At 70.1% G+C, this 57,088-nt stretch carries 48 protein-coding genes and 2 pseudogenes (2 of these 50 cut by a window edge); 21 read left to right on the top strand and 29 right to left on the bottom strand.

The genetic code is table 11. The features are described from left to right. The 5 genes from NNW99_RS27810 to NNW99_RS27790 all read left to right on the top strand — a co-directional run. Positions 1 to 316 carry the 3' portion of a winged helix-turn-helix domain-containing protein gene (locus NNW99_RS27810; protein WP_215121904.1) on the top strand. The gene continues 272 nt to the left of window position 1, outside the view, so 316 of the gene's 588 nt are visible here — the last part of the coding sequence; the start codon falls outside the window, past its left edge; the stop codon is at positions 314 to 316. Between the two features lie 74 nt (positions 317 to 390). Next, a complete protein-coding gene (locus NNW99_RS27805; protein WP_251057964.1) occupies positions 391 to 1,401 on the top strand; it encodes an SDR family oxidoreductase in 1,011 nt (336 codons plus the stop codon). Between the two features lie 117 nt (positions 1,402 to 1,518). Further along, positions 1,519 to 2,784: a sensor histidine kinase gene (locus NNW99_RS27800; protein WP_215121903.1), complete on the top strand. Its 1,266-nt coding sequence runs from the start codon at positions 1,519 to 1,521 to the stop codon at positions 2,782 to 2,784. Beyond that, the gene (locus NNW99_RS27795) at positions 2,769 to 3,422 is read left to right on the top strand and encodes a response regulator transcription factor (protein ID WP_215121902.1); all 654 of its coding nucleotides are present in this window, start codon (positions 2,769 to 2,771) and stop codon (positions 3,420 to 3,422) included. The genes NNW99_RS27800 and NNW99_RS27795 overlap by 16 nt, the downstream gene beginning before the upstream one ends. A gap of 203 nt (positions 3,423 to 3,625) precedes the next feature. Next, positions 3,626 to 5,206, top strand: coding sequence for a DUF1996 domain-containing protein (locus NNW99_RS27790; RefSeq protein ID WP_215121901.1), 1,581 nt, complete (start codon positions 3,626 to 3,628; stop codon positions 5,204 to 5,206). 92 nt (positions 5,207 to 5,298) lie between these two features. Here the strand turns inward: NNW99_RS27790 and NNW99_RS27785 are convergent, their stop codons facing one another. The 3 genes from NNW99_RS27785 to NNW99_RS27775 all read right to left on the bottom strand — a co-directional run bounded on the left by NNW99_RS27785 (position 5,299) and on the right by NNW99_RS27775 (position 7,204). After that, entirely contained in the window at positions 5,299 to 6,222 is a 924-nt protein-coding gene (locus tag NNW99_RS27785) for an NADP-dependent oxidoreductase (protein ID WP_215121900.1), read from the bottom strand. A 106-nt stretch (positions 6,223 to 6,328) separates the two neighbouring features. Beyond that, positions 6,329 to 6,724: a MerR family transcriptional regulator gene (locus NNW99_RS27780; protein WP_215121899.1), complete on the bottom strand. Its 396-nt coding sequence runs from the start codon at positions 6,722 to 6,724 to the stop codon at positions 6,329 to 6,331. 33 nt (positions 6,725 to 6,757) lie between these two features. Next, the gene (locus NNW99_RS27775) at positions 6,758 to 7,204 is read right to left on the bottom strand and encodes a hypothetical protein (RefSeq protein ID WP_215121898.1); all 447 of its coding nucleotides are present in this window, start codon (positions 7,202 to 7,204) and stop codon (positions 6,758 to 6,760) included. Positions 7,205 to 7,349: 145 nt separating this feature from the next. Between NNW99_RS27775 and NNW99_RS27770 the strand changes: the two genes are divergently transcribed. The 3 genes from NNW99_RS27770 (at position 7,350) to NNW99_RS27760 (ending at position 10,629) form a co-directional block, all read left to right on the top strand. Continuing rightward, positions 7,350 to 7,874, top strand: coding sequence for a tetratricopeptide repeat protein (locus NNW99_RS27770; protein WP_215121897.1), 525 nt, complete (start codon positions 7,350 to 7,352; stop codon positions 7,872 to 7,874). A gap of 48 nt (positions 7,875 to 7,922) precedes the next feature. Then, the gene (locus NNW99_RS27765; protein ID WP_215121896.1) at positions 7,923 to 9,845 is read left to right on the top strand and encodes a hypothetical protein; all 1,923 of its coding nucleotides are present in this window, start codon (positions 7,923 to 7,925) and stop codon (positions 9,843 to 9,845) included. A 94-nt stretch (positions 9,846 to 9,939) separates the two neighbouring features. Beyond that, complete coding sequence (locus NNW99_RS27760) at positions 9,940 to 10,629, top strand: TetR/AcrR family transcriptional regulator (protein ID WP_215121895.1); 690 nt, start codon at positions 9,940 to 9,942, stop codon at positions 10,627 to 10,629. A 6-nt stretch (positions 10,630 to 10,635) separates the two neighbouring features. On the opposite strand, the gene NNW99_RS27755 is transcribed toward NNW99_RS27760, so the two are convergent. The 10 genes and pseudogenes from NNW99_RS27755 to NNW99_RS27710 all read right to left on the bottom strand — a co-directional run bounded on the left by NNW99_RS27755 (position 10,636) and on the right by NNW99_RS27710 (position 27,616). After that, positions 10,636 to 10,992 carry a 5-carboxymethyl-2-hydroxymuconate Delta-isomerase gene (locus NNW99_RS27755; protein ID WP_215121894.1) on the bottom strand — a complete coding sequence of 119 codons (357 nt, stop codon included), beginning with the start codon at positions 10,990 to 10,992 and terminating at the stop codon, positions 10,636 to 10,638. 31 nt (positions 10,993 to 11,023) lie between these two features. Continuing rightward, on the bottom strand, positions 11,024 to 12,643 hold the full coding sequence (locus NNW99_RS27750) for a fused response regulator/phosphatase (RefSeq protein ID WP_215124490.1): 1,620 nt from the start codon (positions 12,641 to 12,643) through the stop codon (positions 11,024 to 11,026). 74 nt (positions 12,644 to 12,717) lie between these two features. Then, entirely contained in the window at positions 12,718 to 18,126 is a 5,409-nt protein-coding gene (gene pulA / locus NNW99_RS27745; RefSeq protein WP_215121893.1) for a pullulanase-type alpha-1,6-glucosidase, read from the bottom strand. A gap of 106 nt (positions 18,127 to 18,232) precedes the next feature. Beyond that, positions 18,233 to 19,207 (bottom strand): annotated as a pseudogene (locus NNW99_RS27740) (non-reducing end alpha-L-arabinofuranosidase family hydrolase); the annotation flags it as partial. Positions 19,208 to 19,308: 101 nt separating this feature from the next. Then, positions 19,309 to 20,736, bottom strand: coding sequence for a glycoside hydrolase (locus tag NNW99_RS27735; protein WP_251057963.1), 1,428 nt, complete (start codon positions 20,734 to 20,736; stop codon positions 19,309 to 19,311). Between the two features lie 158 nt (positions 20,737 to 20,894). Further along, complete coding sequence (locus NNW99_RS27730; RefSeq protein WP_215121891.1) at positions 20,895 to 22,268, bottom strand: alpha-amylase family protein; 1,374 nt, start codon at positions 22,266 to 22,268, stop codon at positions 20,895 to 20,897. 119 nt (positions 22,269 to 22,387) lie between these two features. Next, positions 22,388 to 24,076 (bottom strand): glycoside hydrolase family 13 protein, encoded by a 1,689-nt coding sequence (locus tag NNW99_RS27725; RefSeq protein ID WP_215121890.1) that lies wholly within the window; start codon positions 24,074 to 24,076, stop codon positions 22,388 to 22,390. Between the two features lie 217 nt (positions 24,077 to 24,293). Further along, a complete protein-coding gene (locus NNW99_RS27720; protein ID WP_215121889.1) occupies positions 24,294 to 25,211 on the bottom strand; it encodes a sugar ABC transporter permease in 918 nt (305 codons plus the stop codon). Between the two features lie 13 nt (positions 25,212 to 25,224). Then, positions 25,225 to 26,229, bottom strand: coding sequence for a carbohydrate ABC transporter permease (locus tag NNW99_RS27715; RefSeq protein WP_215121888.1), 1,005 nt, complete (start codon positions 26,227 to 26,229; stop codon positions 25,225 to 25,227). 118 nt (positions 26,230 to 26,347) lie between these two features. Then, positions 26,348 to 27,616 (bottom strand): extracellular solute-binding protein, encoded by a 1,269-nt coding sequence (locus NNW99_RS27710; RefSeq protein WP_215121887.1) that lies wholly within the window; start codon positions 27,614 to 27,616, stop codon positions 26,348 to 26,350. Positions 27,617 to 28,017: 401 nt separating this feature from the next. Here NNW99_RS27710 and NNW99_RS27705 point away from each other — a divergent pair, with 401 nt between their 5' ends. Next, entirely contained in the window at positions 28,018 to 29,052 is a 1,035-nt protein-coding gene (locus NNW99_RS27705) for a LacI family DNA-binding transcriptional regulator (protein WP_215121886.1), read from the top strand. 96 nt (positions 29,053 to 29,148) lie between these two features. After that, positions 29,149 to 29,979 (top strand): phosphatase PAP2 family protein, encoded by an 831-nt coding sequence (locus NNW99_RS27700; RefSeq protein ID WP_215121885.1) that lies wholly within the window; start codon positions 29,149 to 29,151, stop codon positions 29,977 to 29,979. A gap of 17 nt (positions 29,980 to 29,996) precedes the next feature. On the opposite strand, the gene NNW99_RS27695 is transcribed toward NNW99_RS27700, so the two are convergent. Then, positions 29,997 to 33,005, bottom strand: a complete 3,009-nt coding sequence (locus NNW99_RS27695; protein WP_215121884.1) for a bifunctional [glutamine synthetase] adenylyltransferase/[glutamine synthetase]-adenylyl-L-tyrosine phosphorylase — start codon at positions 33,003 to 33,005, stop codon at positions 29,997 to 29,999. A gap of 165 nt (positions 33,006 to 33,170) precedes the next feature. Here NNW99_RS27695 and NNW99_RS27690 point away from each other — a divergent pair, with 165 nt between their 5' ends. Beyond that, complete coding sequence (locus NNW99_RS27690) at positions 33,171 to 33,683, top strand: pyridoxamine 5'-phosphate oxidase family protein (protein WP_215121883.1); 513 nt, start codon at positions 33,171 to 33,173, stop codon at positions 33,681 to 33,683. A 131-nt stretch (positions 33,684 to 33,814) separates the two neighbouring features. Continuing rightward, complete coding sequence (locus NNW99_RS27685; RefSeq protein ID WP_215121882.1) at positions 33,815 to 34,261, top strand: VOC family protein; 447 nt, start codon at positions 33,815 to 33,817, stop codon at positions 34,259 to 34,261. On the opposite strand, the gene NNW99_RS27680 is transcribed toward NNW99_RS27685, so the two are convergent. From NNW99_RS27680 to NNW99_RS27670, 3 genes are all read right to left on the bottom strand, one after another. After that, a complete protein-coding gene (locus NNW99_RS27680) occupies positions 34,242 to 34,805 on the bottom strand; it encodes a TetR/AcrR family transcriptional regulator (protein WP_215121881.1) in 564 nt (187 codons plus the stop codon). The two genes, NNW99_RS27685 and NNW99_RS27680, sit on opposite strands and share 20 nt — an antisense overlap. A 13-nt stretch (positions 34,806 to 34,818) precedes the next feature. After that, a complete protein-coding gene (locus tag NNW99_RS27675; protein WP_215121880.1) occupies positions 34,819 to 35,400 on the bottom strand; it encodes a sugar O-acetyltransferase in 582 nt (193 codons plus the stop codon). 113 nt (positions 35,401 to 35,513) lie between these two features. Then, positions 35,514 to 36,155, bottom strand: a complete 642-nt coding sequence (locus NNW99_RS27670) for a TetR/AcrR family transcriptional regulator (protein WP_215121879.1) — start codon at positions 36,153 to 36,155, stop codon at positions 35,514 to 35,516. A gap of 115 nt (positions 36,156 to 36,270) precedes the next feature. Here NNW99_RS27670 and NNW99_RS27665 point away from each other — a divergent pair, with 115 nt between their 5' ends. After that, a complete protein-coding gene (locus NNW99_RS27665) occupies positions 36,271 to 37,281 on the top strand; it encodes a hypothetical protein (RefSeq protein ID WP_215124488.1) in 1,011 nt (336 codons plus the stop codon). A gap of 99 nt (positions 37,282 to 37,380) precedes the next feature. Here the strand turns inward: NNW99_RS27665 and NNW99_RS27660 are convergent, their stop codons facing one another. Then, entirely contained in the window at positions 37,381 to 37,518 is a 138-nt protein-coding gene (locus NNW99_RS27660; RefSeq protein WP_215121878.1) for a hypothetical protein, read from the bottom strand. After that, positions 37,515 to 37,955 (bottom strand): hypothetical protein, encoded by a 441-nt coding sequence (locus tag NNW99_RS27655; RefSeq protein WP_251057962.1) that lies wholly within the window; start codon positions 37,953 to 37,955, stop codon positions 37,515 to 37,517. Before NNW99_RS27655 ends, NNW99_RS27660 begins: the two co-directional genes overlap by 4 nt. A gap of 170 nt (positions 37,956 to 38,125) precedes the next feature. Between NNW99_RS27655 and NNW99_RS27650 the strand changes: the two genes are divergently transcribed. Beyond that, complete coding sequence (locus NNW99_RS27650) at positions 38,126 to 38,863, top strand: DUF6879 family protein (RefSeq protein WP_215121877.1); 738 nt, start codon at positions 38,126 to 38,128, stop codon at positions 38,861 to 38,863. A gap of 1 nt (position 38,864) precedes the next feature. Further along, a complete protein-coding gene (locus NNW99_RS27645; RefSeq protein ID WP_215121876.1) occupies positions 38,865 to 39,728 on the top strand; it encodes a helix-turn-helix transcriptional regulator in 864 nt (287 codons plus the stop codon). 22 nt (positions 39,729 to 39,750) lie between these two features. Here the strand turns inward: NNW99_RS27645 and NNW99_RS27640 are convergent, their stop codons facing one another. From NNW99_RS27640 to NNW99_RS27625, 4 genes are all read right to left on the bottom strand, one after another. Continuing rightward, the gene (locus NNW99_RS27640) at positions 39,751 to 41,529 is read right to left on the bottom strand and encodes an NAD+ synthase (protein WP_215121875.1); all 1,779 of its coding nucleotides are present in this window, start codon (positions 41,527 to 41,529) and stop codon (positions 39,751 to 39,753) included. A 91-nt stretch (positions 41,530 to 41,620) separates the two neighbouring features. Further along, positions 41,621 to 43,564, bottom strand: coding sequence for a protease pro-enzyme activation domain-containing protein (locus tag NNW99_RS27635; RefSeq protein ID WP_215121874.1), 1,944 nt, complete (start codon positions 43,562 to 43,564; stop codon positions 41,621 to 41,623). Between the two features lie 171 nt (positions 43,565 to 43,735). Next, complete coding sequence (locus NNW99_RS27630; RefSeq protein WP_215121873.1) at positions 43,736 to 44,353, bottom strand: DUF305 domain-containing protein; 618 nt, start codon at positions 44,351 to 44,353, stop codon at positions 43,736 to 43,738. Then, entirely contained in the window at positions 44,350 to 45,018 is a 669-nt protein-coding gene (locus NNW99_RS27625; RefSeq protein ID WP_215121872.1) for a DUF3105 domain-containing protein, read from the bottom strand. Before NNW99_RS27625 ends, NNW99_RS27630 begins: the two co-directional genes overlap by 4 nt. A gap of 186 nt (positions 45,019 to 45,204) precedes the next feature. On the opposite strand from NNW99_RS27625, the gene NNW99_RS27620 reads away from it, so the two are divergent. Further along, the gene (locus tag NNW99_RS27620; RefSeq protein ID WP_215121871.1) at positions 45,205 to 45,639 is read left to right on the top strand and encodes an Rrf2 family transcriptional regulator; all 435 of its coding nucleotides are present in this window, start codon (positions 45,205 to 45,207) and stop codon (positions 45,637 to 45,639) included. Positions 45,640 to 45,658: 19 nt separating this feature from the next. Here NNW99_RS27620 and NNW99_RS27615 read toward each other — a convergent pair whose 3' ends face one another. Continuing rightward, positions 45,659 to 46,846: a globin domain-containing protein gene (locus NNW99_RS27615; RefSeq protein ID WP_215121870.1), complete on the bottom strand. Its 1,188-nt coding sequence runs from the start codon at positions 46,844 to 46,846 to the stop codon at positions 45,659 to 45,661. A gap of 295 nt (positions 46,847 to 47,141) precedes the next feature. On the opposite strand from NNW99_RS27615, the gene glnA reads away from it, so the two are divergent. From glnA to NNW99_RS39205, 3 genes and pseudogenes are all read left to right on the top strand, one after another. Next, positions 47,142 to 48,503, top strand: coding sequence for a type I glutamate--ammonia ligase (gene glnA, locus NNW99_RS27610; RefSeq protein ID WP_215121869.1), 1,362 nt, complete (start codon positions 47,142 to 47,144; stop codon positions 48,501 to 48,503). A gap of 762 nt (positions 48,504 to 49,265) precedes the next feature. Then, the gene (locus tag NNW99_RS27605) at positions 49,266 to 50,492 is read left to right on the top strand and encodes a tryptophan-rich sensory protein (RefSeq protein ID WP_215121868.1); all 1,227 of its coding nucleotides are present in this window, start codon (positions 49,266 to 49,268) and stop codon (positions 50,490 to 50,492) included. 176 nt (positions 50,493 to 50,668) lie between these two features. Next, positions 50,669 to 50,749, top strand: a pseudogene (locus tag NNW99_RS39205) (glutamine synthetase); the annotation flags it as partial. A gap of 31 nt (positions 50,750 to 50,780) precedes the next feature. On the opposite strand, the gene NNW99_RS27600 reads toward NNW99_RS39205, so the two are convergent. Next, positions 50,781 to 51,320, bottom strand: coding sequence for an ABATE domain-containing protein (locus tag NNW99_RS27600; RefSeq protein WP_215121867.1), 540 nt, complete (start codon positions 51,318 to 51,320; stop codon positions 50,781 to 50,783). Positions 51,321 to 51,407: 87 nt separating this feature from the next. On the opposite strand from NNW99_RS27600, the gene NNW99_RS27595 reads away from it, so the two are divergent. Further along, positions 51,408 to 52,133 carry a haloacid dehalogenase type II gene (locus NNW99_RS27595; protein WP_215121866.1) on the top strand — a complete coding sequence of 242 codons (726 nt, stop codon included), beginning with the start codon at positions 51,408 to 51,410 and terminating at the stop codon, positions 52,131 to 52,133. Positions 52,134 to 52,135: 2 nt separating this feature from the next. Further along, positions 52,136 to 52,708, top strand: coding sequence for an O-methyltransferase (locus tag NNW99_RS27590; protein WP_215121865.1), 573 nt, complete (start codon positions 52,136 to 52,138; stop codon positions 52,706 to 52,708). An 86-nt stretch (positions 52,709 to 52,794) separates the two neighbouring features. Here the strand turns inward: NNW99_RS27590 and NNW99_RS27585 are convergent, their stop codons facing one another. The 4 genes from NNW99_RS27585 to NNW99_RS27570 form a co-directional block, all read right to left on the bottom strand. Further along, positions 52,795 to 54,015, bottom strand: a complete 1,221-nt coding sequence (locus tag NNW99_RS27585; RefSeq protein ID WP_215121864.1) for an MFS transporter — start codon at positions 54,013 to 54,015, stop codon at positions 52,795 to 52,797. A 97-nt stretch (positions 54,016 to 54,112) separates the two neighbouring features. Continuing rightward, a complete protein-coding gene (locus tag NNW99_RS27580) occupies positions 54,113 to 55,072 on the bottom strand; it encodes an endonuclease/exonuclease/phosphatase family protein (RefSeq protein WP_370869211.1) in 960 nt (319 codons plus the stop codon). 268 nt (positions 55,073 to 55,340) lie between these two features. Then, the gene (locus tag NNW99_RS27575) at positions 55,341 to 56,003 is read right to left on the bottom strand and encodes a TetR/AcrR family transcriptional regulator (protein WP_215121862.1); all 663 of its coding nucleotides are present in this window, start codon (positions 56,001 to 56,003) and stop codon (positions 55,341 to 55,343) included. Between the two features lie 62 nt (positions 56,004 to 56,065). Next, a protein-coding gene (locus NNW99_RS27570; RefSeq protein WP_215121861.1) for an MFS transporter crosses the window boundary here: on the bottom strand, positions 56,066 to 57,088 show its 3' portion. It continues 579 nt past the right edge of the window; 1,023 of the gene's 1,602 nt are visible here — the last part of the coding sequence; its start codon lies off the right edge, out of view; it ends in the stop codon at positions 56,066 to 56,068.

Here is a 57,088-nt window from a genome sequence, read left to right as displayed (position 1 = left end):
GGCCGCTCCCGCGCCGGGCGGCGAGCAGCTGATCCGCGTCGACACCGTGCAGCGCACCGCCCAGGTGGCCGGCCGACCGCTCGACCTGACCTATCTGGAGTTCGAGCTGCTCGCCCACCTGGTGGCGCACCCGGGCCGGGTGCACACCCGCGACCAGCTCGTCGGCACGGTGTGGGGCTACGGGCACGTGGGGGACGGCCGCACGGTCGACGTCCATGTCGCCCGGCTGCGCCGCAAGCTGGGCGCGGAGCACCGCGACACGATCCGGACGGTGCGCCGGGTCGGCTACAAGTACGTGCCTCCCGTGGGCCGCTGAGCCACCGGCCCCCACCCTTCTGCTGACGGCAGATCCCGTTCCGTACCGCCGCCCCACCGGGCAGAGTCGGCGGCATGAGGCTTCTGATGCTGGGTGGTACGGAGTTCGTGGGGCGGGCCGTCGTGGAGGCGGCCCTGGGGCGGGGCTGGGACGTGACCGTCTTCCACCGGGGGCGGCACGAGGCGCCGGAGGGCGTGCGGTCGCTGCTGGGCGACCGCACCGCGCCCGACGGTCTCGCCGCCCTCGCCGACGACCCGGGCGAGTGGGACGTCGTCGTCGACACCTGGTCGGCGGCGCCCCGCGCGGTGCGGGACACGGCGCGGCTGCTGCGGGGTCGCGCCGGCCGGTACGTGTATGTGTCGAGCTGCTCGGTGTACGCGTGGGCCCCGCCCGCCGGGTACACCGAGGACGCGCCCCTGGTGGAGGGCGCCTCGGCCGACGCGGAGCAGACCGCGTACCCGCAGGACAAACGCGGCGGTGAACTGGCCGTGCTGGACGCCTTCGGCGAGGACCGGTCGGTGCTCGTCCGGGCCGGGCTGATCCTCGGCCCGTACGAGAACATCGGCCGGCTGCCCTGGTGGCTGGGCCGCATGGCGCGCGGTGGTCCGGTGCTCGCCCCGGGGCCGCGCGAGCTGCCCGTGCAGTACGTGGACGTCCGTGACCTGGCCCAGTGGATCCCGCACGCGGCGGAGCGGGCGCTGAGCGGGCCGTACAACCTGGTCAGTCCGCAGGGGCACGCCACGACAGGCGCGTTGCTGGAGGCGTGCGCACGCGTCACCGGGGGCGGTGCCGAACTGCGGTGGACCGAGCCCGAGGTGATCCTGGAGGCGGGCATCGAGCCGTGGACCGAGCTGCCGGTGTGGGTGCCGCCGGGCAGCGATCTGCACGACGCCCTGCACAGCGCGGACGTCTCCCGGGCGGTGGCGGCGGGGCTGAACTGCCGGCCCGTCGCGGAGACCGTGGCCGACACGTGGCGGTGGCTCCAGGACATCGGCGGCACGGCGCCCCAGCGGCCGGACCGGCCGACGGTGGGGCTCGACCCGGAGAGGGAGGCCAAGGTGCTGGCGACCGGGCTGGGCGCTTGAGGCGTAGGAACCACCCCGTGGACCACCGCGCCGCCTCCCGAGGTGTACGTAGCACCACCCCCTGACCGGGTGTCCCGGCCCAGTGACCCCGCACCCCCGCTCGGCGAGACTGACGCCATGACCATCGACACGAAGAGCGGCTACAGGGCAGCGAAGGGGCGGGGCGGGGCGCTGGCGGCGCTACGGGGGCTGGGGGTGGCCCTCGTCTCGCTGCCGGGGGCGGTGCTGTGCTTCACCCTGTCCCTGGTGTCCATGGCGCTCATCCCGATCGGGATCGGGATCGTCACGACGCCGTACGTGCTGAAGGGCGTACGGGGGTTCGCGAACTGGCGGCGGGTGCTCGCGGCGGAGTGGGGCGGGGTGCGGATCCCGCCGGCGTACCGGCCGCTGCCGAAGGACGCCAATCCGTGGGCGGCCACGTTCGGGATGCTGCGCGACCCGGCGACCTGGCGGGATCTGATGTGGCTGCCGGTCGACATGACGGCGGGGTTCCTCACCGCGCTGCTGCCGGCCGCGCTGTGGCTGTACCCGCTGGAGGGCTTCGCGCTCGGGGCCGGGCTGTGGCGGGTCTTCCCCGACGGGTACTGGTACGGGTTCGTCAAGGTCACCGGGCAGGTGTCCGCGCTCGGTGCGGCCTTGCTGGGCCTGGTCGTCCTCTTCTTCGCGCACTTCCTCACCCCGCGGCTGCTGGACGTCCACTTCCGGCTCACGCAGGCCGTCCTGGGCTCCGGCCAGGGCGAACTGGCCGAGCGGGTACGGGTGCTGACCGAGACGCGGCGCGACGCCGTCGACACCTCCGCCGCCGAACTGCGGCGCATCGAGCGGGACTTGCACGACGGGGCCCAGGCCCGGCTGGTCGCGGTGGGCATGGACCTGGGCACCATCGAGGCGCTCCTCGACAAGGATCCGGCCCGGGCCAAGGAGCTGATCGCGCAGGCCCGAACGTCGTCGGTCGAGGCCCTCGCCGAACTGCGCGAGCTTGTGCGCGGCATCCATCCGCCGGTCCTCGCCGAGCGGGGCCTCGGTGACGCCGTACGGGCGCTGGCGCTGCGGCTGCCGGTGCCGACCGAGGTGAGCGTGGACCTGCCCGGGCGGGCGGAGGCGCCCGTGGAGTCCGCCGCCTACTTCGCCGTCAGCGAGGTGCTCACCAACGCGGTGAAGCACTCCGGGGCCGACCGCATCTGGGCCGATCTGCACCACGCCGACGGGATGCTGCGGGTGTCCGTCACCGACAACGGCAAGGGAGGTGCGGTGATCGGCACCGGTTCCGGACTCTCCGGGGTGGAGCGGCGGCTCGGTACATTCGACGGCGTCCTGGCCGTCAGCAGCCCCGCGGGCGGTCCCACCATGGTCACCATGGAGATCCCTTGCGCGTTGTCCTAGCCGAAGACCTCTTCCTGCTGCGCGACGGGCTCGTCCGGCTGCTCGAGGCGCACGACTTCGAGATCGCGGCGGCCGTCGAGTCCGGTCCCGAACTGGCCGCCGCGCTGGCCGAGCTGGAACCGGACGTCGCCGTGGTCGACGTACGCCTGCCGCCGACGCACACCGACGAGGGGCTGCAGTGCGCGCTCGACGCCCGCCGCAAGCGGCCCGGCCTTCCGGTGCTGGTGCTCTCCCAGCACGTTGAGCAGCTCTACGCGCGTGAGCTGCTCGCCGACGGCAGCGGCGGGGTCGGGTATCTGCTGAAGGACCGGGTGTTCGACGCCGAGCAGTTCGTGGACGCCGTACGGCGGGTCGCCGCCGGGGGGACGGCGATGGACCCGCAGGTCATCCAGCAGTTGCTGGCCCGGCAGTCGAGCGACGACGGGCCGCTGGCGCGGCTGACGCCCCGGGAGCGGGAGGTGCTGGAGCTGATGGCGCAGGGCCGGACCAACGCGGCGATCGCCGGCCGGCTGGTGGTGACGGAACGGGCCATCGCCAAGCACACCGCGAACATCTTCGCCAAACTGGGACTGGAGGTCTCGGACGACGACAACCGCCGCGTGCTGGCGGTTCTGGCCTATCTCGACCACGGCCGGTGAAACCGGACCCGACGGTTCACCGACCGTGCGGGATCAGCAACTGCCGGTATGAAACGGGCTGTTGAGAACACAGAGCCCTCACGAATCTCGCATCAATTTCAGAGACATCTGAACACCCGTGGGACCACCTGCGTATGGAAGGGAGCCGCTTCACTCCTGTCGGGCGCCTCGATGCCCCCGAAAAAGGAAGTCAGAGGAGTTCCATGGGACGCAACACAAGAAAACGCCGGACGCCGATGGCCACCAAGGCCATAGCCGCATCGGCGGCCCTAGCGCTCGGTGGGGGCGGGCTGATCTGGGCAAACTTCTATGCCTCGGCGCATGAGGAGAACTCGGCGAACCAGACGAAGTCCGCGGGTGCGCAGGTCGCCACGATCCAGTGCCCGGACGTCGGACAGAGCCTGACCGACGTGCCGGACGGCGCGCGCAAGGGCGTGGACAAGGAGCTTGCGAACCTCGACAAGCAGATCAGCGAGGCCTACACCCGGCTCGCCTCCACGCGTCAGGCCCAGGCCGGTGACTCCGGCTTCGTCAACAACGCCATCCTCGGCCCGCTGAAGTCGAAGCGGACCGCCGCCATCGACCGCATCGGCATCAACATCAAGCGGGTCGGTGGCAAGGCGCCGGGCAACCTCGCCCAGATGGCCGAGTGCCAGGGCATGAACGCCGACGCCAACACCAACGACGGCCAGGCCGGGGGCGGGCAGAACAACAACGGCGGCCAGAACAACGACGGTCAGGACCAGGGCCAGAACAACGGCGGCCAGGACAACGGCCAGGACCAGGGTCAGGACCAGGGCGGTCAGGACAACGGCCAGGGCCAGGACCAGGGCCAGGGCGGCAACGGCGGTCAGGGCGGCAACGGCCCGGCAGCCGCGGACTTCGTCAACATCGAGGAAGTCCAGCCGAACTCCCGCAACCTGCCGAACGGTCTCGCGGCGAACGGCGACGGCGGCTCCACGGGCACCTTCACCACGCAGTGCGGCACCAACGAGAACGAGAACCGCAACTCGGACAACGTGATCGTGGCGCCCGGTGTCTCCAACGGCGCCCAGCACCAGCACGACTACGTCGGCAACCAGGCCAACACCGCCTTCGCGAGCGACGAGGACCTGGAGAACGGCGAGACGACCTGCCAGAACCAGGGCGACAAGTCCACGTACTTCTGGCCGGTCATCCGGATCCAGGACGGTTCGGACGACATCGACGCGGGTCAGCCGGGCGGTGGCCAGGACGGCAACGTCGGCCAGATCGTCGAGCCCGCGCAGGCGGAGCTGAAGTTCGTGGGCAACCGCACCAGCGATGTCGTCGCGATGCCGAAGGCCCTGCGGATCATCACCGGTGACGCCAAGTCCCTGACCAACGGCCTCAACAACGCCAACACGTCCTGGACGTGCACCGGCTTCGAGGACCGTCAGGTGACGGACAAGTACCCGATCTGCCCCGAGGGCAGCAACATGGTCCGGCTGTCCAACTTCCAGAGCTGCTGGGACGGCCAGAACATCGACAGCGCCAACCACCGCACCCACGTCGACTTCGTGGAAGCGGACGGCAGCTGCTCGAACGGCTTCCAGGCCATCCCCCAGCTCCAGGTCCGTCTGGTCTACGACGTCCCGGCGCCGCAGATCAACAATGGACAGGTCCAGAACGCGTTCGCGGTGGACTCCTTCCCGGAGCAGCTGCACAAGCCGATCACGGACCACAACGACTTCATCAACTTCTTCGACGAGAACGTGATGAACGAGATGGTCCAGTGCATCAACAACGGCGAGAACTGCCAGTAGTACTCGGCGGGTAATACTCAGCCAGCGGATAAGCCGGCGGTGGGAATTCCCACCGCCGGCTTATCCACGCTCAGAAGCTGTGCCAGATGTCCTCATGCCACCTTGATGACGACCTTGCCCGAGGTGTGCCCGTTCTCGACGACGGCGAGGGCGGCCGGGGCGTCGGAGAGCGGATGGACCGCGGTGATCACGGGTGCGAGGACTCCGTCGAGGGCCAGCCGGGCGGACCGCTCCAGATTCTCGCGGTCGACGCGGCGCTCGACGAAACGCCCACCGAGATCGGGCACGGACATGTCACCCACGGCGATGACGTCGCGGGGATCCCGGGCCAGCGGAGCGACCGTCCGCAGCGAGGCGCCTCCGACCAGGTCGACGATCCCGTCGAAGCCGTCCGGAACCAGCTCGCGTGCCGCGGCGGCGACGTCCTCGGCGGTGTAGTCGACGAACCGCACCCCGATGGCCTCGGCGTGCTCGCGTTTGGCGGTGCTCCCGATGCCGAGAACGCGCAGTTCGCGCCCGACGGCCAGCCGGGCGACGGCGAGGCCGACGCCGCCTCCGACCCCGTTGACCAGGACCGTGGCACCGGCCGGGAGGCCGAGCTGGTCGAGCACGTCCACCGCGGTCGTCCCGGCCACCGGCAGCGTCGCCGCCACGGTCGCGGACAGACCCTCAGGGATGCGTGCGGTGTTCGGCGCGGACAGCACCGTGGTCTCGGCGTAGGTGCCGCCACCGGTGAGTGCGAAGCCGAAGACCGCGTCACCCACCTCGAGCCCGTCGACGTCCTCGCCGCGGGCGAGCACGGTTCCGGCTGCCTCCATGCCCAGCACGCGGGGAAACGGACGCCCGCCGTCGAACCCGTCGAGCAGACCTGAGCGCACCATGTGGTCGAGGGGATTCACGCCGGCGACGTCGACCCGGATCAGCACCTCGCCGCGACCGGGCACGGGATCGGGACGATCGAAGAACTCCTGTACCTCGGGCCCGCCGTACCTGCCGAAACCCCACGCCTGCCCCATCTTCCGCCGCCTCCCGTGCGACCGGCCCGGTGATTCCGGGCGTTGTCGCCATCCTCACCTCTGACATCGATGTGAGGGGCAACCGGCTGAGGCGCAGATCACAGCATCAGGCCGACCGCGCCACCGGTTCCGGGGCCGTGGACAGCTCCGCCCGGTGCCGGCTGTTGGCGCTGATCAGCACGTCGAGCGCAGCCCGGGTCTCGATCAGGTGCGCGATGTCGGCGTCGATCCGGTCGCGCTCGCGCATCATCGCCGTGAACGTCTCCTCGGCGACGCCCAGGTCGTCCGGGACGTCCACACACGGCAGCACGGTCGCGATCACCCGGCTGGACATGCCCGCGTCGAACAACTGCCGGATGAGCGACACGCGCTGGACCGCGGCATCGGAATAGTGACGCTGCCCCGCGCCGGAGCGTGAGCTGGTCAGCAGGCCCTGCTCTTCGTAGTACCGCAGTGAGCGCGGACTCACGTTCGTGCGCTTGGACAGCTCGCCTATCCGCATCCGTGAGAGCCTACGCCCGCGCGTGCCCCAGGTTCAGCCGCTGTGACCGCCACTGCCGTGACCGCCCTTGTTGTGGCTGCCGCCGGGGTTCATGTGCTCGGAGCCTTCCTCCATGGTCCCGCCGAGGCTGCTCTGCAGCGCCGTGACCGTCTTCTGCTCCCCCACGGCGACCCACTTGCGGCCGACGAGGTAGTAGCCGCCGTAGTCCTTCGCGCCGTTCAGCCACTCGCGCTGGCCGCGGTCGGTGGAGAAGGTCGCGAGGACGTACTTCTCCTTGCCCTTCTTGCAGAGGGCCTGGCGGATCGTGTCGGCGTCGGTCTGCATGTTCGGCTTGCACTTGGCCTCGGCCGCGATGTGCTCCAGGCTGCCGGTCACTTCCTTCGGCACGGCCGCCTCGTCCTTGCCGCCGGATCCACAGCCTGCCAGCGCCAGTATCGCCACCGCGCCGCTCAGCGCGAGCATCGGTCGGGTCACCCTCATCTGTTCCTCCGGTCCTTGTCACGGCACGGTCCGGACGCATGCCGCACGGAGCCCCGGCAAGGGCTCTCGCCTTCGATACGGCTGCGGAGCCCGTAGCGCTCAAATTCCGCTGCCTCCGTAGGCACGCCTGTGCGAGGGTGGCACGGTGAACCAGGACTGGGAAGATCGCACCGCCGCACTGTGGGCCCGCTTCGACGACTACGCCGAGGACGAAGCGGACGAGGCGCGCTTCCGTGCCGAGGTCGACGCCCTCGTCGCCGAGCTGCCGGAGGGCAGCCCGCTCGGGCCGTTCGAGCAGGCCTGCGCCTGGGACTCCACGGGCCGCTCGGACCTGGCGGTGCCCCTGTACCAGGAGGCGCTGCGGCGCGGACTCTCCGACGTCAGTCCCTACAAGGCCCGCCGGACGAAGATCCAGCTCGCCAGCTCGCTGCGGAACGTCGGCCGGGCTCAGGAGGGCGTGGCGCTGCTGACGCCCGAGCTTCTCGCCCCGTCCGACGAACTCGACGACCCGGTGCGCGCCTGCCTCGCCCTGTGCCTGTCCAGCCTGGGGCGGGACCGCGAGGCGCTGTCGCTGGCGCTCGGCGCCCTGGCCCCGCACCTGCCCCGCTACCAGCGGTCGATGGCGAACTACGCCCGGCTGCTCGTGGAGCAGGAGCAGCCGCGGGGGTGACGCTGCGCGGTCAGGTGACCATCCGACCATTCGCTCGTTCTGCTGAACGTGCAGTCACAGGATGTCGCCCAGCGCCCCGCACCCTCCTCCCCCGCCGGCCCGGTCGTCGACGTCGAGCAGGCCGAGGCCGCGCTCGTCGAGCACTATCCGCGGCTCGTGCGGCTCGCCTATCTGGTGCTGCCGCCGGGCCTGGGCCGCAGCAGGCGCGTGGTGACCGCGCACGCCCTCACCCAGCGCGCCCTGCCCCGCAACCGCACTCCGGCACCGGTCATCCCGGCCCAGTCGACCGGCCGTGACGGCGATCCGGGCTACGCCCTGGTCCGCCTCCAGGTGCTGCGCACGGCGCTGGAGGCGGGGCTGCCGCTGCGGCGCCGGGCCTGGCCCAAGCGCTCCCAGCTGCCGCCGCTGCTGCCCCAGGTGTGGGGCCTGAAGCTGTTCCCGCGCTCCGGCGGCGCCGACGAACTCGCCCTGGACCAGCGGCTGTCCACCCTGTCGGGTCCGGCCCGGGCCGCCTACGCGCTGCGCGGCTTGGAGCGGCTCGCGGACGACGAGACGCGCGAGGTGCTCACGGCGGCGGGAGTCGCCGACGCGGACGGCGCGCTGCTGGAGGCCGGCGGGGTCCCCGCGCAGTTCGGGCTGCTCGACTCCCCCGAGTTCGACCCCTGCTCGCTCCAGGCCCGCCCCACCGACCTGATGCGGCGCCGCCAGCATCTGAAGGCCGCGCTGGCGGCCGGGGCGGCGCTGCTGGTGTGCGGGGCGCTGCTCGGTCTGCCCGGCGAGGGCTGGGGTCCCGACGGCGCCGCCGCGCCCCCGTATGCGCGCAACCCCGCCGCCCAGGCCGCCCTCGACCCGGCGAAGCTGACCCGGGTCCCCGCCGCCGCGTGGCAGAGCTCGGCGCGCACCGACTTCTCGGTGTGGCCGGCCCGCGGCGACCTCACCGGCGACTCGGCCCTGCTGCGCCGCGCCCTGGCCGTCTGGGCCCGCCCCGGCGAGGCGGTCCAGGTGTCGGCGACGCCCGGCACCCTCTCCGGCGGCCCGGCCGGACCGCCCCAGTTGCTGTACGCGGGGACGGTCGACGCCGCCCGTGTGGTGATCCTCTACGACGGTCTGCGCATCGCCCGGTACGCCGAGCCGAAGGACGGCACGCAGGGCGCCGCCCTCGACTTCGCCCGGGTCGACGGCGCCGGCCGGGCCGAGGCGGGCGCGGTGGTCCTGGGCCGGACCGACGGCAACGTCCGCTATCTGACGGCCCCCTGGGTGTCGAAGGCGGGCGAGCGGGATCTGCTGAAGCCGGGCTCCGGGGCGATGGACCTCGCCCTCACCGACGGGGTGACCGCGCCGCTGGCCAGCCCGGCCCTCAGGTCCGGTCCGTGCACGTCGTGGAACGTGCTGCAACTGGCCGACGGCGAGCGGACCCGGCTGCTGAGCGACCTCGGCGAGCTGGTCCCGGCCCGGCTCACCAGCGGCCGGCCCGGCTCACCGGGAGAGGCGTCCGGCGCGGAGGCGCTGCGCACCTGGCAGCCGTACGCCTGCTCGCTGGGCTCGGTGCGCTCGGCGGGTGTGCGGAGCGTCAACGCCTGGGCGTTCAACGAGCAGCCGCTGCCCGATGCGAGCGGGTCGGCGGCGTGGGTGTGCACGCGGGCCGAGACCTGGCGGGGCGGCGGGGCGCGGGTGCTGGCGCAGTTCCACACGCCGGGCGGGCGGTACGGGGCGGTGGCGGCGAAGGCCGAGAACGTCCCGGCGTGCGGGGCGCGTGATCCGCATGTGCTGGCCGGGGTGCTGTGGAAGTCGGAGGCGGGCACCTGGTATCTGCTGGCCGCGGGCAGCCGCCGGATCGAGTCGATCCGGGCGACGGGCGGGATCAGCGGATCGGCCCGGGGCAGTCTGCTGACCGTGCGGGGCGAGCAGGGGGCGCGGGCGGAGCTCAAGGGGACGCTGCGGGACGGGCGTTCGCTGGGCGGGCTGCGCTGACCGGGCCTTTGTCGTGACCGCGCGGTGCGCCCGGCGGAACATCGGCGATCGATCCGGTCCGTTCGAGGCTGGAATCGATCGGTAAGGTGTTCGTATGACTACCGGGGTTCGCCGCAGATTGGGAGTCGAGGAGCGGCGGCAGCAGTTGATCGGCGTCGCCCTCGAACTGTTCAGCCGCCGCTCGCCCGACGAGGTCTCCATCGACGAGATAGCGTCGGCCGCGGGCATTTCGCGGCCGTTGGTCTATCACTACTTTCCCGGCAAACTCAGCCTGTACGAGGCCGCGTTGCAGCGGGCGGCGGACGAACTCGCGGCCCGTTTCGTGGAGCCGCACGAGGGTCCGCTGGGGGCGCGGCTGCATCGCGTGATGGGCCGCTACTTCGACTTCGTGGACGAGCACGGGCCGGGTTTCTCCGCCCTCATGCGGGGTGGACCCGCGGTCGGCTCCTCGACGACCAACGCGCTCGTCGACTCCGTACGGCAGGCCGCGTATGTCCAGATCCTTTCGCACCTGGGCGTGACCGATCCGCCCGCGCGGCTGGAACTGGTCGTCCGGTCCTGGATCTCGCTCGCCGAGTCGACGGCGTTGATCTGGCTGGACGGCCGGCGCATCCCGCGGGAGGAGCTGGAGAGCCAGCTCGTGCACGACTTCGCCGCGCTGGCCTCCGTGAGCGCCGCCTACGACGAGGAGATGGGCGGCCTGCTGCGCCGTATCTTCAAGGAGGAGCCGGCCGACGGCCCGTTCGCCGATCTGGCCGGCCGGCTTCTGACGCTGGCGACCTGAGTCCGCTCAGCCCTCGAACTTCCGGTAGGAGGCGTCCAGGTCGCGCACCTCGGCGGAGGCGTGCAGCACGATTCCGTCGGCGGTCTTCAGATGGGTGCGCAGCAACTCCAGCGCGGCTTCGGTGAGCCGGGCCTTGGTGCCCTCGGTGCGGCCGGCGAGCAGCGCGATGTGGACGTGCACATGGGCGTGCCCCTCGGTGTCGGGCCCGACCACGATGTCCTCGGTGGGGCGGAACCGGCTCTTGCACGCCGTCGGCTTGGCGGCCGCGATGTCGACGGTCGCCTCGTGCAGCGCCTTGGCGAATCCGGTCCGGTCGAAGCCGTCCGCGAGGTCGGCGGAATAGTCGACGGTGATCTGCGGCATCGGTGACTCCTGGTCTGGGCGGGCAACGAGGTCACCCTAACCGGAGGGCCAGCAGGGCGATGTCGTCCTCCCGGTCGTGGCCGAAGCAGCCCAGGAGCACGTCGCAGAGGGTGTCCAGGCCGGTGGGGGCGTCGGCGGCGGCTGTGCGGAGTTGTTCCAGGGAGGTGTCCAGGGGGATGCCGCGGGTTTCGATGAGGCCGTCGGTGACCATGAGGAGACGGTCTTCGGGGGTCAGGTGGTGCTCGGTCGGCGGGGGGCGTTCCAGGCCCAGGCCGAGCAGCGGACCGGAGGCGTCGACGTACTGTGCGCCGCCCCCGTCGCGCAGGATCAGCGGCGGGATGTGACCGGCGTTGGCGATCCGCACCCGGCCGCTGCCGGGGTCGACCAGGGCGAGGCACACGGTGGCCGTGAGGTCGGGGTGGTAGCGCTGGAGCATCCGGTCGAGCCGCCCGGCCAGCACGACCGGGTCGCTCTCGTCGACGCAGTAGGCGCGCAGCGCGTGCCGTATCTCGACCATGACGGTGGCGGCGTCCAGCGAGTGCCCGACGACGTCGCCGACCGCGGTGAGCACCCCGTCGCCGGTGCGCAGGGCGGCGTAGAAGTCCCCGCCGATCTCGGTCTGCCGGGAGGCGGGCACATAGCGGACCTCGATGTCGACGCCGGGCAGGTGGGGCAGCTTGTGCGGCCGGGGCAGGAAGCTGTGCTGAAGGGTGAGGGCGACATGCCGCTCCACCTGGTACAGCAGCAGCGGTTCGGCGGCGAGCGCGGCGGCCTGGGCGAGCCGGGCGAGCAGCCCGTCGTCCGCCGGGCCGTTGATCGCCGTACGCCGTACGGGCGTGGCCAGGCACACGGCCGTACGGCCGTCCTGCGCGGTCGCCACGGTCAGCAGGGCGTCCTCCTCGACGCCCGGCCGGAAGATCCCGGCCGGCCACAGCGGTGCGGGGACGACGGCGCTGTGCACGCCCGTGCGGCCCTCCGCGAGCCGGGCGGCCAGGCGGGCCGCCGCCTGGTGCGCGCCGCTGTCCGTCGGTGCGGGGCGGCTGCGGGCCGTGCCCTGGTAGGGCTCGCCGTCGGGGGCGATCACGAACACCACGGCGGGCGAGCCGGTGAGGCGTGCGGTGCCGTCGGCGGCCGCGGTGGCGAGTTCCCGGGGGCAGCGCGCCGTCTGGACCGTGATGACGGCCTCTGACAGCAGGGTCAGCCGGTGGACGACCGTCTCGGCGCCCGTGCTGCGGCGCGCTCCGCGCACGGCGGCCCGGACGACGGCCTGGATCTCCTGCGGTTCGGCGGGCACGGTCAGATAGGCGTCGCCGCCCGCGTCCAGTCCCCGGCACCGGTCCCCGGGCGCGGTCCGGGCGGCGGAGAAGTGCACGACGGGCAGCGCGGCCATGGGCGGCCGGGCCCGCAGCCTGCGGCACACTTCGAAGCCGCTCATGTCCGGCAGACCCACGTCGACGAGGGCCACGTCGGGCAGGGTGCCGTCGCGCAGCCGGACGTCGAGTTCGACGAGTGCCTCGCCGCCGCTGGCGACGGGCACGACCCGGTGGCCGGCCCGGCTGAGCACCGCGCCCATGGCGTACCGGCTGGCCGCGACGTCGTCCACGACCAGCACGGTGGTGCCGGGGGTGTGCTGTGTGCCGTTGCCGTCCATCTCGAGGAGCACCTCGGGCCGTACCTGGGTGGGGCGGGCCGCCGGTCGCGGCCCGCACCGCCCAACGTAGTGCGCTACTCGGCGGCCCGGGTGAAGACGGCGACCGTGCGCCCCGGAACGGCGAACGTGCCCGATTCAGCCGCGTAGGCGGACGACTTGACGGTAGGGTCCGCCCCCGCCGCCTGCACCGGGTGCAGCCGGTAGCCGGTTCCGGCGAGCGCGGTGACCCGCTGTTCCCGCCGCTCGGGTGTGGCGTTGAAGACGACGACGAGATCACCGAGCCGCATGGTGATCACGCCGGGCGTCTCCTCCTTGCCGGACAGCGGGAAGGAGAGCTTCGACTGCACCTGGCCGGCCGTGGCAAGGGAGAACGCCGGCTCCGTGGAACGGATCCTCAGCAGGTCCCGGTACGCGGCCGAGGTGCCCTCGATCTGCTCGCAGCCGACCTTGACCGAGCTCAACAGGGGCTTGCCGTAGGGCCACTTGTCCTTGTTGTCGGCCGCCATGGGCAGGCCGCGGCCGAAGCCGTTGCCGTCGGCGCAGTTCCAGTGGACGGCGTTGAACCAGTCGCCGCTGTCGTAGGAGTTGCGGTCCAGGGACTTGGAGCGCAGCAGGTCGGTGCCCGCCTGGGAGAGGGCCGGGCCCTGGGAGAGGGTGGCCGTCGCCATGGCGAGGACCTGCATCCGGGCCCGGTCGGACGCGCTCGTCGTCGCGGGCAGTTTGAAGGCGAGGGCGTCGAAGAGCGACTCGTTGTCGTGCGCGTCGGCGTAGGCGAGGGCGTCTCCGGGGGCGGCGGCGTATCCGGCGGGTTGGCCGTTGTAGTCGACGTCGGCGCCGGTGACCTCCTTGCCGTCGGTGTCGGTGAACCGGTAGCCGGCGAGGTTGCCGGAGAGGCCGACCTTGATGAGGTCCTGGTAGTGCAGCAGACGGGCCTTCTGCTCGGCCGGGGTGCCGTTGTGCTGCGAGGAGTTGGGGTCGGTGTACAGGCCGGACGCGAAGCCCTGCACGCCGGGATCCTCGTCGAAGGGGCCGCCGCCGCGTACGGCGTCACGGGCGCGGTCGGAGAAGGTGGCGATGCCGGTTCCGGCCATGTTCTTCTGCGTGGCCTGCTCGAACCGGGCGTCGTCGGCGATCTCGCCGAAGTTCCAGCCCTCGCCGTAGAGGATGATCTTCTTGCCGTCGACGCCGTCCTTGGCGAGGGTGAGCGCGTCGAGGGCCCCCCGGACCGCGAGGATGTTGGCCTTCGGGTGGTGGCCCATCAGGTCGAAGCGGAAGCCGTCGACCTTGTACTGCTTGGCCCAGGTGACGATCGAGTCGACGACGAGCTTGCCCATCATGGCGTTCTCGGTGGCCGTGTTGGCGCAGCAGGTGCTGTTCGCGACCGAGCCGTCGGCGAGGAGCCGCTGGTAGTAGCCGGGCACGATCCGGTCGAGGACGCTCGTCCGCTCCTGGCCGCTCGCCGCGGTGTGGTTGTAGACGACGTCCATGACGACCCGCAGTCCGTCCTCGTTCAGCGCCTTCACCATCTCGCGGAACTGGACCGTGCGGGCCGTGCCGTCCGGGTCGGTGGCGTAGGAGCCCTCGGGGACCGTGTAGTGGTACGGGTCGTAGCCCCAGTTGTAGGCGTCCTTCGCGGCGATCTTCCCGACGCACTCCTGCTGCTTGTCGGAGTCGGCCGGGTAGGAGGCGAGGTCGCAGTCGACGCCCGCCTGGTCGGCCTTCTTCTCCGGGATGGTGGCGATGTCGAAGGCGGGCAGCAGATGCACGTACGAGGTGCCCGCCTTCGCCAGCTCGCGCAGATGCTTCGGGCCGTCGCTGTCCTGGTCGGTGAAGGCGAGGTAGCTGCCGGGGTGCTTCGCCGTGCGGTCCTCGACGGAGAAGTCCCGGATGTGCAGCTCCTGGATCTGGGCGTCCCTCAGCGGTACGGCCTCGGGCTTCTTCAGGGACTTCCAGCCACGCGGGGCGAGCGATCCGTCGCCCAGGTCGACGACGAGGCTGCGCTCCGAGTCGGCGGTGAGGGCCAGGGAGTAGGGGTCGGTGACCTTGTTGGTGACGACCTCGCGGACGCTGGGGGCCCAGACCTTCACGACGTACCGGTAGGGCTTGCCCTTCCAGGACTTCGGGCCGGTGGCGGACCAGACGCCGGTGGTGGCGTCGCGCCGCATCGGGACGGTGGAGTCGCCGATCTCCAGGGACACCCGCTGTGCGGTCGGCGCCCAGACGGACAGCGTGGGGCGGCCGTGGGAGAACGTCGGGCCCAGGTCGGCCTTCGTGGCGTCGTAGAGGTCGTCGAGGACACCGGCGAGCTGGACGCCGGTCGCCGCGAGCACGGCGCCGTTCGCGGCGTGCTGCGTGGCGACGACCTGGCCGCGCAGGGCCTCGCGCACCCGGTCGCGGTCGCGCGGGTCGACGGTCCAGGCGTCGTACGCCTTCAGGTGCGGGAACCTGGCCTTCTGGGCGTCGGTGAGCTCGGTCTTCGCCAGGCGCAGCCGCTTGGCGTCACCGGTGAGGGCACCCTCCTTCACCGCGATCGAGCCGTCGCGGGCGTAGAGCAGCTGGGTGGAGGCGGCCGCGTCGGAGCCGTTCCAGGCGAGGGTGTTCCGGTCGATCCAGACCGCCTTGGACGTGGTCAGGTCGAGCGCGGCGGCGGCGCCCACCGGCTGCGGAAGCAGGTACTTCTCCTGGCCGCTCAACAGCCACACCTCGTGGCCGTTCGCCTTGAGGTCGAGCGACTGGTCGGACGGCAGGTCCTTCTCGTCGCCCTTGTGGAGGATGTAGCTGAGGCTGGTGGCACCGTCGGTGAGCGGTACCTCGAAGACCGCACCATAGGTATCAGTCTTGACCGGCTTGAGGGGGTTCGACCAGTCGGTGGGGTTCGCGGCGCCGGTCCAGACGTGCAGGCCCCAGCCGTCGTACTTCCCGTCGGCCCGGTGGTAGTGCAGGACGGCCTTGGTCTTGTCCGGGGCCGGGTAGTCGGCGGCCGGCTTCTCCGTGCGGACGGTCTCCTTGCCCTGCTCGATCCAGACCTCGCCGGTCTTGGTGACGTCGATCGCGCGGTCGGCGGAGACGTCCTTGTCGCCGTCCTTGTCGATGACCAGGAAGTTGACGTTCGAGGCGCCGGGCTTGAGCTTGACGTAGGCGAAGGCTCCGTAGGCGTCCCGGCCGGTGAAGGGGTGGCTCTCGGGCCAGGGCGTGGCCTCGCCGTCGGCGAGGTCGCCCCAGGCGTACAGGCCCCAGTCGGCGTAGTTCCCGTCGGCGCGCTTGTAGTGGACGATCGCGTAGTCGCGGGAGGAGGCGCCGGGCGGCTCCTCGACGGGCGGGGTGCCGGTGGTGGAGGATGCCAGGGCGCTCGCGGTACGCCCGCCCGAGTCGACCACGACGGCCTTGTAGCGCAGGGCCGTGCCGGGCGGTACGTCCTCGGCGATCGTGTGGGTGACCTTGTAGGGGGCGTGGTCGGCGGAGCCGAGGGTCCGCCATGTGCCGTTGCCGGTCTGCGCCGCGAAGACGACCCGGTTCAGCTGTCCCCCGTCGACGTCGGCGGACAGTTCCACGGTGCCCGTGGCGCCCGCGGCCGGGGCCTTCAGGGTGATCGTCGGCTTCGTGACCGGCTCGGCGAGCTTGCCGGCCGCCTTGAGGACGATCGCCGAGCCGGCCGGGACGGTGACGGTGAGCTTCTTGTCGCCGTCGCTCTTCAGGGCGGCTTCCGTGCCGTAGACGCCCTTGAAGGCCATGCCCGGCGAGCCGGTGGCGAAGGTCGCGGTCTTCTTCTCGGCCGCGTTGTTGAAGGCGACGACGTACTCGGTGCCCCGCTTCGCGTCCGTGCGGGAGAAGGCGTACACCCCCGGGCCGTCGGCCGCGTACCGCTCCTGCTGGACGCCGTCGGCGAGAGCGGGATGGGCCTTGCGGAGCTTGGCGAGAGCGCTGATCTGGCGGTAGAGCGGTGCCTTCGTGTCGTAGGCGTCCTCGGCGTGGGTGCGGTCGGTGCCGATCCGGTCGTCGTCGAGGTAGTCGGCGGTGCGCGAGGCGAACATGCTCTGCCGGGCGTCCTTGTCGCCGCCCGCGCCCGTGAAGCCCTGCTCGTCGCCGTAGTAGACGACGGGGTTGCCTCGGCTGAGGAACATCAGCTCGTTGGCGAGCCGGTCCTTGGCGAGGATCCGGTCGTCGGTGGCCTTGGGGTCGTCCTGCTTGAGGAAGGTCCCGATCCGGCCCATGTCGTGGTTGCCGAGGAAGGTGACCTGCTCGTACGCGTTGGCCTTGCCGGTCGTGTACAGGTAGTCGTCGCCGAAGACGCCCGCGAGCTGCTGCGCGCTGCCGCCCTGGGAGGCGTACTGGCGGGCCGCCTCCTGGAAGGGGAAGTCCAGCGTGGCGTCGAGCCGCCCCTGGGTGACGTACGGGGAGGTGACGGCGGTGTCGGCCGAGTACACCTCGCCGAACATGAAGAAGTCGTCGCGCCCCTGCCGTGCCGCGTAGGCGTCGAGGGCGGTGGCCCACTGCGTCCAGAACTCCATGTTGACGTGCTTCACGGTGTCGATCCGGAAGCCGTCGACGTCGAAGTCCCGCACCCAGCGCTGGTAGATCCTCTCCATGCCCCGGACGACCTCGGGCCGCTCGGTCCACAGGTCGTCGAGGCCGCCGAAGTCGCCGTGCTCGGAGCTCTCACCGGCGAAGGTGGAGTCGCCGCGGTTGTGGTACATCGTCGGGTCGTTGAGCCACGACGGGACCTTGACGTTCTTCTTGGCGGCCGGGACGGTCGGCGTCCTGGGGAAGGAACCGGCGTCGACCGGCGGGAACTTCTTCTTGCCGTCCGCGTAGTCGGTGTCGTCGAAGGGCTTGCCGTCCTTGGTCAAGTACGGGAAGGCGCCCTTGGAGAGGTAGTCGTACGACTTCTCCTCATAGTCGACGACATCGGCCGTGTGGTTGGTGATGACGTCGAAGAAGACCTTCATGCCCTTGGCGTGGGCCTTGTCGATGAGGGTCTCGAGGTCCTTGTTGGTGCCGAAGTGCGGGTCGACCTGGGTGAAGTCGGTGATCCAGTAACCGTGGTAACCGGCCGACGCGTTCGCCCCCGTGCCCTGCACCGGCTGGTTCTTGAAGATCGGGGCCATCCACAGGGCGGTGGTGCCGAGGCCCTTGATGTAGTCGAGCCTCTTGGTCAGGCCCTTGAGGTCGCCGCCCTGGTAGAAGCCCTTGTCGGTGGGGTCGTAGCCGGTGGCGAGGCGGGAGCCGGTCAGGCCGCCCTTGTCGTTGCGCGGGTCGCCATTGGCGAAACGGTCCGGCAGGACGAAGTAGAACTGCTCACGGGTGGCGTCGTGACGGGCGGGCTCGGCGGCGAGCTTCGCGTCGGACGGAGGCGCCGGCGGGGTGGCCGCTCCGGCGGCGAGAGGCTGGACGAGTGCTGCGGCCAGCGCGGTGGCGGTGACCGCGGCGACCCGTCCGGCACGGGAGGTTCGGCGCCTTGAGGGCGCACGCCATCTCGGTATCACTGACGTGGACTCCTTGCGATTGCGGCTCTCACGGGTCCGACCCCGCGCGACCGTATCGCCGCCGAAACGCTTACAGCAAGAGCCCTGAAACCATCGGAAAGAACTTTCAACAAGTGGAGTTGGTCTGCGTCAGCAGCCCCAGCCGCCATGGGAGCGTGTTGTAGGGGCCGCTCGCCGAGGGGTTCAGGCCCTGGTAGAGGTACTGGAGCCGGCAGGGATTGACCGTGAGGGTCTGGTCGTTGGTGTGGCGGACCATCTCGCCGTGGCTGATGTCCTGGCTCCAGGGCGTGCCGCTGAAGGTGACGTTGTTGGAGCGCGCGAAGGGGTTGGACTCGGTGTCGGCCAGCGGGGTCCAGCTCCCGGCGATGCTGCCGGACGTCCAGGAGCGGAAGTACCGCTTGCCGTTGCCGCCGATCGCCTCGTTGAGCAGCAGATAGGTGTTGGAGTCCTTGAGCTTGTAGACGTTGGCGGCTTCCCAGAGGCGGTACTTGTTGGAGTCCTGGAGCGCGATGACGGTGTTGGTGAAGCCGTTCGGGAAGGCGGCCAGGCTGGTCTCCGAGCGGTACAGGTGGCCGTTGTCGTCGGAGGAGAACAGATAGCACTTGGCGCTGTCGCAGACGTTCCAGAAGTCGACCCAGTAGCCGCTGCCGATGTTGTCCTTGATGATCTGCGGCATGCCGTTCGCGTAGAACTTCTTCGGCGCGGTCCAGGACTTGGGGTTGGCGATGTCCGCCGTCGTCGAGTAGGCCGCGTTGTCGCCGGTCTGGTAGACGAGGTACCAGAGCTTCTGCGGCGCGAAATAGAACACCTGCGGGGCCGCCTTGTACCCGGCGCCGATCGCCGTCTGGTCCAGGTAGTGGTGCTGCGCGGAGGCGGCCTCCTGCCAGCTGGCGAAGTTCAGATACACCATGTTGTAGGCGCCGCTGGTGCTGGCGGTGCTGGCGAACACGTGCCAACGGCCGTTGTGGTACACCACCGACGGGTCCTTGATGGCGCTGAGCTGGTGGGTCGCGTCCGACTTCGGGGAGATCAGCACATTGCTGGAACTCCACTTGAAGCTGCCGGGCAGGGCCGCCGCCCGCGCTTGCGAGGACGCGGTGGACGGCGCCACCAGGGCACCCAGCAACAGGGCCAGGCCTCCGATCAGGACTCCCAGGAGTCTTGTCAGGCGCATCGTGTCTCCTATCGCTGGAGGGTGTAGGTGACGAGCGAGCGGGCCGGAACCGTGGCCTTCAGCGACCCGCCGGTGACCGGCACGGCCGGCTGCCGGGAGGTGCTCTGGGAACCGTTGGTCAGGTACGGGGTGGCCGTGCCGGTGGTGAACCCGATGTTCTGGAGACCGAAGGACACCTGGGTGGCACTGGAGGCCGCGTTGAGCGCCACGACCGTCACCGTGCCGTCGGTGTTGCGGAACGCCGAGAGCCTGAGGTTGCCGTCGGAGGTGGTGGCGCCGATGCGGGTGGCCCCGGGCCGGATGAAGCGGCTGTAGTTCGCGAGGGCCCACAGGCGCTTGGAGACGTGGTAGTTCGCGCCGTCCATCTGGATCAGCCCGCGGGTGGCGCCGGTCGAGGCGCCGTACCAGTACACGTAGCCGCTGGTGTTGCCCTTGGTCAGGGCGTCGTGCACGGCGCCCGCGACCGTGAAGCCGTCGTAGCCGCTGCCGTCGTCCCAGGCCTCGTTCCAGGTGGTGCCGTCGGGCGACCACTCCGACATCCAGGTCCGCTTGCCGGTCGGCAGCGGCCCGTCGATCTTGCTGGCGTATGTGTGGCCGGCGTGCGTGTCGACGAAGCCCCGGGCCGTGGCGTCGGCCTCGATGGCGCTGGTGTAGTTCTTCTGCTGGTTCCAGCCGAAGGAGTCGCAGCAGACGACCTGGTACCCGCCCGCTCGCGCCACGGGCCCGAAGACCTTGGTGAACTCCACCGCCTGGGCGGGCGTGAGCCGCATGGAGTCGTAGGTGGCCGTCCAGTCGGGCTCGTTGGTGAACCCGAGGTCGTTGATGCGAATGCCCTCTTGGGCGTAGAACTTCGCGTACTGGACCAGGTAGTTCGCGTACGCCTTGCGCCAGTCGCCGCTCGCGCAGCTCGCACCCGCCAGGCCGCACAGGGTGCCGCCGTTCGCGTCGGTGCCGTTGGTCTTCATATAGCCGGGGGCCGTCCAGGCGTCGGCGTAGAAACGGTTCACGCCGTAGGCCTTGGCCTGCTGGGCGAGCCAGACCTGGCCCTTGTCGTTGCGGTCCCACACATACTTGGGGGTCGCGTTCGGCCCGCCGGGGTCGGTCGGCTGGATGCCCGAGTCGATACCGAGGCGCAGGATGCTCAGCCCGACGCCGGTGCTCCGGCTGAACAGCAGGTCGAGGATCTCGCGTTGGCGCTGGGCGGGAAGTCCCTGCGAGCCGCGCATGATCGCGGCCCGGCCGAAGTGCTCGGAGATGCCGAAGCCGTCGATGGGCTGGTGCCGGGTGGCCCCGTCGATGGTCGCGGAGGCGTCCGCCCGGGTGTCCGTCGGCGAGGCCCCGGCGGTGACACCGACGGTGGTCATCAGCACCGCCAGGGACGTCACCGTCCACCGTCTGAGACCTCTGAGTCCGCGCAGCGTGATCCGTCCCGTCATGGGAGCGCTCCCAGTGGTATGAGGTCGCCCCCCGGGGTTTCCGAGGGGCGAGTGTTCGAGATGCTGAACAACGTTCAGGGAGTTGCCACTGTGGAGGGAACGTAGGGCAGCGTTCCGGAAGCGTCAATCCCTCATGCGCCGCAACTGGAGCCCGGCGCTCAGCAGTTGGACCGGCCCACGTGGATCGCGAGGGCCGTGTTCGCGCCGAGGGTTGCGGTGAGCTGACCAGCGGAGTTCACGGTCACGGTCGTGTTGTTCTGCACGTTGCAGTACGTCCCCGCCGGCAGCGAGGTCTGATAGGTCCGGCTCAGCGAACCCGACTCGTGATTGATGGCCACGAAGCCCTTGCTCCCCCGCCCGAACGCGATGGCGTCGCCCCCGTTGTCCCACCAGTTGGTGACGGCCTGCCCGCGCGTGGCATTGCGGAAGCCGACCATGGATTTGATCTCCGGCCAGTTGTGCTGACACTTCCAGCCATCCTGCCAGCAGGCGTTCACCTGGCCGCCGTTCGGCGGACCGGCGTCGTGATCGCTGAACTCGTAGCCGGAGTTGATGTCCGGGGCGCCGTAGGGCCAGGCGAGCATGAAGACGTTGGCCAGGGTGTAGTTCGCGTTGTCCTTGTAGCTGAGGGTCGAGCCGTTGCGCTCGGTGTCGTGGTTGTCGACGAAGACGCCGGAGACTCCGCTGCCCATATAGCCCCAGCCCTCGCCGTAGTTCTTCAGATAGGCGAGGTTCTCGTTGTTGAAGACCCGCTTGAGGTCGTAGGCGTAGCGGAACTCCTGGACGTCGCCGTTACTCGTGTATTCAGTGGGCTGGACGGCCTCGCCGGAGCCGTGGATCACCTCCTGCTTCCAGTAGACCGACGGGTTGCTCAGCCGGGACTTGATGTTCGCCAGGTCGGCCGCGTCCATGTGCTTGGCCGCGTCGATGCGGAAGCCGTCGACGCCGAGGGAGAGCAGGTCGTTCAGGTACCCGGCGATCGCGCCGCGCACATAGTTCTCGCCGGTGTCGAGGTCGGAGAGGCCGACCAGTTCGCAGTGCTGGACGTTCCAGCGGTCCTGGTAGTTGCTGATCTGGGAGGTGCAGTCGTCGAAGTCGGGCGCGGAGTACAGGCCCGGGTAGGTGTACTTGCCGTACGACGAGCCGCCGGTGCCGGTGCCGCTGCCCGCCGCCATGTGGTTGACGACCGCGTCGGCGACGACCTTCACCCCGGCCGCGTGGCAGGTGTTCACCATGTCCCGGAAGGCCGTGCGGTCACCGAGCCGCCCGGCGATCTTGTAGCTGACCGGCTGGTACGACGTCCACCACTGGGAGCCCTGTATGTGCTCGGCGGGCGGGGAGACCTGGACGTAGCCGTATCCGGCGGGGCCGAGGGTGTTGGTGCACTCGCGGGCGACGGAGGCGAAGTTCCACTCGAAGAGGACGGCGGTGACGTCCTTGGTGCCAGGTGGGGAGGCCTGTGCACTAGTCGGGTTCATGACAACCGAAGCCGCCGCGAGCGCGGTGGCGAGGGCGAGGAATCTGCGTGCCATGTGGGGTTTCCTTCTTCGTTGAAGGTTCTTGCAGCAAGGTTCAGAAACCTTGCAGTGACGCAGATGATAGAGGCCCGCCACCCGAAAGGGCAGCGGGCCGTACGAAATTCAAAGGAAAATCAGGCGGTGGTCGCGGTGGTCCACCACACCGTGCCGTCGGCCGGCACCTTCGCCTCGTCGTCGACCAGGACGACCTCGCCGCTCGCGACCAGCACCCGGCCGTACGCCGGCATCGCCACCGACTCCCCGGTGGTGTTCGCGACGCACACGAACTCCCCGCGCCGGAAGGCGAGCACACCCTCGGGCGCCCGCAGCCACTCCACGGACGTACCGGCGCCGAGGTCGGGCTGCTCACGGCGCACGGCGAGCGCGGCCCGGTACAGCTCCAGGGTCGAGCCGGGCTCCCCGGTCTGCGCCTCGACGCTCAGCTCGCCCCAGCCGTCGGGCTGCGGCAGCCAGCTGCCCCCGTCGCCGAAGCCGTACGACGCCCCGGTCCGGGTCCACGGGATCGGCACCCGGCACCCGTCGCGGAAGCCGTCCTGCCCCGCTCCCCGGAAGTACGCCGGGTCCTGACGCACCTCGTCCGGCAGGTCGACGACGTCGGGCAGCCCGAGTTCCTCGCCCTGGTAGACGTAGGCCGAGCCGGGCAGCGCCAGCATGAGCAGGGACGCGGCCCGGGCCCTGCGCAGCCCCAGTTCCCGGTCGCCGGCCAGCCGGATCTGGGTGCCGAGGCCCGCCGGGTTGGCGAAGCGGGTGGCGTGCCGGGTCACGTCGTGGTTGGACAGCACCCAGGTGGCGGGGGCGCCGACCGGGCGCATGGCGTCCAGGGTGCGGTCGATGACCTCGCGCATCTCCTCGGCGTCCCAGTGGGTGCTGAGGTACTGGAAGTTGAACGCCTGGTGCAGCTCGTCCGGGCGGACGTAGTGGGCGGTGCGCTCGATGGTCGGGGTCCAGGCCTCGGCGACGAAGATCCTCTCCCCCGCGTACTCGTCGAGGATGAGCCGCCACTGCCGGTAGATCTCGTGCACGCCCTCCTGGTCGAAGAACGGCATGACATCGTTGCCCAGCAGCTTCACCTGGTCGTGGGATCCGAGGTCGGGCAGCCCCGCCGCCTTCACCAGACCGTGGGCGACGTCGATGCGGAAGCCGTCGACGCCCATGTCCAGCCAGAAGCGCAGGATGGAGCGGAACTCGTCGCCGACCGCCGGGTGCTCCCAGTTGAAGTCGGGCTGCTCGGGGGCGAAGAGGTGCAGGTACCACTCCCCGGGCGTGCCGTCGGGTTCGGTGACCCGGGTCCACGCCGGCCCGCCGAAGATCGACTCCCAGTCGTTGGGCGGCAGTTCGCCGTGCTTCCCCTTGCCGGGGCGGAAGTGGTAGCGCTCCCGCAGCGGCGAGCCCGGGCCCTCGGCGACGGCCCGCTTGAACCACTCGTGCTGGTCGGAGGAGTGGTTCGGGACCAGGTCGACGATGATCCTGAGGCTCAGCTCGTGGGCGTCGCGGATCAGCGCGTCGGCGTCCAGGAGGTTGCCGAACATGGGGTCGACGGCCCGGTAGTCGGCGACGTCGTAGCCGGCGTCGGCCTGCGGCGAGGCGTAGAAGGGGCTGAGCCACACGGCGTCCACGCCGAGGTCGCGCAGATACGGCAGACGGGTGCGGACACCTTCCAGGTCGCCCATGCCGTCGCCGTCGCTGTCGGCGAAGCTGCGCGGATACACCTGGTAGATCACCGCGTCCCGCCACCAGTCGCGGCGCTTGGCGACGGCCGTGGCGGAAGTCGGGGTCGGGGCGGCTGAGTGCTGCTGGCTCATGTCGTCCTTGGTGCGTAACAGGGGTGTGGTCATGTGAGACGTGGGGTGGGGTGACGAGGTGGCCGCGGTACAGCGGGGTCGGATGGGCACCGCGGCCACCTCGGGCTTCTGGAGTGCGGTTCGGCAGCGCCCCAGGGGCGCGGGGAACTGCGTGAGCGACCACGACGGCGCCGCGGCCGAGCGACGACCTGTCCCGGCTCCACCGGCGGAGCGTGCGTCACCCCTTCGTGCCACCGGCGGTAAGCCCGGTCACCAGATTCTTCTGCACGAGATAGAAGAAGATGGCAGCCGGTATCGCGATCAGCACAGCCGTCGCGGCCATCAGATTCCGCTGCGCGTCATGCTCGCTCACAAAGGTCTGCAGACCGACGGCAAAGGTGTACTTGTCGTCGCTCAGCATGAACGTCGAGGCGAACGCGACCTCCCCGAAGGCCGTGAGGAAGCTGTAGAACGCCGCGACCGCGAGGCCGGGCTTCGCGAGCGGCAGGATGAGCCGCGCGAACGTGCCGAAGGGGGTCAGCCCGTCGACGCGCCCGGCCTCGTCGATCTCGAACGGGATGGTGTCGAAATAGCCCTTCATCAGCCAGGCGCAGTACGGCACGATCGTGGTGCAGTTGACAAGGATGAGACCAAGGTAGCTGTCGATGAGCTGGAGATCCGAGAGGATCTGGTACATCGGCACGATCAGTACCGCGATGGGGAACATCTGGGTGACCAGCAGCGCCCACATCAGCTTCCGGTAGCCGGGGAACCTCATGCGGGAGACCGCGTAGCCGGTGGACGCCGCGACGACGACGCCGATGAGCGTCGTGCCCAGCACCACGACCAGCGTGCTGGTCAGCCAGTCGAAGAAGCTCGTGTCCTTCAGGACGAAGGCGTAGTTGTCGAGCGTCATCTTGCTCCAGATGCGCCCGGGGTGCAGGTAGTCGTCCTTGTCCGGGCCGAGGGACAGGAAGACCAGCCAGGCGATCGGGAAGAGCGCGGTCAGGCTCGCGCCGATCAGCACGGCGTGCGAGGCGAGGGAGCCCGCGCGGCTCTGCTCGCCGCGGCGGCGGACCTTGCGCGGGTCGCCCGCGGGGCGCCGCTCGCCGGCCGCGGCGGGGGTCTCGACGGTGGTCGTACTCGTCGTACTCATGAGAACTCCTGCCTCAGATCGCGAGCTGCTGCTCGTTGCGGTCAATCCAGCGGCGGTAGAACGAGGTGAAGACGATCAGGAGGGACAGGAGCAGGATTCCGTAGGCGGCGGACTGGGCGTAGTCGCGCGGCTGCTGCCCGAAGCCGAGCTGGTAGGCCCAGGTCACGAGGATCTGGGCGTCGGGGGCGGTGTTGCCGAACAACAGGAAGATGATGGCGAACTGGTTGAAGGTCCAGATGACACCGAGGAGGACGACCGTCGTGCTGACGGACCTCAGGCCGGGCAGGGTGACGTAGCGGAACCGCTGCCAGGCGTTCGCGCCGTCCATCTCGGAGGCCTCGTACAGGCTCGCGTCGATCGACTGCAGTCCGCCGAGCAGCGAGACCATCATGAACGGCACACCGCACCAGGTGTTGACCATGATCGCGGAGAACCGCTGCCAGAAGGTGTCCTCCAGCCACAGCGGCGTCGGCAGATGCAGCAGCTCCAGGCCGGAGTTGATGATGCCGCCGTCGGCGAGCATGAAGCGCCAGCCGAAGACGGTGACGAAGGTCGGCACGGCCCAGGGCAGCACCAGGAGCATCCGGTAGAGGGTGCGGCCGCGCAGCTTCTGGTTGAGCAGCAGCGCCAGGCCGAGACCGATGCCGTAGTGCAGGGTGACGCAGGCGGCCGTCCAGAAGACCGTCCACAGGAAGTGCGACCAGAAGCGGTCGTACGCCGTCGGGCCCCACAGGATGTCGGCGTAGTTGTCCAGGCCGATGAACTTGTAGGTGGCGTCGATCTCGTTGACGCCGATCGTGCGGGCGGTGTTGAGGCTGGTGGCGTCGGTGAGCGTGAGGTACAGGCCGTATGCCAGCGGGTACAGCACGAGGACCCCGAGGACGACCGCCACCGGGGCGACCATCGCGTAGGCGTACCAGTGCTTGTGGAAGCCGTTCTTCAGCCGCCGGCCCGGCCCGGGACGCGGTTCCCGCTCACCGCGCCGCTTGCCGGTCGCTCGGTCGATGACGACTGTCATGGTTCGACACCTTCTGGAAGTTCAAGGAGTTCTAGGGGGCTGCCCAGGCGCAGGCACGGGCCGGTGGCCGCCGGATCCCCCTCCCCAGTGCCAGGGGGATCCGGCGGCCACCCGGCGGTCACTTGGAGAAGTCGGGCACCAGCTTGGTGATGGCGGTCTCGGCGTTGCCGAGGCCCTTGTCCAGGGACTCCTTGCCGCTCGCGATCTTGAGCAGCTCGTCGTCGAGCGGGACCCACAGGGAGCTGTACTCGGGCAGCGCCGGGCGCGGCTGGGCGGCGGACAGCACGCCCTGGTAGCCGGCGATGCCGGGGTCGGCCTTGACCTCGGCGGTGTAGGCGTCCTCGCGGGTGGGGAGCGTGGAGTTCTTCAGCGCGATGGTCTCCTGGGCCTTGGCCGAGGTCATGAACTTCACGAACTTCAGCGAGGCCTCCTGGTGGGCCTTGTCCGAGCCCGCGTACACGGAGAGGTTGTGGCCGCCGGTCGGGGCGCCCGCCTTGCCGGTGGAGCCGGCCGGGACGGTGGCGATGCCGAGGTTGTTCTTGTCCTTGAAGGCGGAACCCTTGTAGAAGTTGGTGATCTCCCACGGGCCCTGGACGATCGAGGCGACCTTGCCGCTGACGAACGCCTCCTGGATGTGGGCGTAGGCGTCCGCGGTGGTGTCGGCCTTGTGCAGGCCCTTGCCCTTGAAGAGGCCCTGCCAGGTGCCGTAGCCCTTCTTGGCCTCCGGCGAGGTCACGGTGATCTTCTTGGCGTCGACGTCGACGGTGTCGGCGCCCTCGCCGTAGAGGAAGCTCTGCGCGTAGTAGGCCTGGGTGGAGCCCCAGTAGCCGTCGACGCCGGTCTTGTCCTTGATGGTGGCGGCGGCCTTCTTCAGGTCGTCCCAGGTCTTGGGGGCCTCGACGCCGGCCTTCTCGAACAGTTCCTTGTTGTAGACGAGGGCGAGGGTGTCCGTGGTGAAGGGGACGCCGTAGGTCTTGCCGTCGTACGTGGCCTGCTCGATCAGGCTGGGCTGGAACTTGTCCTGCTCGGCGAGGGCCTCGGTGCCGTCGAGCGGGGCGAAGAAGCCCTTCTTGGCGAAGGCCGGGGTCCAGCCGACCTCGGAACGCAGCACGTCGGGGGCGCCCTTGGAACCGGCGGCGGTGTCGAACTTGTTCTGCGCCTGGTCGAAGGGGACGTTGACGTAGTTGACCTTGACGTCCTTGTTGGCGGCCTCGAACTCCTTGACCAGGGCCTTGTACGTCGGCGCCTCGTTGGTCGCGTTGGAGGTGTCCCACCAGGTGATGGTGACCGGGCCGCCGGCCTCGTCGCCGCTGTCGCTTCCGCCGCACGCCGTCGCCGCCAGGGCGAGGGACGCCACCAGCGCGGTGGCCGCTATGCCACGCCGCATGAGTTCTCCTTGAGGGTCAGCCCGTTCGTGCTGCCGACTGCGCCGTTGGCCGCCGGGCGTCGGTGAGATTAGCCGCGCTTCACGGACTTGCGAAAGACCTTGCAGCAAAAAGTTGCAAGCGGTGCGGATGGTTACCCCGCCGTGACCTCTCCCCGGCCCCTCCCGGACCCGGATTTCCGGCTGTTCGGCAGGGACTCGGACAGCTGTGCAAGACTCTGCAAGCACTTGCCATCCGCTTCCGTCGGGGGAATCATTCGTTGCGGATCGGACGCCGGCCACGACCTCTTCTCGACCATTTGGGGACCGCGATGACCCAGCAACCCGCCGCCGGCCGTGGGACGGCACGCACCAGGCGTCCCGTCGGTGCGCAAGGAGATCCCCGGCCGCTACAGTCCGGTCCTGTGACCACACGGCTTGCCGACATCGCCGCCCAGGCGGGGGTGAGCGAAGCGACCGTCAGCCGCGTCCTCAACGGGAAGCCGGGCGTCGCCGCCACCACCCGCCAGTCCGTCCTGGCCGCCCTCGACGTACTGGGCTACGAACGCCCGGTGCGGCTGCGCCAGCGCAGCGAGGGCCTGGTGGGACTGATCACCCCCGAGCTGGAGAACCCGATCTTCCCGGCCCTGGCCCAGGTCATCGGCCAGGCGCTGACGAGGCAGGGCTACACGCCCGTCCTCGCCACCCAGACGCCGGGCGGCTCGACGGAGGACGAGCTCACGGAGATGCTCGTCGACCGCGGGGTCGCCGGCATCATCTACGTCTCCGGGCTGCACGCGGACACCACCGCCGACATGCAGCGCTACGACCGGCTGCGCGCGCAGGGCGTGCCGTACGTGCTGGTCGACGGCTTCTCGCCGAAGGTGCAGGCGCCGTTCATCTCCCCCGACGACCGTGCCGCGATGAGCCTCGCGGTCACGCACCTGGTGTCCCTGGGGCACCAGCGGATCGGGCTGGCGCTGGGGCCGAAGCGGTTCGTGCCGGTGCAGCGCAAGATCGAGGGGTTCGTGCGCACGATGCAGGACCAGTTGGGGCTGGGCGCCGAGGCCGTCGAGTCGGAGCTGGTCCAGCACTCCCTGTACACGCTGGAGGGCGGGCAGGCCGCGACGACGGCGCTGATCGAGCGGAACTGCACGGCCGTGGTGTGCGCGAGCGACATGATGGCGCTGGGCGCGATCAGGGCGGCGCGGCAGCTGGGCCTGGACGTGCCGAAGGACATCTCGGTGGTCGGCTTCGACGACTCCCCGCTGATCGCCTTCACCGACCCGCCGCTGACCACGATCCGCAAGCCGGTCCCGGCGATGGGCCAGGCCGCCGTCCGCACGCTGCTGGAGGAGATCGGCGGGACTCCGGCCCCCCACAGCGAGTTCGTGTTCATGCCGGAACTGGTGGTGCGCGGTTCAACCGCTTCGGCACCCGGGGATCGCACTCGCTCCTGACGTCATGGCCTGATCTCGCCGTAGAGAGAACATGCGACCCGGCCCTCACCGGGGGATGATCGGTGGGGAAGTCCTTTTCTGGCAGACTTTGTGCCTATGGGTGACACGACCGTGACGAAGCCGGAAGGCCGGGAATCGGCCCTTCCGCAGCCCGTTACGGCCGAGAGCGGCCCGGGTTCACCGCGCCGGCCGCGCACCCCGCGCCGGCCCCGGTTCTGGTTCGAGATCCTGCTGATCGCGGTGAGTTACTGGACGTACTCGCTGATCCGCAACGCCGTGCCCGAGCAGAAGACCGAGGCGCTGCGCAACGCCGACTGGATCTGGAAGGCCGAGCACCATCTGGGCATCGCCGTGGAGGAGTCGGTCAATCACGCCGTGAACACGGTGACTTGGCTGATCATCGGCATGAACTACTACTACGCGACGCTCCACTTCGTGGTGACGCTGGGTGTGCTCGTGTGGCTGTTCCGTTGGCATCCCGGCCGGTACGCGGCGACCCGGCTGGTGCTCTTCGCGACCACCGCCGTCGCCCTGGTCGGCTACTACCTGTATCCGCTGGCGCCCCCGCGGCTGATGAACGGCGGCAATTTCATCGACACCGTCATGGTCCACCAGACCTGGGGTTCGATGGCCTCCGGCGACCTGAAGCACATGTCCAACCAGTACGCCGCGATGCCGTCGATGCACATCGGCTGGTCCCTGTGGTGCGGCCTGACGATCTTCGCCCTGGCGTCGGTCCCCTGGGCGCGGGTGCTGGGCCTGCTGTACCCGGCGCTGACCCTGGTCGTCATCGTCGCCACCGCGAACCACTTCTGGCTGGACGCGGTGGGCGGCCTGCTCTGCCTGGCCTTCGGCTTCACGGTGGCACGGCTCTGGTACGGCACCCAGCCGTACGCGCTGCCGCGCCTGGTACCGGCGAGACCCTGACCCCTGCCCGGGCAGGGCTAGCGCTCCGCCGCCCCGTAGAAGAGTTCCTCCACCACGCCCCGTGCCCTGCGCGCCGTGCGGCGGTAGGCGTCGAGCATGTCGCCCGCGTGGCCGGGGCCGTAGCCCAGGTAGCGGCCGACGGCGGCCAGTTCCCGGGGCTCGGTGGGGAACGTGTCGCCGGCCCGGCCTCGGACCAGCATCACCGCGTTGCGGACGCGGGTCGCGAGGACCCAGGCCTCGTCCAGGGTCGCGGCGTCCTCCTCCGTGATGAGCCCGGCCGTGCGGGCGGCGGCCAGGGCCTCACGGGTGCGGGTGGTGCGCAGGCCCGGCTCCGCCGAGCCGTGCCGCAGTTGCAGCAGCTGCACGGTCCACTCCACGTCGGAGAGACCGCCGGGGCCCAGCTTGGCGTGGAGTTTGGGGTCGGCGCCGCGCGGCAGCCGCTCGGACTCCATCCGGGCCTTGAGCCGCCGGATCTCGCGGACGGCCTCGTCGTCGAGCCCGTCCGCCCGGTAGCGCAGCGGGTCGATCAGCTCGATGAACCGGCGCCCCAGGTCCTCGTCCCCGGCGACGGGCTCGGCCCGCAGCAGCGCGTGCGACTCCCAGGTCAGGGACCACCGGCGGTAGTACGCCTCGTACGACTTGAGGGTCCGCACGAGCGGCCCGGACTTGCCCTCGGGGCGCAGATCGGCGTCGATGAGCAGGGGCGGGTCGGCGCTGGGGATCTGGAGCAGGCGGCGCATCTCGGAGACGACCTTGTTGGCGGCCTGCCCGGCCTCCTGCTCGTCGACGCCGTCCCGCGGCTCGTGCACGAACAGCACGTCCGCGTCGGAGCCGTAGCCCAGCTCGTGCCCGCCGAAACGGCCCATGCCGATGATCGCGAACCGGGTGGGCAGACTGTCGCCCCAGCCCTCCCGCACGACGGCCCTGAGCGTGCCGGCGAGCGTCGCCGCCGTCAGGTCCGACACCGCGCCGCCGACCCGGTCCACCAGCGCGCCCTGGTCGGCCTCGGCGGGCTGCTCCTCGGTGCCGTAGGAGCCGACGATGTCGACGGCGGCCGTACGGAACAGCTCGCGGCGCCGCACCCCGCGTGCCGCGGTGACCGCCTGGGCGGACCCGTCGGCCCGTTTCACGGCGGCGAGTATCTCCTGCTCCAGATGGGTGCGGGAGCGGGGCTCCAGACCGCCGCCGTCCCCGTCGCCGAGCAGCGCCACCGCCTCCGGGGCGCGCATCAGCAGGTCGGGCGCGAGCCGCCCGGCGGACAGCACCCGGGCGAGGTTCTGCGCGGCGGCGCCCTCGTCCCGCAGCAGTCGCAGGTACCAGGGCGTCTTGCCGAGCGCGTCCGACACCTTGCGGAAGTTGAGCAGGCCCGCGTCCGGGTCGGCGGAGTCGGCGAACCAGCCCAGCAGGACGGGCAGCAGGGTGCGCTGGATGGCGGCCTTGCGGGTGACGCCGGAGGCCAGCGCCTCCAGATGCCGCAGGGCGGAGGCCGGGTCGGCGTAGCCCAGGGCGACCATGCGCTCCCGGGCCGCCTCGGGCCGGAGCCGGGCCTCTCCGGGAGCGAGCTGGGCGACCGCGTCGAGCAGCGGCCGGTAGAACAGCTTCTCGTGCAGCCGGCGTACGACGGTGGCGTGCCGCCGCCACTCGCGGTGCAGGTCGGCGACCGGGTCGGCGCGCAGGCCGAGGGAGCGGCCGATGCGGCGCAGCTCGGCCTCTTCCTCGGGGACGAGGTGGGTCCGGCGCAGCCGGAAGAGCTGGATCCGGTGCTCCATGGAGCGCAGGAAGCGGTAGGCCTCGTCGAGCTTGGCGGCATCCGCGCGGCCGACATAGCCGCCGGCGGCGAGGGCCTTGAGGGCGTCGAGGGTGGTTCCGCTGCGCAGGGAGGTGTCGGTCCGGCCGTGCACCAGCTGGAGCAGCTGCACGGCGAACTCGACGTCCCTGAGGCCGCCCGGGCCGAGCTTCAGCTGGCGGTCGACCTCGGCGAGGGGGATGTTCTCCACGACCCGGCGGCGCATCTTCTGCACGTCGGGGACGAAGTTCTCGCGCTCGGCGGCCTTCCACACCAGGGGCTGGACGGCGGCGACGTACTCCTCTCCGAGGTCGAGGTCGCCGGCCACCGGGCGGGCCTTGAGCAGCGCCTGGAACTCCCAGGTCTTGGCCCAGCGCTGGTAGTAGGCGAGGTGGCTGGAGAGGGTCCGTACGAGCGGGCCGTTCCTGCCCTCGGGCCGGAGGTTGGCGTCCACGGGCCAGATGGAGCCCTCGACCGTGGTCTCCGAGCAGATCCGCATCATGTGCGAGGCGAGCCGGGTCGCGGCCCGCACGGCCTTGGTCTCGTCGGCCCCCTCGATCGCCTCCCCGACGAAGATGACGTCCACGTCGGAGACGTAGTTCAGCTCGTGGCCGCCGCACTTGCCCATCGCGACGACGGCGAGCCTGCACAGGGCCGCGTCCTCGGGGGCCGCGGCCTCCGCGATGCCGAGGGCGGCGCGCAGGGTGGCGGTGGCGAGGTCGGCCAGCTCGGCCGCGGACTCGGCGACGCCGGTGGTGCCGCACACGTCCCGGGCGGCGATGGACAGCAGGCAGCGCCGGTAGGCGACGCGCAGGGAGACCGGGTCGTCGGCCTCCGCGAGGCCGGCCTCGAACTCCTCCACCCCGGGGTGGAGGTCGTACGCCTCGTACATGACGAGCGCCTGCCAGTCGCCCGGGTGCCGGGTGAGGTGGTCGGCGAGGGCGGTGGAGGCGCCGAGCACGCCGAGCAGGCGGTCGCGCAGCGGCTTGGCCGCGATCAGCGTGTCGAGCAGTTCCCGGCGGGCGCCGGGGTTCGGCTGGGCCTCCAGCAGCCGGACGAGGCCGAGCAGCGCGAGATCGGGGTCGGCGGTCCCGCCCAGCGCTTCCAGCAGCACCGGGTCGTCGCGCAGGAGCACGAGCTCGGCGCTGTCCAGGAGCCGTTCGGCGGCGGTGGCGTCGGTGAAGCCGTGCCGCAGCAGCCGTGTGAAGGTACTGCTCCTGCGCCCCGGCGCCGCCGTCATCCCGGGCCTCCCTCGGACTCGCCTCGGTCTTCTTCGGTCTTCTTCGGATCAAGGTCGTACGGCTTTGAGCCTAACCGCAGAGTCCGGGTCAGGCTCCGATGAGTTCGCCGGACGGACAGGGTCTGCCCTGTGAAGCGAGGGGGGCGAGACGCCGGGAGGACACCCATGACCACCATGCACCCCAAGACCCGCCTGGACCGCCGCTACAGCGACGCGACGGCCACCGCGACCGACTGGCGGGAGGCCGAAGCGCGGCTCACGGCGGCGGAGCTGTTCTGGATCACGACGGTACGACCGGACGGGCGCCCGCACGTCACCCCGCTGCCCGCGATCTGGTCGGAGGGCGCCCTGCACTTCTGCACGGGCCCGGAGGAACGCAAGGCGAGGAATCTCGCGGAGAATCCGCACGTCGTGCTCACCACCGGCACGCCCACCTGGGACCAGGGTTACGACCTGGTGGTGGAGGGCGAGGCGAGGCGCGTCACCGACGACGCCCGGCTACGCGAACTGGCCGCCGGGTGGGAGGCGAAGTACGGCAGCTTCTGGCACTTCGAGGTACGGGAGGGCTATTTCCACCACGGCGCCGGGCATGCCGCCGTCTACGCGGTGGCGCCCCGGACGGTTTTCGGCTTCGGTAAGGGGGAGCCGTTCAGCCAGACGAGGTGGCGGTTCGCCTGAGCCGTGATCCGATGCCCGACGCATGCCGCCGAATGCCGGACGGATGCCTGACCGGTGCCCGCCGAACCGCATGCCTGACGGATGCCTGACCGATGCCCGACGAACCGGATGCCTGACGAAGGAGTCACGCCATGGACTTCACGCTCGAAGTGATCCCGCTGCCCGTCACCGACATCGACCGCGCCCGGGACTTCTACCGGGACAAGGTCGGCTTCCATGTCGACATCGACCAGGAGGTCATGCCCGGGATGCGGATCATCCAGCTGACCCCTCCGGGCTCCGGCTGCTCGATCGCCCTCGGCGAGTCCATCTGGGAGATGACCCCGGGCCCCACCCCGACCCCCGGCTCGTACCAGGGCCTGCAACTGTGCGTCGCCGACATCAAGGCCGCCCACGCGGAGCTCGTCGAACGCGGCCTCGACATCTCGGAGCCGGTCCAGTACGCACCGGACGACGGCGCCACGTTCATGCACTTCACGGACCCGGACGGCAACGGCTGGGCGATCCAGGAGTACCGCCGCCGGGCGACGGAACCGCTGCATCAGCTGCTGGCGGACCTCAAGCGACAGGGGGCGTGACCTCGACGGTCGTCAGACGCGTGACCGCCAGCCGCGTCAGCTCACGGCTCCGCGGCTCGGTGTCGAGGGCTCGGTGCAGGGTCAGTCCCTCGATCAGCGCGTCCAGCTGACGGGCGGTGTCCGCGTCGAAGTGCTGCTCGAGGAGCAGCCGGCTGCGGCGCATCCACGCGTGGGTGAGTTCGCGGTACTCCGGGCGCCGGGCGGCCAGCGTGTACAGCTCGTTGGCGAGGACGACATCGCGGCGGGGCCCCTCGGAGAGGGCGTGCACGAGGTCCGTGACGGCCTCACGGGCCTCTTCGACGGTCCCGGCACGGCCGAGATACCGCTCGAAGACGGCCACGATGTGGTCGGCGAAGCGGGTGAAGGCCTCACGCAGCAGGTCGTCGATGCCGGTGAAGTGGTAGGTCATCGACCCGAGCGGCACCCCGGCCCGGACGGCGATCTTGCGATGGGAGACGCCGGCGACTCCCTCGTCGGCGATGTGGTCGAGCGTGGCGGCGAGAATGCGCTCGCGCCGCTGCGGGTCCGCGTGTCCGGTGGCCATGAGCGGGCGCCGGTCAGAAGTTGCGTACGGGGCGGGCGGGGTTGCCGACGGCGACGACATTGGCCGGTACGTCCCTGGTGACCACCGCCCCCGCGCCGATCACCGCGTTGTCGCCGATGCTCACTCCGGGGCACACGATCACTCCGCCGCCGAGCCAGACGTTGTCCCCGATCACGATCGGCCGGGCCGCCTCCAGCTTGTCCCGCCGCGGCTCCGGCTCCACGGGGTGGGTGGGTGTGAGGAGCTGGACGTTGGGGCCGATCTGGCAGTCCTCGCCGATGGTGATCCGGGCGACGTCCAGCGCGGTCAGGTTGTAGTTGACGAAGGTGCGGGCCCCGATGGAGATGTTGCTGCCGTAGTCGACGTACAACGGCGGCCGCACGTCAGCCCCCTCCCCCACCGAACCGAGCAACTCACCCAGCATCGGCCGAGCCGCCTCGGCGTCCTCGGTATAGGCCGCCAGATACCGCGCGGCGATCCGCATCGCCCGCTGCTGCCGCCGGGCGATCTCCGGGTCGTCGGCGATGTAGAGGTCGCCGGCGAGCATCCGCTCCAGGTTGGTGCGCGGGTCGTTCGGGAAGTGGTCGATGGCCATGCGTACGATCGTACACTCATGAATGTACGGACGTACACTCCTGCTCGCCTCCGGATCCGTCACATGCGATGGGGCTTCACCCGGGGCATGCCGTCAACGGCCGGCCGGGTGTGTCACTCGGCGGCGTCGAACGCGGGTGCGAGCGGGGCCAGTGCCGCGCGGAGCTGGTCGGGCAGTGGACCTGAGGGCACGACCAGCCCTCCGGCACCGAAATCCCCGGCGATCCCCGTGGTCTCGGCCGGCCGGAGCCAGCCTTCCAGTGCGATGCGAACCGCCGCGGCCACGCTCGCCGCGAGAACGCGGGCCGTGTGCGCTCCGGCGTCACCCAGGCGTTCGGCGATCACCGCCGCGAGAGGGAGCTCGATGTCGGCGGTGGTATCGAGGAACGCATCACGGAGCGCGGTCCGGGTGATGATCAGCAACAGCGCCCGCTGTTCACGCTCACCGGTGTTCGTGTACTGCTCGACCACTGCTTCGGTGACGGCGTCGGCCAGGCGCACTCCTGCGGGCCGGGCCGCGACCGCCGCCGCGATCCGCGCCTCCCGGTCCGCGGCGACAGCGGAGACGATCGCCTGCTCCCGGCTGGCGAAGTAGTTGTTGTAGGTGCGCGGCGAGACCCCGGCCGCCTCGGCGATGTCCTCGACCCGCACCTGATCCGGTCCACGCTCCACGGCCAGGCGCAGGGCCGCCTCACGCAGCGCCTCGCGCGTGGCCCGCTTCTTCCGCTCCCGCAGCCCTGATGGTGGTGTCGTCACGGTGTCAGCGTTCCACACAGAGCTGCGTGCACGCAAACTTGCGTACACGCACTTTTCTTGTCAGTCTCGACCGACCGAGACCGAGGGAGAGGACGTCACCATGCGAGCCAGAGGGATGACCTACGACACCGGATTCGTCGTGCACGGCCAGATGTCCCGCGCGCATCTCGACCCGGCGGTGGTCCGGCGCGAACTCGCCATCATCCGCGACGACCTGCACTGCAACGCGATCCAGATCATCGGCGGGGACCCGGACCGGTTGGAGCTGGCCGCCGGTGCCGCCGCCGAGCTCGGCCTGGAGGTCTGGTTCTCGCCCTATCCGCTGGAGCTGGATCCGGAGCAGATCCTCACGCTCTTCCGCGACTGCGCCGAGCGAGCGGAACGACTCCGGCAGCAGGGGGCCGCGGTCGTGTTCGTCGCAGGGGTCGAGCTGAGCGTGATGAACCGCGGGTTCCTGCCCGGAGGGAGCCCCGAGGAGCGGGTCGAGCGGCTGATGAGCCGACCCGAGCAGCGGGCCGAGGGGATGCGCGAGCTCGGCGTGCGCGTCAACGCCTTCCTCCGCGATGCCGCGGCCACGGTCCGCGAGCGCTTCCAGGGCAAACTCACCTACGCATCGATCCAGTTCGAGCAGGTCGACTGGACTCCCTTCGACATCGTGACGTTCGAGCTGATCCGCTCCGCCGAGGTCGCCGACCGGTTCCGGGACGCGGTGCGCACCCTGGCCCAAGGCCCGAAGCCGCTCGCCATCACCGGGTTCGGCACCGCGGCCTATCGCGGCGCGGGAGACCGCGGTGGACGGGTGCTGGAAGTGGTCGAGCACGACCCGGAGACCAGGGCCCCGGTACGGCTGAACGGCACATACGAGCGTGACGAGGCCGGCCAGGCCGCATATCTGAGCGAACTGCTGGAGATCTTCGAGACCGAGGGCGTGGACAGCGCGTTCGTGTTCCTGTTCGCCCTGCCCGGCTACCCGCACCGCCCCGACGGCGACCCCAGGGACGACTTGGACCGGGCCGGCCTGGGCATCGTCAAACTCCTCGAAGGGCGCCGGGGGCAGACCTACCCCGACATGGAATGGGAACCCAAGGCCGCCTTCGCGGCAGTGGCGGGGCGGTATCGGAGGTGACGGGCCCCGTGCACGGGAAGTGAGATGGCACGAGGCCGACGGTCCACGACCGTCGGCCTCATCCGCCGTATCAGCGGGAGAGCCCGCCCTGACCTGCCCTTACAGTGCCGGCAGGTTCTTCCGCAGCTCGAACGGGCCGGTCTGACGGCACTCGCGGTGGAGGCCCTGGTGACGTCGCTGTTGCGCGAGGGTGCACACGGGCGAGTACAACGAGATGTCGGCCGCGGTCGCGCTCATCCGAGCCATCTCCTGCCGCTGGCCAGATTGAGCGCGTGGTTGCGTTCCCCCAGAGCCGCGAGCCGCTCGGCTTCCGTGGCGGGGCGAACACGAACCGGGTCGGCATCCCAGCCTCGCCCACCCGCGACCGGCCGGATCCGGACGCATGGGCCCTCAAATCCGGCTACGAAGCCGAGCCGGTCGCCGTGCGTGTCGACGACCATCGCATCGACGCGGAGATCCACGCCGGCCGACACTCCACCCCCTGCCCGCAGCACGTCCGCAAGCCGCAGCGCCACAGCGGCGCCGATGCGTCCGAGTTCGATCAGCTTGAGTTCAGGTGACCCCAGGTCCACCCCGAGCGAAGGGAAGCGGACTCCGACGTCCCCCAAAGCCGTTCTCAACGACTCGACCGCCGCGTACGGGTCGATGGCCTTCTCTGTGTCTCTCGTGACCATGACCGCGACGGTAGAGGCAACGAGTTGCTCCATACCTCGCTGATTTCTCGATGTTTCTTGACTGGCCGCCCTTGTTGCACGATGTTTCTGACACAGGGCAACGCACCAGCGCATTCGCGACGTTGGGACCGGGGAGGCTGCTTCAGCCAGCGGCTCACACGGAGGACACCATGCGACGGCTTCGGTTCAACGGGACAGGCTCGGGGGGCGGCGGTTGCCCCGGCGTGCACGAAGATCTCGAGTCAGGTGAGGTCATCGTCCACGGCCCGCCGCTCACCGACCCCGAGGATCTCGACCAGCTCAGGCACTTCGACGAGGGAGAGGTCGCCGTCGTCGTACCGCGCAACACGCTCGTCGACTTCGGCCCGCGTGACGACACCCCTCGGTTCATCAACGCCGACGACCAGTTCGGCCGGCTCTTCGAGACCTTCGAGCACACCGCCTGGCGCCTGGAGTCCCGGCGCCGGTACGCGAGTGACGAGGACACGGAGACCTGGGCTCAGTTCGCGGCCGGAGAAACGGTGCGATGGGACTACGACGACGCCTGGTGCCGCAACGTCAGGACGCAGACCGAACAGGGCAAGCGCTTCGAACGCGTGCGCCTCGTCGACTCCCCCGCCACGCAGGGGCAGCTCTACCTGCTCGACAACGCCGTGCGGAACTGCGCCGTCGGTGAGGACATCCGTAACCTGTCCCGCACGGAGGCCGAGCGGCTGCGACTGCCTGTCGAGGACTTCTGGATCTTCGACTCGCGATTGGTCGCCCGGCTCGTCTTCGACGGCGAGGACAACCTGACCGGCGCCGAGCTCATCACCGAGCCGGCCGCCGTGAACCGCTACTGCCAAGCGCGGGACGCCGCCTGGCACTACGCGATTCCGTACGACCGATTCAAACCCGACCGGATGTGAAGTGAGCTTCGGTACCGACTATCAGCAGGCCCGTGAGGCTCTCGGAGTACAGCTGCGGGAGCTGAGACTCACATGCCCTGACGGCCGGCTCACCGGTGCCCAGCTGGTGGAGCGGCTCGGTCCTGGGTGGACCAGGTCCAAGGTCAGCAAACTGGAGAACGGCAGGCAGACGGCCACCGCCGAGGAACTCAGGGCCTGGGCCGAAGCGGCGGGCCACCCGGGGGCGTACGACGGTCTGCTCGCCCGGTTGCGCGGCTTCGAGTCGCACATCCGCTCCTGGCGGCGGCAGTTGGCGTCCGGGCACAAGCCCGTGCAGGACGCCATCACGGCCGAGCACGACCGCACCCGCGTGCTGACCATCTGGGAGAACAACCTCGTCCCCGGCATGGTCCAGACGGCGGACTACGCCCGGCACGTCTTCATCCGGCATGCCGACCTGATGCGGTCCCCCCGGGACACCGAGGAGGCGGTACGGGCCCGGATCCGACGGCAGGAGGGTCTCTACGAGCCGGGCAGGAAGTACCGGATCATGATGTGGGAGGCGGCTCTCTACTCCCGGGTGTGCCCACCACCCGCCCTCGCCGCCCAGCTCGACCGGCTCACGAGCGTCATCGGACTGGACACGGTGGAACTGGGGATCGTCCCGTTCGCGGCCCCCTTGAAGATCTACGCGGGCAACAGCTTCTGGATCTACGACGATCGCCGCGTGGTCGTGGAGGACTGGCACGCCGAGCTGTGGCTCGACGACACCGACACGATCGCCACGTATCAGCGCGTGTGGGACACGCTGTGGGAGTCCGCCCTGCGCGGCCCGGACTCCCACAAGGTGATCAACACGGCCCGCCGGGCGGTCGATACGCCCTGAGCGCCGGCCCGAGAAGGCCTCGTCAGATCGACTCCCGCCACCCGTTCGTGATGGGCAGCCGTCGGTCCTTCCCGAAGCCCTTCGCCGAGATCTTCGTGCCCGGCGGGTACTGGCGGCGCTTGTACTCGGCCGTGTCGACCATGCGGAGGGTCTTGGTGACGAGGTCGTGGTCGAAGCCCGCCGCCACGATCTCGTCGGCGCCCTTGTCGTGGTCGACGTAGAGGTCGAGGATCGCGTCCAGCACCGGGTAGTCGGGGAGCGAGTCCGTGTCGACCTGGCCCGGGCGGAGTTCCGCGCTCGGGGGCTTGGTGATGGAGTTCTCGGGGATCGGCGGGGTCTGGCCGCGCTCCCGGGCGGCCCTGTTGCGCCACTCGGCCAGGCGGAAGATCGACGTCTTGTACACGTCCTTGATGGGGCCGTACGCCCCGACGGAGTCGCCGTAGAGCGTCGAGTAGCCCACCGCCAGTTCCGACTTGTTGCCGGGGGCCAGGACGATGTGGCCTTCCTGGTTGGAGAGGGCCATGAGGAGCGTGCCGCGCAGGCGTGACTGGAGGTTCTCCTCCGCCAGGCCCGTCAGACCCAGCGAACCCATGTACGCGTCGAACATCGGCTCGATGGCCACGGTCCGGAAGTTCAGGCCCGTGCGGCGGGCCATCTCCGCCGCGTCGTCCTTGGAGTGCTCCGAGGAGTACTTCGACGGCATCGACACGCCGTACACGTTCTGCGCGCCCACCGCGTCGCACGCGATCGCCGCGACCAGCGCCGAGTCGATGCCGCCCGACATGCCGATCAGGACCGACTTGAAGCCGTTCTTCGCGACGTACGCCCGCAGGCCCACGACCAGCGCCGAGTAGACCTCCTCGTCGTCGTCCAGGCGGTCCGCGTAGCCACCGGAGAGCTCCCGCTCGTAGGGGGCGAGCGGCTTCTCCGAGAGGATCACGCGGTCGATGCGCAGACCGTCGTCGACACGCTGTCCATCAGCGACTCCGTCGCGGGCCGTGGGTGCGTCCTCCGACGCCTCCGGCAGGTCCAGGTCCAGGACCACACAGCCCTCGGCGAACTGCGGCGCCCGCGCCACGACCTCGCCGTCCTTGTCCACGACGATCGAGTCACCGTCGAACACCAGCTCGTCCTGGCCGCCGATCATGGCCAGGTACGCCGTCGTGCAGCCGGCCTCCTGGGCCCGCTTGCGGACCAGCTCCAGGCGCGTGTCGTCCTTGTTGCGCTCGTAGGGGGAGGCGTTGATCGACACCAGCAGGCCCGCCCGCGCCGAGCGCGCCGCCGGGACGCGGCCGCCGTCCTGCCAGAGGTCCTCGCAGATGGCCAGGGCGACATCCACGCCGTGGACGCGCAGGACCGGCATGCTGTCGCCGGGCACGAAGTAGCGGAACTCGTCGAAGACGCCGTAGTTCGGCAGGTGGTGCTTGGCGTAGTTGAGGACGACCTCGCCGCCGTACAGCACCGCCCCCGCGTTCTGCGGCGCGCCGGCCGGCTGGCCGTACTTCGGCTGGGCCGTCGCGCTGCGGTCGAGATAGCCGACGATCACCGGCAGCTCCCCGAAGCCCTCGTCGGCCAGGCGGCCGGCCAGAGCGCGCAGCGCCGCCCGGGAGGCCTCCACGAAGGACGACCTGAGGGCCAGGTCCTCGACGGGATACCCGGTCAGCACCATCTCCGGGAACGCCACGAGATGCGCTCCCTGCTCGGCGGAGTGCCGGGTCCAGCGGACGATCGACTCGGCGTTCCCGGCGAGGTCGCCGACGCTCGAATCGATCTGGTTCAGGGCGAGACGTAGTTGAGGCACGCCGCCCAGTGTAATCGTCAGTGCGACGCAATGGGGTGGTGTGAGTCACCCCACACCACCCCGTCCGCTCGGAGATCAGCCCACTCGGTGATCAGCGGCGTCGGTACGACTCGACGTAGCCGCTCGCGGGCGAGCCCACGCCGGTGACGTCGTCGTAGCCCTTCACGGCCGAGAGCGAGCTGTCCTTGCCCAGGCTGCGCACGGACGTGGCCAGACCGTCCGTCGCGTCGTAGCCGTTCACGAAGTCGACGCGGGCCACGGCGAGGCCGGAGCCCGTCGGGTCGTCGGTGACGTCGTGGTAGACCTTCGAGCCGGCCTTGGCGTAGATCGCCGGGTTGGCGAAGCCGATCGGCTTGCCGCCCCGGGCCTCCTGGGCCAGGGCCTGGACGGCCGCGACGGTCGGCGCGGCGAGCGAGGTGCCGCCGATGCGGTACTCGCCGTACGCCTGCGACTTCCCGTCCGGCAGGGTCTGGGTCTGGCCGACCAGGAAGCCGGTGTTCGGGTCGGCGATCGCCGCGATGTCGGGCTCGACCCGGTTGCCGGTGGCGCTGTTGGCCTTCGCCAGCGTGTCCGGTACGACGCCCTGCTGGTAGCCGGGCTCCGCCACCGTCCTGCTGGTGCCGCCGCCCGCGCCGGAGGTGAAGGCGCCGGGGAAGTCCGTCCAGCTCTTGCCGTCGGCCGACAGGTTGGCCTTCTCGGTGCCCCAGCCGGTCTCCCAGAGGTACTGGTCGCCCTTGCCGACGGCCAGCGAGGTGCCGCCGACGGCGGTGACCCACGCCGAGTCGGCCGGGGAGTCGACCTGCTTCGTCCCGGAACTCGCGACCTCGTCGCCGTCGTCGCCGGAGGAGAAGTAGAAGCCGATGCCCTCGACCGCGCCGAGCTGGAAGACCTGGTCGTAGGCCGCCGCGAGGTCGGGTGTCTGCGCGGCCTCGACCTCGCCCCAGGAGTTGGACACGATGTCGGCCAGGTGGTGGTCGACGACCTTGCCGAGCGCGTCGAGCAGGTCGGCGTCGGTGCAGGACGCGGCACCCACGTAGGTGACGTCGGCGGCCGGAGCGACCGCGTGCACGGCCTCGACGTCCAGGGTCTCCTCGCCGTACCAGCCGGAGGCGGAGCAGTCCGTGGTGTTGGTGTACGTCGCGGGCAGCACCTGGTGCAGCTGCCCGGTCTTCCACGCCGCGTCGCCGTTGCGCTTGGCGTAGGTGCCGGCGTCGTAGGCGATGGTCGGCGAGGCGTACGCGTCCGTGATGGCGACCCGGACACCCTTGCCGGTGCGCTTGCCCGCGCCGTAGGCGGCCCGCAACTGCTTGCCCGTGTAGCCCTTGATCGCGTACGGGATCTTCGTGCCGTAGGCGTCCGGCAGCGTGCTCGCCGTCTTCGAGCCGTAGTACGAGGAGAACGGCCCGGCGTTGCGGAACACGGTGTCCGGAGGCGGCAACCGGTCGTCGTGCGTGACCATGTGCGGCGCGTTGTCCAGGCCGGTGACGGTCAGTACGGCTCCGGCCAGGCTCGCCGGGACGGAGGCCGTGCTCGCCGGGGCCCGGTAGGTCTTCGCGCCCTTGGCGAAGTTGTGGAGCTGAGCGCCGAACGCCTTCTCGGCGGCGGCCACGTCACCGGTCACGGAGACGTAGTGCGGCGTGACCCCGGTGACCTTCAGGCCCGCGGCCGTCAGCCAGGACGTCACCGCCGCCACCTGGGCCTTGGTCGCGCCGAAGCGGGCCCGTGCTTTCGCGGCGGTCAGATACTTGCCGTACGAGGCCGACCTCGGGTCGGACACGGCCTTCGCGTAGGCGGCGAGACCGGCGGCGTCGCGGCCTCGGAGATACACCCGGGCCGACATCCGGGCGCCGTCGGAGGTGGCGCCCTGGTCGGCCTTGGCCGTGGCCCACGCGGGCCGGGTCCCGGCCAGCAGGTCGCGGAGCGGGTGGTCGGCGGCGTGCGCCGCGGGTATGCCGAGCGCCAGCGCACCGGCGAGCATCGGCAGTGTCGCCGCGATGCTCACCCCAGTGCGCGCCTTGGCGCGATTGGATCTCATGGAACCCCCTGTGCGGTTCGTCGCGAGTGATCACTCGACCGTCGCCACTCTCGCGACGAACCGTTCATGTCAGGGGAATGCGAAACCCAAGAAGCGCCCCGCGCAGGCCAAGAAGTGCCCAAGGCGCCGCGATGCGGGGCGATTTGAGGCTTACGCCCCAGGATCCGGGCGCTACGAGCGCGGCGCGGCGCCCCGCTCCTTCAGCAGGTCCGTCATCAGGCCGATCTCCGACTGCTGCGCCTCCACCATGCCCTGCGCGAGCCGCTTCTCCACCCCGACCGTGCACCTCTCCACACAGCCCTCGGCCATGTGGACACCGCCCTTGTGATGGTCCGTCATCAGCTGGAGGTAGAAGATCTCCGCCTGCTTGCCGTTCAGTGTGCCGAGCTTCTTCAGCTCGGTGTTGGTCGCCATGCCCGGCATCAGCGCGCCGTCCTTGCCGGAGGCCATGCCGCCCATGTCCATCCAGGCCATCGGCTCGGAGGACACCTTGGGCAGCCCCCACAGATCGAGCCAGCCGATCATCATGCCGCGCTGGTTGGCCTGCGTCTGCGCGATGTCGTACGCGAGACGCCGCACGTCCTCGTCCTTCGTGCGGTCGCGCACGATGTACGACATCTCCACGGCCTGCTGGTGGTGCACCGCCATGTCCCGCGCGAACCCGGCGTCCGCGGACTCGGCGGAAGGGGTCCGGCTGCTGCCGTCGTCCCCGGCGACGGCGTAGCTGATCGCACCGGCCGCGACGAGCGCCGTCACGGCCGCCCCCGCGATCAGACCGGCGTGCCTCACTGCGACAGCCCGTTCGTGCAGGCGGCCCCCGGCTCGGGCGTCTGCTCGCCCTGCACGAACTTCTCGAAGAACTTGTCGACGTCCGGGTCGCTCGCGCCCTTCACCGTGCGCTGGTGGCCCCACGCCGACAGCATGATCGGGTCCTTCTGGTCGTCCATCGGGCTCATCAGCGTGTACGGCGTCTTCTTCACCTTCGCCGCCAGGGCGTCGATGTCGGCCTTCTTCGCGTCGGCGTTGTACGTCACCCACACCGCGCCGTGCTCCAGCGAGTGCACGGCGTTCGTGTTGTCGAGCTGCTTGGTGTAGACGTCCCCGTTGCAGTTCATCCAGGCCTGGTTGTGGTCGCCGCCGACCGGCGGCTCGGAGGCGTACTTCACGTCCTTGGTGACGTGATTGCGGGCCAGCTTCCCCTCCCACGTCTTCACGCCGTCCTCGCCCGTGACGAACTTCCCCTTGGCCGAGGAGTCGCTCGCCGCGGTGTCACTTCCGCCGTCGCCGGACTGGGACCGCACGAGCACGACACCGCCGCCCACGAGACCGCAGACGACCACCACGCTCGCCGCGATGACGAGGATCCGGTTGCGGCGCTCACGGGACTGCTCGGCGCGCCGCATCTCCTCTATCCGCGCCTTGCGTGCCGTGCTGCTCTTGTTGGCGGAGCCCATGAGATGTCCTTCGTGGGAAAGATGGGACGGTCGGGTGAGCTGATCGTAATGGGGGGAACGGGGCGCCTCGTAGAGCGGCGGAGGGAATGGGCCGAATCGATACGGCACCGACAGGTGCCCGACAGCTTCGGAGATCCCGGCGCCGGATAATTTGAGCCGCAGATTCCCATTACATACGCTGCGTGTATGCGGCTGCTGCGCTCCACCGACCTCGCCCTGCGGGTTCTCATGCGGCTCGCCGTCGCGGGCGAGTCGAGTCCGACGACCAGGGAGGTCGCGGACGGCATGGACGTGCCGTACACGCACCTGGCGAAGGTCGTCGCCGAACTTCAGCACATGGGGCTGCTCGAGGCCCGCCGCGGCCGGGGCGGCGGCCTCACTCTCACGGAGCGGGGCCGTACGGCGTCGGTGGGGGCCGTGGTGCGCGCCTTCGAGGGTGACGGCGACGTCGTCGACTGCGAGGGCTCCACCCCCTGCCCCCTGAACTCCGCCTGCCGGCTGCGCGGCGCCCTGCGCCGGGCCCAGGAGGCGTTCTTCGCCTCACTGGACCCGGTCACGGTCGGGGACATCGTGGCGGAGCCGACCGGGGCGCTGCTGCTGGGGATCTCCCGGAGAAGCTAGAAGCCGGCGCGGGGCGCCTTTACGGCCGCCCCGCCAGCCACAGATCCGGCCCGAACACCTCGTAGTGGATGTCGGCCGGGGCCACGCCCTTCGCGATGAGCTGGGCCCGCACCGCCCGCATGAACGGCAGCGGCCCGCACAGGTACGCGCGCGTGCCCGGCGCGACCGGGACGCCGGTGAGGTCGACCAGCCCGGAGTGGGTGCCCGAGGGGGCGTCCTGCTCATACCAGAGGTGGACGGCCGAGTCCGGCAGCTTGGCCGCGTAGGCCTCGTGGTCGGTGCGCAGGGCGTGGGTGTCGGGTGAGCGGTCGCCGTGTACGACGGTGACCGGGGCGCGGTGACCGGAGCCGGCGAGGTGCGCCAGCATCGCGGCCATCGGGGTCACGCCGATGCCCGCCGAGGCCAGCAGTAGCGGTGTGTCGGGGTCGGTGTCCAGGACCAGGTCGCCGTAGGGCTCGGACAGTTCGAGGACGTCGCCCTCGCGCACGCGCGCGTGGAGGTGGTTCGACACCTCGCCGTCGGGAGCGCCGTCGCCGTGCACGCGCTTCACGCTGATCTGCCGGAGCAGCGGGCCGGGCGCGCCGGAGAGGCTGTACTGCCGGATCTGCCGGGCGCCGTCCGGGAGGGCGACGCAGACGGAGACGTACTGGCCCGCGAGGAAGTCCCGCACCGGGCCGCCGCCTGTGGGCCGCAACCGGAAGGTGACGACGTCCGCGGTCTCGGGGACGCGCTCGACGACCTCCCAGGTCCGCCAGGCGGGCCCGCCGCTCTCCTCGCTCAGCCGCTTCTCCACGGCGATCAGCGCGTTGGCCATCAGCCAGTAGACCTCGTCCCAGGCGGCGGCGACCTCGGGCGTCACGGCGTCGCCGAGCACCTCGGCGATGGCGGCGAACAGGTGCTCGTGGACGAGGCCGTACTGCTCGGGCGTGACGCCGAGCGAGGCGTGTTTGTGGGCGATGCGCTGCAGCATCGCGTCCGGCCGCTGCTCCGGACGGTCCAGCAGGTGGGTCGCGAAGGCGGCGATGGAACCGGCGAGCGCCTGCCGCTGGGTGCCGGCGGCCTGGTTGCCCCGGTTGAACAGGTCGCGCAGCAGTTCGGGGCGGGCCGCGAACAGACCGGCGTAGAAGCGCTCGGTGATCGCGCCGAGGGCCCCGCCGACGGCGGGAAGCGTGGCGCGGACGGTGACGGCGGACTGCTCGGACAGCATCGGGGCTCCTCGGTGCTCGACTGCGGGCACAGTATTTAAAGTTGTATCTGAGATGCAACTTTAGCGGGTGGAGCAACGAAGCGGACCGGCCGTTACGGATGTCACTGCGAGCAGGCACTATGGGCGGAAGAGCAGTTCACCCGCCGTAGGTGCGGCGTTCGGCCCGGGGCCGGCCGGGCGATCATGGTGCGCAACGCGTACGAAATGGTGGTGTGGTGGGATGCTCAGGTGCCCGACCGCCTCCCGTGGTACGGAAGAGAAGGCGGCCTGACCAGCAAGGATGGGGAAGCGGAAGATGGACAAGCAGCAGGAGTTCGTGCTCCGGACCTTGGAGGAGCGCGACATCCGGTTCGTACGCCTGTGGTTCACGGACGTGCTGGGCTTCCTCAAGTCCGTCGCCGTGGCCCCGGCCGAGCTGGAACAGGCCTTTGACGAGGGCATCGGCTTCGACGGCTCCGCGATCGAGGGCTTCGCCCGGGTCTACGAGTCCGACATGATCGCCAAGCCGGATCCGTCGACCTTCCAGATCCTGCCCTGGCGTGCGGAGGCCCCGGGCACGGCCCGCATGTTCTGCGACATCCTCATGCCGGACGGCTCCCCGTCCTTCGCCGACCCGCGCTATGTCCTCAAGCGCGCTCTGGCCCGGACCTCCGACCTGGGCTTCACGTTCTACACCCACCCGGAGATCGAGTTCTTCCTGCTGAAGGACCGGCCGCTGGACGGCAGCCGTCCGACGCCCGCCGACAACTCCGGCTACTTCGACCACACCCCGACCAACGTCGGCATGGACTTCCGCCGCCAGGCGATCACCATGCTGGAGTCGATGGGCATCTCGGTGGAGTTCTCCCACCACGAGGGCGCCCCCGGCCAGCAGGAGATCGACCTGCGGTACGCCGACGCGCTCTCCACTGCCGACAACATCATGACGTTCCGCCTGGTCATGAAGCAGGTGGCGCTGGAGCAGGGCGTCCAGGCGACCTTCATGCCGAAGCCGTTCTCCGAGCACCCCGGCAGTGGCATGCACACACACCTGTCGCTCTTCGAGGGCGACCGCAACGCCTTCTACGAGTCGGGCTCGGAGTACCAGCTCTCCAAGGTGGGCCGCTCCTTCATCGCGGGCCTGCTGCGGCACGCGGCGGAGATCTCCGCGGTCACCAACCAGTGGGTCAACTCCTACAAGCGCATCTGGGGCGGCGCTGAGCGCACGGCGGGCGCGGGCGGCGAGGCCCCCTCGTACATCTGCTGGGGCCACAACAACCGCTCGGCGCTGGTCCGCGTCCCGATGTACAAGCCCGGCAAGACCGGCTCGGCGCGGGTGGAGGTCCGCTCCCTCGACTCGGGCGCGAACCCCTACCTGGCCTACGCCCTGCTGCTCGCCGCCGGCCTCAAGGGCATCGAGGAGAGCTACGAGCTCCCGCCGGGTGCCGAGGACGACGTCTGGGCCCTCTCCGACGCCGAGCGCCGCGCGATGGGCATCGAACCCCTCCCGCAGAACCTCGGCGAGGCCCTCACCCTGATGGAGCGCAGCGACCTGGTCGCCGAGACCCTCGGCGAGCACGTCTTCGACTTCTTCCTGCGGAACAAGCGGCAGGAGTGGGAGGAGTACCGGTCCGAGGTGACCGCGTTCGAGCTGCGGAAGAACCTGCCGGCGCTGTAGGGGCAGGTCAGAGGTAGTCTCCCGCTGATTCGGCGGATGGGGCCGACGGTCCATGACCGTCGGCCCCATGGCGTCTCACTGCCTCTGGGTCTTCTTCAGGCCGTCTGGCGCCCAGCGCCCCACCCGGTCTGGATGCTGCTTGCGTCCTCCAGATCGGCACGCACCTGGTCGCGGACCTCCAGCCCAACTGAACGGGTGCCACCGCGATGGCGTCTCACTCGTGTCCCGGCGAAATGCCTTTCCGAAGTCCGCATCCGCCTCCGAGGCCAATCGTCGTGCGGTGTCGCTCCGGTAGCGCCGCTCGTACAGCGAAGACGCGCTCTGCGCTTCAATGCCCAACGCGGCCACTTCCCGCAGCAGACGGTCGCACTGATAGCGTGCGGCAGGGAACATCACGCCGCGCCGACGCCTCGCGAGGCCCGTGGGCATGCGCCACGTCCACCCGAGGGAAGGCGAATACCGGCAACCCGATGAAGCCGAACACTCGCTTGCGACAGCTCCGCGAGCATGTCGTTCACGGGAGACTTCAGGCGGTCCCGTCCGATCTTCGCAAACCAATCGGTGCTACGCCCAACCAGACCAGCGATCACCTTTTCTGTGTGACCACGCATTACGTGCCGCCTCCTGTTGTGTGTGGGCGGTACAGAGCAGGGGTTGGAGCGGGTAGTCGGCCTCGCTGTGCACCCCGTATCTGCGCTTCGCCTGCGGACCTCCTCCTTCCGGCGGTGTCGTGCCAGAAGGGGCTGCCTATACGGTCACGATATGGAACTTCGCCAATCACTGTTTCGCCCGATTGGGTCTCGGGCCGACACCCGGCCTCGCCCCGCAGATGAGGAAGAATCGTGGTTCACAGAACACCGCGGCTGGAGTTCCTTTCTGGTCATTCTCTTGGCCGTCAATGCTGGGGTTTTCTTGGGTTTCTGCATCCCAGACTTGGGGCGGGCCGAAAACACGGTTCACTCACTGTCAGTTGTGATGCGATTCACCCTTTTCATTCTCAATGCCATCGCCTTCGTCGGTGTGATGAAAGAGTTGAGAGGTCGGGCAAGGAATTGGGATTTGTGGCCATGGATTTTTGCTGCTCAACTAGGCGCTCTCCCGTTCCTCTTCATCCCGATCCTGATCGAAGCGCGTAGCCCTTTCCACGATCGCCTGGATGCTCTCATCGTCCTCATTTCGGCAGGCTTGACAGCTGGCGCCCTGATGGTGGTTTTCTTTGTTTGGGTCACAGGAAGGATTCACTTCGGCGCAGCCTGGGCTTTCTTTGTCGCCCTATTCCCCTTGGCCGGACTCCTCCAGTTCTGGATCCAAAGTTACTATCAGCCAGCTCACAGTCGTCCGGGGGTGAATGTGAACGTCAAAATGGAGGAACTGAGCCGATCCGGCAGCATTTCGCGAATGCGAGGTACAGTCACCGTCCAGAACAACGGCAAAGCCGCTGTCGACTCGCTCGGGTCCCTTTATAAGGCCGTCGGCTATGACCTGAAACCCGACAAAGGCAGTATGGATGCAGCCATGGATGTGGTGGGTCCCGACCTGAACTACATGGCGGAGAGTGAAAGGATCCTCAGGATTGGCGATGTTTTGCCGGGAGAGGAATCCCTGACTCCTAGCCAAAAGTATGAGACTTCATTCGTTTTCGATGCCGACAGCAGGAAGGAAGAGGTTGTTCGCCTCGTTGTGAACCTCGTCTTGATTACGCGCGGATCAGTGAAGAGTACTACTACTGACTGCGAATATAAAATGTGCGCGAAAACGCTATTCAAGCGCTCCACTGCTATGCGTGAAATTCTTGACGACGATCCATATGCCGAGACTTACATCGACTTCCATCCTCCAGGGAAGCCGAACGATACGTCGGAATTGCCATACCTGCATATCAAGTATGGCTCCTTGGAAGGCCTCGGCAAGGAATCTCATGAAGAAGTTGATGCACTCGTGAGAGATGTGACGCCGGAGATCGTCGCCGAGTATCGACTCAAGCCGTAATGGGTGCATCAGGTCGAAGATCTCGCCTCCGCTACAGTCCGCGAATTCACTACCGTCTGTCCCGCCGCCGTTGACGGGCGAAGTGGCCACTGCTTGGCCGACCAATGACAACCGTTTGAGTGCACGGCAGCGCTGCGACTTGCTCGATCGCATGAGATCGCTCCGGAGCAGTGACACTTCCCAACAAGCGCCAGGAGCGGGAGGAGTACCGCAGCGAGGTCACGGCGTTCGAACTGCGGAGGAACTTGCCGACGCTGAGCGTTTCACCAACGTCCCAGGACAGCACACCTAGACAGCTCCCCGCCTCCGCGCACGATAAGCCGCCGCCTTCACGCGATTGCCGCACTCCTCCATCCCGCACCAAGCACGCCGCGCACCCCGTGACCGGTCGAGGTAGACGCGGGTGCAGCCGGGGCGGCCGCACTCCTTGAGGCAGGCGTGGGGGTCGGCCAGCAAGGTGATGGCGCTCCGGGCCAGTTGAGACAGGGCCGCGGGGAGGTCCCCCGAGGTGCGCAGGCCCGCGTCGCTGAGCTCGATCGCGCACGGCGGCACCGCAGCCGCGCCGTTGACGATGTCGAGACTGCCCGGATCGAAGGGGCGGTCGAGCACGCGGTCGAGGGCCAGTCGGTAGAGCGCCTCTCGCAAGGACAGCGCCGACTCGAAGGTCCGCGCGTCGGCGGTCACCCGGTCGGGAAGTCCGTCACACGCGACGACCCACCGTTCGAGATCCGCGGGCGTGGTCAGGAGGTCGACGGGCTCGTTCCGGCGGCTCAGCACGGTTCCGGTCAGGTCGAGGGCCGGGTCGCCGCTCACGAAGGTGAAATCCACGTCACCATCTTGACCGGTGACAAGACTGCTGGGCAATATCGTCACCTGTTGAAGCGGTGACGATGAGCCGGGGGGCGGGGAGGACGCATGAGAGGAATCCGCGACATCGAGGTCGTCGTCTTCGATGTCCTCGGAACGCTCGTCGACGAATCCAGCGGGCTCAGGGCAGCGATCCGTGAAGCGGCCCCCACATCCGACGAGGCGGCCGTCGACGAGTGGGTCGGCCTGTGGCAGCAGCACTGCGAGCGTGAGCAGCAGCGCATCCGGCAAGGGCACCGCCCCTACGCCAACACCGAGGTCATCGACGCGGAGGCCGCCCGGAGCATCGCCGAGCAGGCCGGGGTCGACGATCCGAGCGTCGTCGACCGGCTGGCCAGGGCGGGGCAGCGCCTGCCCCCGTGGGACGACTCCGTCGCCGGGCTGGAGCACCTCGCGCGGCGGCTTCCCGTGATCGGGCTCTCCCATGCCAGCCGCACCGCCCTGCTGCGACTCAACGCGCATGCCGGGCTGCGCTGGCATCAGGCCCTGTCCGCCGAAGCCGTCCACGCCTACAAGCCAGCACCGGAGGTCTACCGGCTCGCCGTCGACACCGCCGGATGCCCACCGGAGCGCGTCCTCATGGTGGCCGCGCACGCCTGGGACCTGCGCGGAGCGCGGGAGGTGGGTCTGCGGACCGCCTACGTCCGTCGCCCGTCCGGAGATCCGCCGACTGGCTCCGACGACTTCGACGGGCGGTTCGACGGGCTCGATCAACTGATCGGCGTGCTGTCAGCGGGCCAGGTAGGGTCCAGCTCACCGCGAAGGGGGGCCTGATCATGGCAGAGCAGCGTGCCCTTCCACCCCGGGTCGAGGTCGCGGGGCGGCTCGCCGTCGAGGCCGGGTTCAAGAAGAGCTGTGTCCCCGAGGTGGGCAGGCTGCTCGCCATGGTCGCCGCTTCGAAACCGCACGGGGTCGTCGCCGAGAGCGGTACGGGGTCGGGTGTGGGAACCGCCTGGCTGCACAGTGGGCTCGGGGCCGGTGCGCGGCCTGTCACCGTGGAGCGTGACGAGGAGCTGGCCCGGCGTGCGGCCGGTGTGTTCGCGGACGACAGCCGGGTCAGCGTCCTGAGCGGGGACTGGCGGCTGCTCGAAGAGCACGCGCCGTTCGATGTCTGCTTCTGCGACGGCGGGGGCAAGCGGGACGCCCCCGAGCGGGTCGTCGAGTTGCTCGCTCCCGGTGGGGTTCTCGTTCTGGACGACTTCACCCCGTCGGCGGACTGGCCGCCGAGGTTCGAGGGCGGCGTGGACGAGCTGCGGCTGTGCTACCTCACCCACCCGGACCTCGAAGCCACCGAAGTCCTCACCACGCCCACCAGTTCGGCGATCGTCGCGGCGCGCTGTCGGGGCTGACCGTCGTACGAACGACGACGCGGCGGCCCGCAGGGTTGCCCCCGCGGGCCGCCGCCCGAGTCGCAGCACCGGCGTACCGGCCACCGTCAGTGACGCACCGCCTCCGCCTCCTGCGGGACATGGCTCGCCACGATCCGCTCGCGTCCGGCGGTGGCCGGTGCGCGGCGGCGGTCGACCGTGTAGGCCAGGGATGCCACGGCCAGGCCGAGGACGGCCAGGGCCGCGCCGGCGAGGGCCGGGGAGGTGACGCCGAAGCCCGCGGCCAGGGCGAGGCCGCCGATCCAGGCGCCGCCGGCGTTGGCCAGGTTGAAGGCGGCCTGGTTGGCGGAGGAGGCCAGGGACGGGGCCGAGGAGGCCTTCTCCATGACCATGAGCTGGAGCGGGGAGCCGGTGGCGAAGGCCGCCATGCCGAGCAGGATGACGGCGACGGCCGCGGTCAGCTCCGTGCGCATCAGCAGCGGGAAGACCGCCAGGACCACGACGAGGGACCCGAGGCCGCCGAAGAGCGTGCCCCGCAGGGAGTGGTCGGCGAGGCGGCCGCCGAGCAGGTTGCCGGCGGTCGCGCCGACGCCGAACAGCGCCAGCAGCAGGGTCACGCTGGCACCGGCGTAGCCGGCGGCGTCCGTGAGCATCGGCGTGATGTAGCTGTACGCCGAGAAGAGGGCGCCGAAGCCGGCGACCGTGGTGCCGAGCGACAGCCAGACCGGCAGGGAGCGCAGGGCGGCGAGTTCGCCGCGCAGGCCCTGGGCGGTGGTGTGCTCGTGATCGCGCGGGATCAGCAGCGCGAGCGCGGCGATCGCCGCCAGGCCGATGGCGCTGACACCGAGGAAGGTCGCCCTCCAGCCGAGGTTCTGGCCCATGAGGGTCGCCACGGGCACGCCCGCGACGTTCGCGACCGTCAGGCCGAGGAACATCAGGGAGACCGAGCGCGCCTTGCGCTCGGGGGCGACCATGTTCGTCGCGACGACGGCGCCCACACCGAAGAAGGCGCCGTGCGGCAGACCGCTCAGGAAGCGGGCCGCCAGCAGCCAGCCGTTGTCGGGCGCGAGGGCCGACAGCGCGTTGCCCGCGACGAACAGTCCCATCAGGCTGATGAGGACCGTGCGGCGGGACATCCGGGCCGTGACCGCGGCCAGCAGGGGGGCGCCGATGACGACGCCCAGCGCGTACGCCGACACCAGGTGGCCGGCGCTGGGTATCGAGATGTGCAGGTCGTCCGCGACATCGGGCAGCAGCCCCATCATCACGAACTCGGTGGTACCGATGCCGAAGGCGCCCACGGCGAGGGCGAGCAGGGCCAGGGGCATGAGGAAGCCTTTCGAGTCTTGCTGGGGGATCCGTACGTTCGTATGTTCAAGTACGGAACAAAGTCTCTCAGGCCTGCTATTCCGCCTACGGCCGTCCTCAGCCGTCTGTGGCGACCTTCACACGGGCGGCGATCGGCAGATGGTCGCTGCCCGTCTCCGGGAGCGTCCAGGAACTCTCCGGCTTCAGGCCCCTGACCATGATCTGGTCGATACGGGCCATCGGGAACGACGCCGGCCAGCTGAACCCGAAGCCGTTGCCGGCCGCGCCCTGCGTGGAGCGCATCTGGGAGGTGACGGCGTTGAGCGCGCGGTCGTTCATGGTGCCGTTGAGGTCGCCGAGCAGGACGACGTTCTTCAGGGGCTCGTGGGCGATGGCCTCGCCCAGGAACTCCGCGCTCCGGTCACGCTGCCGGGCCGTGAAGCCGGCCTCCATCTTCACCCGTACCGACGGCAGGTGGGCGACGTAGACGGCGACCTGCCCGGACGGGGCGGTCACGGTGGCGCGCATCGCCCGGGTCCAGCCCATGTCGAGGTCGACGGCCTTGACGCCGGTCAGGGGGTACTTGCTCCAGACCCCGACCGTGCCCTCCACGGAGTGGTAGCGGTAGGTCGACGCCAGCGCCTTCTCGTACGTCGGGACGGCGGATGCCGTCAGTTCCTCCAGGGCCACGACGTCCGCGCCGGAGGCGGCCACGTCACGGGCGGTGCCGGACGGGTCCGGGTTCTCGGCGTTGACGTTGTGCGTGGCCACGGTGAGGTCGCCCCCCGTGGCGGTCTTGTCGCTGAGCTGGCCGCCGAAGAGGTTCAGCCAGACCAGCGACGGCAGGATCAGCGCGATCAGCGCGGTCGCGGACTTGCGGACCAGGGCGAGCAGGAGCAGCACCGGGATCAGGAGCCCCAGCCAGGGCAGGAACGTCTCGATGAGGCTGCCCAGATTGCCGATGGCGTTGGGGATGTGCGAGTGCACCAGCATGACCACGGCCAGCAGCACCGCGCAGCCGGCCACGAAGAGACCGCGCCGCCACATCCTCGGGTCGCCCCGTCGGCCGCCCGCCATACGGTCGAACAGGCGGCGAAGCCGGTTTCCCCGGCGCTCGGGCCCCGAGCCGCCGTTGTCCGTCTCCGTCATGTACGCCTGCTGCGCCATACCGTCGCCTCACTGCCTGCCGTGCACACCATCGCCCCCGTGTCCTTACGACCCTAGGGGATGATCCGTTCCGTTCCCGCCGTCCGCGGACGGCCGTACGGGGGCGAGGACGAACGAGTCGGCGCGGCGAGTTCCGGTTACCGGCTGTGAAAGCGCCCTCTGTGACGAAACGCGCACACTAGGACGGCCGCGAGCCCGAACTGACGGACGGTGAGCCGTCGGGACGCCCGCCGGGGCGCAGTCCTTCGAGCAGCGTGTCGACGACCTGTTCGGCGAGGCCCTCCGGCAGGTCGGCCTCCGGGTGCAGGACGGAGCGCAGGAGCATGGGGCCGACGAACAGGTCGTTGAGCAGGTCGAGGTCGACGTCCGTGCGCAGTTCGCCGTTCTCCTGGCCGCGGCGCAGGACCTCCAGGCCGAGCCGGCGGCGTGGTGCGACGACGGTGGAGTGGTACGCGGCCCAGATCTTCGGGCTGCTCTTCATCTGGGCGTGCGCGTTGTGCAGGATCGCCGACGAGCGGCTGGCCAGGCCGCGCCGCCGCACCTGTTCGAGCAGGAGCACGAGGTCGTCGCGCATGGAGGTGCCGGGGAGCGGCGGGTCGGGGGGTTCGGCGGCGCGCAGGACGTCGACGAAGAGTTCCTCCTTGCCGCTCCAGCGGCGGTAGATGGTGGCCTTGCCGACGCCGGCGGTGCGGGCGACGCGCTCGATGGACAGCTCCGCGAGGGGCACGCCCTCCTCCAGGAGCCTCATCACGCCCTCGATGATGGCGCGTTCGACGGCCTCGCTTCTGGGGCGGCCCCTCGGGGGGCCGTCGTTCGGGGGGTGCCGTTCGGCGAGGCTCACGTCGCTCCGTCCTTTGCCGCCAAGTGAGATTGCTGGCTGGTGGGTTGCATTGTCGCGCAGGGTCACGACCGCGCGTCGGACAACTCCTTGTCTCCCTCCCCCTGCTGGGGTGCCGGGGGCTTCCCGGGCAGGAACAGGGCCACGACGACCGCGCCGATGAGGGCGATGCCCGCGCCCCACAGGGCGGTGATGTGCATCGCGTGCAGGAACGCGTCGTAGGCGGGGGTGACGAGGGACTTGCCCTCGGGGCCGAGCTTGGCCGCGATGCCGAGGGTGGCCTCGATGGACTCGCCGGCGGTGTGGCGCAGGGCGGGCGGCAGCGCGCCGAGCCTGTCCTCGATGCCGTTGCGGTACGCCGTGGACAGCACCGAGCCGAGGACGGCGATGCCGAGGGCGCCGCCGACCTGCCGGAAGGTGTTGCTCAGCGCGGAGGCGGAGCCGGCCTTCTCGCGGGGCAGGGCCTGCATGATGACGACGCTGACCGGGGTCATGATGTGCGCCATGCCGGTGCCCATGAGGAAGAAAATGACCTCCAGGATCCAGATGGGTGTGTCCGCGTCCAGGGTCGCGAAGGCGGCCAGCATCGCGGCGATGAGCAGCATTCCGGCGGTCGTGGTGGCCTTGTTGCCGAAGCGGTCGACGAGCAGCCGGGCCCGTGGCGCGAAGATCAGCTGGGCGGCGGCCAGCGGCAGCATCAGCAGACCGGTCTGCAGCGGCGAGTAGCCGCGCACGCTCTGGGTGTAGAAGACCGAGAAGAAGGTCACGCCCATCAGCGCGAAGAACACCAGCGCGATGGCGGCGATGGCGGACGAGAACACCTTGTTCTTGAAGTACGTGACGTCGATGGACGGGTGATCGCTGCGCTTCTCGAACACCACGAAGGCGACGAGGACGGCGAGACCGGCGCCGATCGTCGACAGCACGGTGGCGTCGGTGAAGTCGGCGAGCTGGCCGCCCTTGATGATGCCGTAGACGAGCAGGACCAGGCCGACGACGGAGAGCACGACGCCGACGGGGTCGACACGGCCCGGCTTCGGGTCGCGGGAGTCGGGCACCAGCCACAGCATCAGCGCGAGGGCAAGCAG

This window comes from Streptomyces sp. CRCS-T-1, from assembly GCF_024442335.1.
In the GTDB taxonomy this organism is placed as follows: Bacteria; Actinomycetota; Actinomycetes; order Streptomycetales; family Streptomycetaceae; genus Streptomyces; species Streptomyces koelreuteriae.
Note: the sequence above shows the minus strand (reverse complement) of the source record. Positions and strands in the feature narration are given on the sequence as shown.

Bases quoted from the DNA above. Each gene is read 5' to 3' on its own strand.
- NNW99_RS27775 (WP_215121898.1), bottom strand. From the start codon at position 7,204: ATGAGGGTGACCCGACCGATGCTCGCGCTGAGCGGCGCGGTGGCGATA.
- NNW99_RS27755 (WP_215121894.1), bottom strand. From the start codon at position 10,992: ATGCCGCAGATCACCGTCGACTATTCCGCCGACCTCGCGGACGGCTTC.
- NNW99_RS27750 (WP_215124490.1), bottom strand. From the start codon at position 12,643: ATGGACGGCAACGGCACACAGCACACCCCCGGCACCACCGTGCTGGTC.
- NNW99_RS27620 (WP_215121871.1), top strand. From the start codon at position 45,205: ATGCGGCTGCTGCGCTCCACCGACCTCGCCCTGCGGGTTCTCATGCGG.
- NNW99_RS27760 (WP_215121895.1), top strand. From the start codon at position 9,940: ATGACTACCGGGGTTCGCCGCAGATTGGGAGTCGAGGAGCGGCGGCAG.
- NNW99_RS27695 (WP_215121884.1), bottom strand. From the start codon at position 33,005: ATGACGGCGGCGCCGGGGCGCAGGAGCAGTACCTTCACACGGCTGCTG.
- NNW99_RS27800 (WP_215121903.1), top strand. From the start codon at position 1,519: ATGACCATCGACACGAAGAGCGGCTACAGGGCAGCGAAGGGGCGGGGC.
- NNW99_RS27710 (WP_215121887.1), bottom strand. From the start codon at position 27,616: ATGCGGCGTGGCATAGCGGCCACCGCGCTGGTGGCGTCCCTCGCCCTG.
- NNW99_RS27720 (WP_215121889.1), bottom strand. From the start codon at position 25,211: ATGAGTACGACGAGTACGACCACCGTCGAGACCCCCGCCGCGGCCGGC.
- NNW99_RS27625 (WP_215121872.1), bottom strand. From the start codon at position 45,018: ATGGGCTCCGCCAACAAGAGCAGCACGGCACGCAAGGCGCGGATAGAG.
- NNW99_RS27650 (WP_215121877.1), top strand. From the start codon at position 38,126: ATGCGACGGCTTCGGTTCAACGGGACAGGCTCGGGGGGCGGCGGTTGC.
- NNW99_RS27680 (WP_215121881.1), bottom strand. From the start codon at position 34,805: ATGGCCACCGGACACGCGGACCCGCAGCGGCGCGAGCGCATTCTCGCC.
- NNW99_RS27675 (WP_215121880.1), bottom strand. From the start codon at position 35,400: ATGGCCATCGACCACTTCCCGAACGACCCGCGCACCAACCTGGAGCGG.
- NNW99_RS27805 (WP_251057964.1), top strand. From the start codon at position 391: ATGAGGCTTCTGATGCTGGGTGGTACGGAGTTCGTGGGGCGGGCCGTC.
- NNW99_RS27690 (WP_215121883.1), top strand. From the start codon at position 33,171: ATGACCACCATGCACCCCAAGACCCGCCTGGACCGCCGCTACAGCGAC.
- NNW99_RS27735 (WP_251057963.1), bottom strand. From the start codon at position 20,736: ATGACGGGACGGATCACGCTGCGCGGACTCAGAGGTCTCAGACGGTGG.
- NNW99_RS27685 (WP_215121882.1), top strand. From the start codon at position 33,815: ATGGACTTCACGCTCGAAGTGATCCCGCTGCCCGTCACCGACATCGAC.
- NNW99_RS27790 (WP_215121901.1), top strand. From the start codon at position 3,626: ATGGGACGCAACACAAGAAAACGCCGGACGCCGATGGCCACCAAGGCC.
- NNW99_RS27715 (WP_215121888.1), bottom strand. From the start codon at position 26,229: ATGACAGTCGTCATCGACCGAGCGACCGGCAAGCGGCGCGGTGAGCGG.
- NNW99_RS27660 (WP_215121878.1), bottom strand. From the start codon at position 37,518: ATGAGCGCGACCGCGGCCGACATCTCGTTGTACTCGCCCGTGTGCACC.
- NNW99_RS27635 (WP_215121874.1), bottom strand. From the start codon at position 43,564: ATGAGATCCAATCGCGCCAAGGCGCGCACTGGGGTGAGCATCGCGGCG.
- NNW99_RS27605 (WP_215121868.1), top strand. From the start codon at position 49,266: ATGGAACTTCGCCAATCACTGTTTCGCCCGATTGGGTCTCGGGCCGAC.
- NNW99_RS27780 (WP_215121899.1), bottom strand. From the start codon at position 6,724: ATGCGGATAGGCGAGCTGTCCAAGCGCACGAACGTGAGTCCGCGCTCA.
- NNW99_RS27585 (WP_215121864.1), bottom strand. From the start codon at position 54,015: ATGCCCCTGGCCCTGCTCGCCCTCGCCGTGGGCGCCTTCGGCATCGGT.
- NNW99_RS27725 (WP_215121890.1), bottom strand. From the start codon at position 24,076: ATGAGCCAGCAGCACTCAGCCGCCCCGACCCCGACTTCCGCCACGGCC.
- NNW99_RS27580 (WP_370869211.1), bottom strand. From the start codon at position 55,072: ATGGCGGGCGGCCGACGGGGCGACCCGAGGATGTGGCGGCGCGGTCTC.
- NNW99_RS27615 (WP_215121870.1), bottom strand. From the start codon at position 46,846: ATGCTGTCCGAGCAGTCCGCCGTCACCGTCCGCGCCACGCTTCCCGCC.
- glnA (WP_215121869.1), top strand. From the start codon at position 47,142: ATGGACAAGCAGCAGGAGTTCGTGCTCCGGACCTTGGAGGAGCGCGAC.
- NNW99_RS27665 (WP_215124488.1), top strand. From the start codon at position 36,271: ATGACCTACGACACCGGATTCGTCGTGCACGGCCAGATGTCCCGCGCG.
- NNW99_RS27785 (WP_215121900.1), bottom strand. From the start codon at position 6,222: ATGGGGCAGGCGTGGGGTTTCGGCAGGTACGGCGGGCCCGAGGTACAG.
- NNW99_RS27590 (WP_215121865.1), top strand. From the start codon at position 52,136: ATGGCAGAGCAGCGTGCCCTTCCACCCCGGGTCGAGGTCGCGGGGCGG.
- NNW99_RS27655 (WP_251057962.1), bottom strand. From the start codon at position 37,955: ATGGTCACGAGAGACACAGAGAAGGCCATCGACCCGTACGCGGCGGTC.
- NNW99_RS27700 (WP_215121885.1), top strand. From the start codon at position 29,149: ATGGGTGACACGACCGTGACGAAGCCGGAAGGCCGGGAATCGGCCCTT.
- NNW99_RS27730 (WP_215121891.1), bottom strand. From the start codon at position 22,268: ATGGCACGCAGATTCCTCGCCCTCGCCACCGCGCTCGCGGCGGCTTCG.
- NNW99_RS27595 (WP_215121866.1), top strand. From the start codon at position 51,408: ATGAGAGGAATCCGCGACATCGAGGTCGTCGTCTTCGATGTCCTCGGA.